Below are 57,671 nucleotides of genomic sequence, written 5' to 3'. Positions count from 1 at the left end.
GTTCAGACACTGGATAAATAATAATGAGACGATTATTTCGGACCGTTACAGAAAAATTTTTAAGCAGATGGTTGGATGCATTGATAAACTTGCTAAGCTGAAATTAAAGCCTGACAGTTTCAATCTTGATAAACTTAAAAAGAAAATTATTGCAGATGAAAGTATTGTAAACCGATTATGGATGATTGAAAAAATAAATGAGTTACTTCGATAACTTTGCTTCCAGGTGCAGCTGATAAGGCTGGTTTTGTGTCTGAAGAAAAAGTTTGTAATGAAGCAATCCTTTCTCTAAATAATATTCTCGGCGTGTCTTAACAGGTCTTTCATCATTTCCGTAGTGAGTACTGTCTAAAACAAGTTTAGTTGGAGCTTCAAGTACACCTTTTAATACTTCTGTTCTGCCGTTGTTTTGAGCATTTATAAAAGTAAAAACATCTTTTTCTTTTTCAAGAATAAATCCATACTCACGATGAAGATGTCTGCTTTCATTTTTATATAATGTCTTCTGATTAAATTCAATTTTATTTTCCTCACCGCAGCTTTCAAAAGTAAGTTCTTCGGTATAATCGGCTGAGTTAATTGTAGGGTAGGCAGCATGTCCTTCGCCTTTCCAATTACCTAATAAAAATTTAAGTTTGTTAATCATTTTTCATCAAATGTAATTTATTATTTTACTTCTTCGCTCCAGCAAGATAGTATCTTTCCATTTGCCGTTCAATTGACCAATTTTTTCTCTTGTACCGACTATCCTGAAACCGTTTTTTAAATGAAGTGTAATGCTTGATTTGTTATCGCAGAAAATTCCTGCCTGGAGTGTCCAGATGCCGTTTGCTTCACTTTCTTTTATTAAAGCCTGAAGCAAAAGTTTTCCGATTCCTTTGCCTCTGTGTTTTTCAGAGACATAAATTGCTTCGTCACAAACCCCTTTATAAACTTCTCTTGATGAGACAGGACTTAAGGCAGTCCAGCCGCAAATTTCATTATCTGAAACTGCGGCCAATCTGCATATCTGTAAATATTTTTTATTCCATTCTTCCCATGAAGGGGACTTTGTTTCAAACGTTGCCATTCCGGTTGTAATGCCTTCTTCATAAATTCTTTTTATATCGTTCCAGCGATTTTGCCAATGATTTTCATTGAAAGAAATAATTTCAACGGAACTCATTTTAGAATACTGTATTTTCTTTCTTAGCCATTAAGTTCAATGCGCTGCCGGCAAGGAACCATTTTATCTGCGCTTCATTGAAAGTATGGTTCAGCATAATCACATCAACGTCTGCATTCGGGTCTGCATGTGTAACTCTCATCATTACTCTTTCTCCCGGAATTAAGTCTCTTACGTTCAATGAAATTCTATCGTCTTCAAGAATTTTATCGTAGTCAGTAGGGTCTGCAAATGTTAACGGAAGCATGCCCTGTTTCTTTAAATTTGTTTCGTGAATTCTTGCAAATGATTTTACAATGATTGCTCTTCCGCCTAAGAATCTCGGCTCCATAGCCGCATGCTCTCTTGAAGAACCTTCGCCGTAATTTTCTTCACCTATTACAACCCAGCCAAGTCCCTGCGATTTATAATCTCTTGCAACCTTTGGAACTTCATCGTACGAATTTGATAATGCGTTCTTTATATAATTGGATTTATCATTGAAGAAATTTACTGCACCGATAAGCATGTTATTAGAAATGTTATCAAGATGTCCTCTGTATTTCAGCCATGGGCCTGCCATAGAAATATGGTCAGTTGTACACTTACCTTTTACTTTGATGAGCACCGGAAGATTTTCAAAATCTTTATCAAGGTCAGGAGCTGCAAATGCTTCCAGCTTCTGAAGTCTTGTACTTGCAGGGTCAATTATTACATCAACCATTGCTCCGTCAAAAGCAGGTGGAACAAATCCTGCCTCACCTTTTAAAAATCCGTGCTCAGGAAGTTCGTTGCCGGTAGGTGTTTTTAATTTTACATCTTCACCTTTATCATTTTTAATTGTATCGGTAAGCGGATTAAAAGTTAAGTTACCTGCCAGCGCAAATGCTGTAACAATTTCAGGTGATGCAACGAAGGCATGTGTTGCGCTGTTACCGTCATTTCTTTTTGAGAAATTTCTGTTGTAAGAAGTTATGATAGAATTTCTTTCACCTTCTTTTACATCGTGTCTTTTCCATTGGCCGATACATGGTCCGCATGCATTAGCTAATACCATTCCGCCGACTTTCTCAAATGTTTCCAATTGTCCGTCGCGTTCGATAGTTGCTCTTATTTGTTCAGAGCCCGGAGTAATTGTAAATTCTGATTTTGCTTTAACACCAATCTCCAATGCCTGCTTTGCGACTGAAGCTGAGCGTTCCATATCTTCATAGGAAGAATTTGTGCAGCTTCCTATCAAAGCAACTTTCAATTCTTCAGGATAATTATTTTCTTTAACAGCATCTTTGAATTTCGAAATCGGCCATGCAAGGTCGGGAGTGAACGGTCCGTTAACATGCGGCTCTAATTCCGATAAGTCGATATGAATAACCTGATCATAATGTAAATCACTTCCTTCGTCTGCTCTTAAGTAATCTTTTATTTCATCTGCAAGTTTTGCAATCTCTTCACGCTCAGTAGCTTTCAAATAATCAGCCATTCTGTTATCATATGGGAAGAGGGAAGTTGTTGCCCCGATTTCCGCGCCCATGTTACAGATTGTTCCTTTGCCTGTACATGAAATTGATTCAGCGCCTTCGCCGTAATATTCAATGATTGCTCCCGTACCGCCTTTAACTGTTAAGATGCCTGCAAGTTTTAAGATAACATCTTTAGGTGATGTCCATCCGCTGAGTTTGCCTGTGAGATTTACTCCGATGAATTTCGGGAATTTTAATTCCCATGCCATGCCAGACATTACGTCTACTGCATCTGCGCCGCCGACTCCGATTGCAATCATTCCAAGTCCGCCAGCATTAGGTGTATGTGAATCTGTGCCGATCATCATTCCTCCGGGGAATGCATAATTTTCAAGAACTACCTGGTGAATAATTCCTGCGCCCGGTTTCCAGAAACCGAGACCATATTTATTTGATACACTTGCAAGGAAATCATAAACTTCTTTGTTCTCATCAAATGCTCTGAGCAAATCATTTTTGCTTCCGACTTCAGCTTGTATTAAATGGTCGCAATGCACAGTTGAAGGTACTGCTACTTTTGGTATTCCACCTGACATAAACTGAAGTAATGCCATCTGTGCAGTGGCATCCTGCATAGCAACTCTGTCGGGGCGGAAATCAACGAAGTCTTTTCCGCGCGCATATTCCTGTGTAACAGGATTGAATAAGTGTGAGTAAAGAATTTTTTCAGCGTAGGTCAGCGGTCTTCCAAGAATCTTTTTAGTTTCATCAACTTTGTTTTTAAATTCAGTGTAGACTTTTCTTATTAGGTCTATGTCAAATATCATTTGTTCACTCCTTAAAATGAATTATATAAAATATGTATTAAAATTTTTTTAAAGCAATGGTTTTAAATCTTCAACTTTATCAACAGGCAGATTACATTTATAATTTTCGCAGATGTAAACTTTCGGCGTCTTAAAATCAGAAATTATATCTGTTATATACGGAGCAGATTCAAAAAGTTTTTCAGTCGCATGTATTACAACTTTGTTCGGATTATATTTTTTATTAATCTCTTCAAGCAATGAAATTGTTTTCTCATCTTTCAAATCACCTGTAAATATAATTTCCTTAACGGGATTTAAAAATAGATTTAAAGCGCAAAGCATTTGAGGCGATGTGAACGGCATCCTGTTGAAATCAGATGAAAATAATTTCAGACTCTTCTCTGCCATATCCCATAACTCAGCATCATCTGTCATTACTGATAAACGAAGTATATTTTGCAGCTGAATTGAATTCGCTCCCGGCTCGGCGCCGTCATAGGTATCTTTCGTTTTCAGTACGATATCGGTTTCACTTTCTCTTACATCATAATATCCGCCGTTCTCATCATCATAAAATAACTCAGTTGTTTTATTGTTGATATCAATTGCTAGCTTCAAAACTTTTTCATCGAAGCCTGCTTCATATAAATCTAATAGAGCTTTAATAAAGTATGAATAATCTTCAAGTGTTCCTTCGAATCTTGCTTCTCCGTCTCTGTATCTATGGAGCAAAGTAAAGTCATCTTTTAAAAGATGTTTTTGAATGAAGTCCTTTGCTTTTATAGCAGAGTCCAAATATGATTTATTCTTCGTTACTTTATAAGCATATGCGTACGCTGAAATCATAAGCGCATTCCATGATGTTAAAATTTTATCATCTAGATGCGGCTTCGGTCTCTGTTCGCGGACTACATAAAGTTTTTTGATGCTCTTGTTAATTCTTTCAAGAACTTCTTCCGGTTCAAGTCCGAAATGTTTTGCCGTATCATGAATATCGTAGGCGTTGTATAAAACATTTTTAGTCCCGAAAACTTCATGCGGGTCGTTCAAAGTATTTCCATGCGGAAGAATTCCGAAGTGATAATTGAAAATATCTGCATCATCTCCGAGTAAGTCATCTATTTCTGATTTCTCCCATAGGTTAAATGCGCCTTCTTCTTTTTCTTTAGGGAAAGCAGGGTCAGTTGCGCTCTCTGCATCTTCAGCGGAATAAAACGCTCCGCTTTTGTCAGTCAGTTTACTTTTTACATATTTTAAGATCTCTTCAGCAACATAAAGGAAGAACGGCTTATTTGTAATTGTATAGCAATCTAAATATGAACAAGCCAGCTGCGCCTGGTCGTAAAGCATTTTTTCAAAGTGGGGGACTCTCCATTGGGAGTCAACCGAGTACCTGTGAAATCCGCCGCCGATGTGATCGTAGTCTCCGCCGTCATACATTTTTTTCAGAGTATAAGTCACCATATCTTTCGCTTCCGATTTTTTTGTATGATAAAAAAACTCAAGAAGGAAATTGAAAATTACGGGGCGTGGGAATTTATTTCCTTTACCGAATCCTCCGCAAATCTCATCGTAAGTTGATACGCATTGCTCATAACATTTTACAAAAACTCCTATGTCAATTGCAGCATCTTCTGCAGGCTTGCTGTTCTTGTGGGAAGCGAGTGCTTCTAAAATTTTATCACCGCTTACAATTATATCTTCTTTTTTGTCAGACCAAGCTTTGCCTATTTCATTGATGATATCTTCTATTCCTGTTCTGCCGTATTTTGCTTTCGGAGGAATATATGTTGCTCCATAGAATGGTTTTAAAGCAGGTGTAAGAAACATACTCATCGGCCAGCCGCCTGAGCCCGTCAATGCCTGCAATGCAGTCATGTAAACGCGGTCAATATCAGGACGCTCTTCACGATCAACTTTTATATTTATAAAAGTGTCGTTCATGAGCTTTGCGATTTCTTCGTTTTCGAAAACTTCGCGTTCCATTACGTGGCACCAGTAGCAGGTGGAGTATCCTATAGATAAAAATATGGGTTTTTGTTGTGTTTTTGCAGCTTCGAAGGCTTCCTCGCCCCAAGGATACCAGTCGACAGGGTTATACGCATGTTGTATCAGATAAGGGCTTTTTTCATTGAGTAGTCGGTTTGGCTTCAAATTATTGTCGGAAAATTGCAGAAATTTGAAGATACGGAATTGGCAAATTTTTTAAAATGGCATTTTTGAGTAGGCAAAAGAAGATTAAATGTAAAATACCTGCCCGCTTATTCAGCGGGCAGAATTTAATAAATTATTTAATAAATTATTTAATAAATTATTTAATAAATTATTTAATAAATTATTTAATAAGCATCATCTTTTTTGTGTTTACAAATTCTCCGGTAATTAACTTATAAAAATAAACTCCCGATGTTAATTTTCCTGCATCAAACTTTACATCGTAACTTCCTACGCTTAATTTATCAGAAACTAAATCTGCCACTTCTTTTCCGTTTATATCAAAAACTTTCAAAGATACGAACTCTGACTTTGGCAGGCTGAATGAAATAGTTGTTGACGGATTAAATGGATTAGGATAGTTTTGTTTCAGATCAAAATTTTCTGCAAGCGTAGAATTCTGTTGAATGCGTGTAGGTGTTCCGAATCTATCCCAGTAAACATTTCTGTTGCCGCCATTTTGTGCAACAAATACAACTCCCACATTAGAATTCCCAAGTTCGATAGCAGAAGGAATATAATTTCGTGTACTTATAACAGCTGGGTTATCTGAAATCTGAACGCGTGCCGGATTGAAGTTTGAAGAATTAACTGCTGAGTATGTATATAATAATTTATCATTCGATGTTCCCGAACTGTCTCTCATATAAAATAAATCAATTCCTTTGAATGAACCGTCCGGAGAAATTCCTGCCGTAAACCATATATTATCTATACCCGATGTTTGAGCTATTGGCTGAGGAGTTCCGTATGTATTACCTCCGTCTGTGCTTTGAATTCCATAAAGTATAGTGTTTGGTGAGTCACCTTCAGTATAGATAATCCATTCTACTGCTCCGCATCTATACGAACGATATTGAGTTCTTGTCGGTCCTGCTGCGAGCACCGCTGTTGCGCTGCCCATAAAGGCAACAACTCCCGCACCTGTTTCCCTGTATCTGAATCTTGTAATAGCAGTTGTGTTTCCCCCGGATGCTCTATATAATACATCGAGTGTATCACCCGTTGCAGATATACCTAATGTAGGTAATATAGCAGTTGAAACCGTACCATTATTTATCCATGTAAAACCACCGTCTATTGAACCTGTTCTTAGAACCTGAGTGGCATTTGAGTAATAAAGGTATAATGAATTTGTAGATGAAGCAACTATATCAAATTGTGTTACTGCAGTCTGAGGCATTGTAAAAAAAGAACTGTTACCGACATTAAATTTGTAAATAGTTGTACCAATTCTGAAGAAGCAGTAAGTTGAGTCTCCTGCCTTTAACATTTTAATCTGGTCTGCAATAAATGAAGGTTGAATTGCAGTCGGATGCAGGGACCAGTTATCACCGTAATTAGTTGATTTGTAAAATAAAATTCCTTTACCTGAATTAATTGTAGTATCGTTGATGGCAACCCATATTGTTCCGTTACTTGCCTTCACTCCGCTTATCGGACCTTCAGGCTCCGAGGCTGCGACTAACACATCAGCTCCGAATGAAAAACTCTGGCTGTTATGATTTAGTGTGGAAAAATCTACGGCACCCGGCTTAACATCATCCAGCGCCATTGCAGAATAAGTTGTAACCAGAAATGAAAAAATTACTAAGGGAAAAAGTTTTAGAAATTTCATTTGTAAGTTCCTCCTTTTTGTTAGTTATTGAAAATAAGTTAACAAAAAATATGAAATACTAAAACAGTTTTCTCAATGACGTTGCATTTTCTAACTGTTTTTACAGATTTCAATTCCAATTTTTAATAGATATTTTAATAAAAAAGAAAATTATGACTAATATAGCCTTCCTACGCGGAATAAACGTCAGCGGACATAAGATTATAAAAATGGTTGACCTTGCTAAAATGTTTACCGGTATGAAATTTAAAAATGTTAAGACTTACATTGCAAGCGGTAATGTTTTGTTTGAGTCGAATGAAAAAGATGCGTCAAAGCTTGAAGCAAAAATTGAAAAAGAAATTTTAAAGACTTTCGGCTTTGAAGTTATAGCCTTTATCCGCACAAAAGAAGAGCTGGAGAAAATTGTAAAGCTTAATCCCTTTGCTAAAATAAAAATAGAGAAGCCCAAGTTCTATGTTCTGTTCATGAAGGAGAAGTTTACAAAGCTAAAGCTTCCGTTCCTATCCGAAAAATATGCAGTGGAAGTTATTGCTGCTCTGGATAATAACTTTTTTTGCGTTGCCAGACCGGATATCGTTGGCTCAGGCGGCGGAGCGAATTTATTTATAGAGAAGGAGCATAAAATCCCTGCCACGACGAGGAACTGGAATACGATTTTGAAAATTATGGCTTTGTAAATAATTCATAAAAAACCCCTGCTTCCTAACGTCCTCGTTAGGAAGGTTACAATTATGAATTGGAAAAAAGTCGCATTATTGTCGCCCCGCTATAGCTGGACTACGCTGCGCTTCGCATTCTTTGATTCCAGCTTGAAAATGCGTTTTTAATTTTTGAGTAAATTAATTTCCCTTTTTTTGATGAGTTTTTGACGGATTATTATGTAAAGTTGGTATATACAAATAATCCATTCTAATATAATCAGAATGGATTATTATTGAAAGAAGATGTTACCTATTAGTAGGTATGGGGGAAGATGTTGAGTAATAATTAAATAAATTAAGCATTAAATTATAAAAAAAATACTTATGGACTTAATAAAACCAAGTGATGATCTTTCTCAAGAAATTCTCAGAATAGTTAAAGAAGGTGATATTTATAAAGTTCATAGGATAGATGATGAAAAACAAATTTTTGATTTTGAAACTTTAGAGCAATTCAGAATTGCATTAGGTGAATTAGTAAAAGATTCAAAGTGTATAATAAATGATACTGGGGAAGATGTTGATAAGTTTTTTGAGATTAGGTTTGACGAATTAAAAAGTTCAATTCAAGTTACAAACGAACATATAAAACATGCTATAGAAAAAATTGAAAAAATTGAAAAAATACTTCCAGAGCTAAGAAAAGTTGGAGATTCATTTAATTGGATGTTAGGGACAATTGAATCTGCACCAGAAAATTCTAGATGGTTTTTTAATTCAAAATTATATGAAAATGTTAGTGGTTCAATAAGCGGGTTTAATTCAGATTTAACAAAATTAATTTCCTGGGATAATGGAGAAATTGAAAGGTCAAGTATGATAGCTGCATTAGCAACAACTTCCGTTACCGGAAGTTTAGCAAGTATATCTTCAGTTTCTGTGTCTGACACAAATACCCAAAAATGGCTAAGTGACAGTACAGCAAGTTTTCAAGTTTATTCTGTTAAATATGATTTGTATAAAACAGTATTGGACTTTATAAATAAATATATCCCTAAGTGTGAAAAGTTATTCGAGGAATCAAAGATTGAATATTTTAATCTTAAAGAAAATAAAGATCGCAAAGCTTTTGCGACTACAGCTAGAACTTTCATTGAGAAATCTTATGGTGAATTTGTATCTTTAGTTGGAAACAATAGAAGTCAGAAAAAAACGTGGGATGATTTTGTAAAAGAATTTTTAATTCCGATAGATGGATCCGAATATGATTTATTTATGAATTTAGAAAATAGTAGGAAAAATTTAAAAAGTGTTTTAACGGACATTTTCAAAGAAAATAAATCTTCGACTGAAAATGAAATACAAACACTTTATAATGAATATTTAAATTTATATTACAGTATTTTTTCCAATATAAAAAAGTGAAATGGCAAGATTAAAAATTCATGAGTTTGAATTACCAGGATATGTAACAAACAGAGAATGGGGAGTGTATATTGTTGTTGCGAAAAACAGCACAAATAAAAAAAAGAACATGTATGTTGGAAAGCTTGGAGATAATAATGCAGGCTGCAATACAATAATAACAAGAATTGGAAATCATTTTTCACATAATAAAGTTCACTCTCAGGTAAGAAATAAAATAAATGATGTTCATAAATTTGATTATAAGATTTTTTATATTACTTTTGGAAAATATAATGTAGATTTTCATTCTTTAGACCGAGCAAAAATAAATGAAGCCGAAAGAAGATTAAATAAAATTGTGCAATCTAAGCTCCCTATTAAAAATATAGAACTTCTTAATCCCTACAAAGGTAATAATTTCAATGATGAATTATTAACTATGCAAGAAATCCAGTCTTTGGAAGATTTAGTCCAAAGTTCATTAAATTGTTGAATATTCATTTCGTGTCTTTCGTGCATTTGTATTAAATCCCTTTCCCCCTTTATCCCTGCATTATTAAATTGATTAAATTTTCTAAAATCATTATCTTTGGTTTTGTCTTTTATTTGTATCACAATAATGCAAGAAGACATCCCGCCTGAACAGGTAAACAATAATACGAAAAACTCCGAAAATAGCCCGGAAAGCAACAATAACAAGGGCGGTTTGAAGGATTTTTTAAGCAAACCGATAATCAAATCTGATTCGCGGTATGTTCAGTACTCAGGACTGGGAATAACACTTGCAGTAGTAATACTCGTTTTTTTATGGCTCGGAATGAAAATAGATGACTGGCTTGGTACTAGCCCGTGGTTCACTCTTGTAATGACAATGCTCGGATTTTTCGGAGGCTTCTATAATTTTTTCATCACGATACAAAAGCTTACTAAAGAGGACGATGCAACACGAAAAGCAAAGTACGGCAAAAAATGAATGAGATGAATGAACAGCCGGCATCACCGATGGATAAAAGCTTTAAGAAATTTGTAGCACACTTAGTAATAGTAAGCGTTTCACTTTTAACAATAGCTCTTTTATATATGGTCTTCTCCGGGAAAAATGAATGGAGGGGAGCAGTTTTCACAAGTTTCATAATAAACTTTCTGAATGTTTACTCAGGCGCGCTTATTTTAGTAAAAAATGCGAGCCTTGCGCCTCAGAAGTTTATTAATAAGGTTCTCGGTTCTATGGTTCTGAGAATATTTGTGAATGTAGGTCTGATATTCGTATGCTTGCAGTTTTTTAAGTTTGACCGTTTAGTTTTTGTAATTAGTTTTTTTGCGTTTTACATCGTATTTCTGATTCTTGAGCTTCAGTTTATAACAAAAAGTTTTAAGGAAAAATCAGAAACAAAAGTTTAAAAAATCCAGAGGGTTTATAATTGAAAAATTTAGTATTACTTGTAATCGGTTTTATTGTTTTAAATTTTAATTCAGCTTTCTCGCAGCATGAGAAGGCACCTACCGGAACACCGGAAAATCCAAAAGTTGAAACACATTCACCTACTGCCAATCCGGAGCACGAAGAAGATAATTCAAAGCTTGATATCATCAGCAAAGTTGTTGACCACGATTACGTAGATTTTTACTTCCTTGGCAAACTTCACTTACCGAAATTCCCGCCCGTGCACATCGGCGGAATGACCATTGACTTCTCAATCACAAAAAGCCTGTTCATGATGATTTGTTCATCAGTTCTACTTATTATAGTATTGGGAGCTGCTGCATCTAAAAATGCAAAGAACAAAGTTCCTAAAGGTCTTGGTAATTTAATTGAATCACTTATAGTTTTTGTACGCGATGACATTGTCGTTGCGAATATGGGAAAAGACGGACTTAAGCTCCTTCCTTTCTTCCTTACAATTTTCTTTTTCATTCTGTTTGCAAACTTCATCGGTATGTTTCCTTTCATGGCACAGCCGACTAAGAATGTGAACGTTACCGGCGGACTTGCACTTGTTACATTTGCAGTTACTCAGGTAATGGGTGTAAAGAAAAACGGATTTGCCGGATACTTAAAAGGACTTGTTCCTCCGGGAATTCCAGTGTTCGTTCTTCCGATTATGATTATCGTTGAATTCATCGGATTGTTTACAAAACCGTTCTCACTCCTTATTCGTCTATTCGCGAATATCACTGCGGGAACAATCATCATTTTATCATTAATAGGTTTAGTATTTATTTTGAAATGGGCAGGGGCAGTTATTGCAGTGCCTTTTGCAATGTTCATTTATTGCTTAGAGATTTTCGTTGCGCTATTGCAGGCTTATATTTTCACAATGCTTTCTGTATTGTTCATTAACATGGCAATGCATCAGGACCACTAATAGTTCTCGGTTGTTAGTTGCTAGTTGTCAGATGGTCGTTACTCGTTGTTTGTTATTCGATGATTATGTTTAGATGAAATTGTTAATTACTAATTGTTCATTGTTAATTGAAATAAATTTTTTATATAAAAATAAATTAAAAAAACAAAAGGAGAATAAATCAAATGGATTTAGCTTATTTAGCAGCAGGTATCGGTGCAGGTTTAGTAGTTATTGGTGCCGGTTTAGGTATCGGTAGACTTGCAGGTTCAGCATTAGAAGCAATCGGCAGACAGCCTGAAGCAGTTGGTGATATCAGAACTTCAATGATTATCGCTGCAGCTCTTGTAGAAGGTGTTGCGCTTTTCGGTCTTGTTATCTGCATTCTTTTAGCAACAAAATCATAAGATTTTACATCTTAAGATTTCGGCTTTAAGAAAAAAAGGTCCAGGATGTTTATTTAAGGTTTACCGGTTTTTATTTTTTAAAAGCCAGGTAATTTTATAATTAATCGAACATGCACTATTTAACTTTATTATATAACTGGTCTGTTGTATTGCTATTCAGCGAAGGCGGAGAGCATAAAGCAGGATTATTAGACGTTAATCCGGGTCTTATTATCTGGACTATAATAATCTTTGTCTTAACTCTTATCCTCTTAAAAAAGGTTGCATGGAAACCTTTATTGACTGCTCTGAACACACGCGAGCAATCAATTAAAGATGCAATCGAAGGCGCTGAAAGAATAAAAGCAGAAGCTGAACAGATGATTGCAGAGAACAAAAAAGCAATGGCAGATGCAAATGCAGAGTCAATGAAAGTTCTCAACGAAGCAAGAGAAGCTGCAGGCAAAGTGAAGGATGATATCGTTCACAAAGCTAATGAACAGGCAAAGCAGATACTGGAGCAATCCAAAAGAGATATACAGACTGAAAAGGAATCAGCTTTGGCTGAGCTAAGAAGCGAAGTCGCAGACCTTGCTATTAAAACAGCTGAGAAAGTGATAAGAGAAAATCTTGACGAAACTAAACAGAAGAAAATCGTCAATGATTTCTTAAATCAGATTCCTTCAAAGAATTAATAGAAACAATTGATGTTATTGTTTTGAATCTAAATTATTATTGATGCATTACAAGATTTTAAGAAGATATACTCTCGCTTTATACGGCGTAGCAGAAGATACAAAGAAGCTTGATGAAGTTAAGAAAGATGCGGATTTTATTATAAGCATGCTTAACGAGTCACGCGATTTGCTTTTATTCTTCTCCAGCCCTATAATAAATAAACTTAAGAAGAAAAAAATCGCAAAGATGATTTTAGGGGATTCAATCTCTGAAGTCTCTATGAGATTTATTGACCTTCTTATTGAGAGAAAAAGAGATAATCTTTTGAAATTTATTTACGAAGATTATCTTGCATTAAGAAATGAGCGTCTTGGTATTATGAATGTGAAGATTAAAACAGCAGTTGAACTTAGCGCTAAGGAAAAAGAAAACATGCAGAAGAAAATTGACGAGCTTATTAATCTGAAAAGCAATCCGACTTTTGAGATCGATAAAGATATCATCGGCGGATTCCAGATCAGCTACAAGGATACAATTCTTGATGCAAGCATTAAGTCACAGCTTGAAAAGCTCCATAAGCTTTACAAGAGCGGTGATGCAGAGTTAAACTAATTTTTAATTTAAAATTTAAATTTTAATATATGGCACAGGTAAAATCAGATGAAGTTTCTGCGATACTAAGGAAACAGCTTGCCGGTTTTGAGAATGAAATGGAATCCTATGATGTAGGAACAGTATTATTCGTTGGTGACGGTGTTGCGAGAGTTTACGGACTTTCTAAATGTATGGCAAGTGAGCTGATTGAATTCCCTAACGGTGTATTCGGTATGGCGTTGAACTTGGAAGAAGATAACGTTGGTTGTATTTTATTCGGTGATTCATCCCTCGTAAAAGAAGGTGACACTGTAAAGAGAACAGGAAGAGTCGCATCTATGCCTGTTGGTGAAGCTATGCTCGGGCGTGTAATTAATCCGCTTGGCCAGCCTATCGACGGTAAAGGTGAAGTTAAGACAGATAAATTCCTTCCTCTTGAAAGAAAAGCGCTTGGCGTTATGCAAAGACAGCCTGTAACAGAACCGTTACAAACGGGTGTTAAAGCTGTTGACGCGATGATTCCAATCGGCAGAGGACAAAGAGAGCTTATCATCGGTGACAGACAGACAGGGAAAACTGCTGTTGCTATCGATGCTATCATCAATCAGAAAGGTAAAGATGTATTTTGTATCTATGTTGCTATCGGACAAAAAGGTTCAACAGTAGCATCGGTATTGAAGAGCTTAACAGAAGCAGGCGCGATGGAATACACAACAATCATTTCAGCTACAGCATCTGATCCTGCTCCGCTTCAGTTCATTGCTCCTTACTCAGGTGCAACACTCGGCGAGTACTTCAGAGACAGCGGCAGACATGCATTGGTAGTATATGATGACTTAACAAAACAGGCTGCATCTTACAGAGAGGTTTCACTTCTTTTAAGAAGACCTCCGGGACGTGAAGCTTATCCTGGTGACGTATTCTATCTTCACTCAAGATTACTCGAAAGAGCATCAAAGCTTTCTGCTGATTTAGGCGGCGGAAGTTTAACAGCTCTTCCAATTATTGAAACACAGGCAGGTGACGTATCAGCATATATTCCAACAAACGTAATTTCGATTACAGACGGACAGATATATCTTGAGCCGAACCTTTTCAACGCCGGTATAAGACCTGCTATTAACGTAGGTATCTCTGTATCACGTGTGGGTGGTAACGCTCAGATTAAAGCTATGAAAAAGATTGCTGGTACTTTGCGTCTTGACTTAGCTCAGTACAGAGAGCTTGAAGCATTTGCTAAGTTCGGTTCAGACCTTGATAAATCTACACTTCAGCAGTTAAGAAGAGGTGAAAGACTTGTAGAGATCTTAAAGCAGAAACAATATACTCCGATTCCTGTTGAGAAGCAGATATTAATTATCTACGCTGCATCAAAAGGATATCTGGATGAAGTTCCTGTAAACGAACTTGCAAGATATGAAAGAGAAGTTGTAGAACAATGTGAAAGCCTTCACAATGATATCTTAACAGGCATCAGAGAGAAGAAAGAACTGACTGCAGAAATAACAGAGAAGCTTGATAAATTCTTAAAAGAATTTACGGAAAGATTCAAATCTACCGTTAAATAATTTTATAATCTTAGACAAAGAGATTGGCAACACTTAAAGAGATAAAAACCAGAATCGGCGGTGTAAAAAGCACTCAGAAGATAACGAAGGCGATGAAGATGGTTGCTGCGGCAAAACTTCGCCGAGCTCAGGAAAGAATTATGCAGGCAAGACCTTATGCGCAGAAAATTGACGAACTTTTAAAAAGTCTTCTTCCATCGGTTGATACAAGTTTAAATGTTCTTCTCGAAAAAAGAGAAGTAAAGAATAAGCTTGTAGTAGTTGTTACATCCGATAGGGGACTTGCAGGTTCGTTCAATACAAACCTTCTGAAGTACGCTTACAATCACATAGGTTCAGGTATAAATACTAAAGTTATAACAGTCGGAAGAAAAGCAAATGATTCTTTCAAGAAATCAAACCTTGATGTAATCGGCAACAATCCGAATATATTCCAGACTCTTTCAATTGAAGTTTCGAACGAAATAGTTCAGGACATCGTAAAAAGATATATCAATAAAGAAGTGGATGAAGTTGAGATCGTTTACAATGAATTTGTAAACGTTGCAAAACAGACTCCGAGAGTTGTAAAGTTTTTACCGTTTGCCGGAGTAGAAAGTAAAGGCGAAGAGAAGAAGGCAATGAAGTCAGATTATATTTATGAGCCTTCTGCAGAATCAATTGTGAACACATTAATTCCAAAACAGCTGAACGTACAGTTCTGGAAAGCATTGCTTGAATCCAATGCAGCGGAGCAGGCAGCAAGAATGACGGCGATGGAAACGGCAACAAAGAACGCATCAGACTTATTAAAGATACTTGAGTTATCGTACAACCAGGCAAGACAGGCAGCAATTACCAAGGAAATTCTTGAAATTGTCGGTGGTGCAGAAGCTCTTAAAGATGCGTAATACATAGCAGCTTAGCAGTACCAAATAAATAATATTCAGAAACCCTGATTTGAGAAATTGAATCAGGGTTTTTTTATTACTTTGAATCACTGATTTATATGATTTGGTATGATTACACAGATAAACTTTTAATACAAATTAGTTTCAAAATTCTAAATTATATCAGCTTTAAAACATCAATGTCATCATAAACCATCATATAAATCTGTGATTAAAATAGCAAATAAAAAAAGGGAGCAGTTGGATGCTCCCTTTTAAGTTTATAGACTTTGGTAAGAAATTAAGAGTGGGCGTCTTAATAAATCAAACTTTTCTTACGAAAGAATCTCTTTTGCAATTACAAATACTACTAAAACAAGAACTGCTAAATAATAGATGTTTTTCATTTGAGAAGATTTGATTTATTAGAATGGATAAAATTATATCTAATAAAACAAATTGTCAAGATATTTCACTTTAAATTTTCTGCATAACTAACATTAATATATGTATGTTGAAATTCTATTTTATTTCGCAGAAACAAGGTTGCAAAATAAGCTTAAAATATTGTGTAATAAAAACTGAGTCTGGCCACATAACTTTCCTGGGAAATTTGCTCATTTTTATAATATCCAACTAAAATATTGGATGTTAATTTCGAATAAATATTGTAGCTTAAAGATAAATCTGATTCAAATAAAAAGCTGGATTCAGAAGCAATATCTGAACTTGTATTCTTAGGATAGTTATAGTAAGAAGTCCTGAAGAACAATCCTGCTGTACTGCTTAATGATTGAGTGAGATAAATATCTGTACCTATTATAGAATTGTTTGCAGCAATAACTGAATTATAAAAATTACCAAAACCAAATTTATTTGCGGAGAAATTAAAATTATTAATGTCGTCTTCACCATAACCTAACATAGAATATGGCGGAAACGATTGTAAAAATCTGCCAGCGTCATCGTTTAAAGCCTGTGCGTAAAATCCTCCTAAGAGTAAATTAGTACTTCTTGAAAGCGGCATTCCGTAAGCACCTGTTATTTTTACGAAATTTTCTTTCGGTTTTATATTTCCGAATGCATGATATTGAACTTCAGCCTGTGCCTGAAACCCCACATATCGCGGGTAGTAGTAAAATTTAAAACTTCTGTTTGTTAATATTGTATATAGTCTCATTGTGCTTTCTGCATCCAGTTTTCCGGTAATTACATTGTGCTCCATTAGGAGTTTTTCTATATCCTTCATAAGATAAATTTCGGCATCATCTTTAAAACTGCTTCCGTAATTACCGTTTCTGAATTTATAAATTATCCTGTCGATTGCAAGTAGAGTACTTTTATCCAAAGGTTTATCTGTAACTTTAGATTTTACCAGTGCTTCAGAAAAATATTCTGCAGCTTCAACTCCCTGGGAATTCACTATTCTTCCGTATCCTAATCCGCCAAATAAATAACCATTGCCGTGCGAATAATTACTATTGTAATCGCTGTTGGAAGTCTGATAAGTTAAAATAGTTGAAGCAGTCAGGTAAGCCTTATTTGGATTGAGATAATATGAATATCCTCCATATACTTCAGAGTAAAGGGAATTTTCCCTTCCGCCCTGAAGATTTAATCCGTCTGTCGTAATCTTACGATAGTTTTCAAAAATCAGAGCTTTCGCAAAATATAAATTTTTTGGAGTGAATTTCCATGCGGAATATTCACCATTTAAATTTAAATCTACTGCTGTATAGCTTGAAACATTTCTGTTATACGAAAAGCCATTTGTACCAAGTGTAAGTTTTTGCCCTTTAATAGTGTCATTTATATTATAGTCTTTATATATATTTTGCCCGTAAATATTTGTTAATGATAAAATAAAAATAGAAATAACCAGGATAATTTTCATTTGGGATTTGTTAAATTAGTATTATACTAAACTATTAAGTGTTTTTAAGAATTTCAATTCAAAAAAGTTTTTGAATTGTTATTATTATGCATTTAGACAAAATTGTTTACTATGATTTCACGGATAAATAACTTTTATATACTTGAAAAGCAGTCGGAATATCTGAACAGTGATCTGAAAGGATTTACAATTCAAAGTATAAATACATTCGAGAGGAATAAACTTCACATTGAATGCGTCAAGGAAGATAAGCAGATAATGCTTGAATACAGCATTGAAAATGATTTCACTTATTTAGTAAAGCGCGATAATTTTTATCTTCCTTCAAAAAATATTGCTTTGATTATGGAAGAGTGCACAGGTAAGAATATTTCTTATGTCAGCTTAGTTAATGATGACAGGCTTATCAGTATTTTTTTTGATGACAGCACATGCTTACTTTTTAATTTTGTAAATCATAAGCAGAATTGCTTTTATGTTCAGAATGGAGCAGTAATTAATTCATATAAGGATAGTAAAGATAATTCAGAAAAATCAATAAACGAAATTTTATCTGATAAAAGAGAAGAGACCGATGTTTTGAAAAAAGAGCTGAGTAAGTTCGGGAAAGATGCATTTACAATTGTACCGGATATTCAGAAGCTAAAGGAAATTTATTCGACTCCTCAATATCTGTTTTACAGGGCAGGAGAAAAAATATTTGCTTCTTTTTTTGAAGTGACAGATAAACCTGAATATGAAAAGATAGTATGTAAAAATATAAATGAGCTGCTTCTCAACTGGATTAAATACAGAAATAAGGAAAAGAATTTTAATGAGGCGAAGCAGGAAATTTTAAGCGGACTTAGTAAAAAATTAAAACATGCCGAACTCAGTATCCTGAGTTTTAAAACACAGCTTGCAAACGTAAATGAATCACAGAAGTACAAACTTTACGGCGATAAAATTATGGAGAACATATGGAAAATAAAAAAAGGCGATATTATATTTGAAACAGAAGATGAAGAAAAAATAATTTCAATTAAGCTGAAAGAAACTTTATCTCCACAGGAAAATGCGAAAAATTATTTTGAGAAATATAAAAAGTTAAAGGGTTCAGTTGAATTAATAGAAAAGAAACTAGCAGATGCAGAGAATCAGAAGAAAAAAATAGAAGAAGAAATTGAATCAATAAAAAATAACGAAGATTATAAAAATTTAAGAAAATTAGCAGTGAAAGAAGAAAAAATAAGGGATGATGAAACGAATAAGTTCAGAAAATTTAAAGTCGCAGATGATCTTGAAGTGTGGGTAGGAAAGGATAGTGCATCGAATGATTTGCTTACAATGAAATACTCAGCTCAGAATGATTTATGGTTTCACGTCCGCGGTTTCAGCGGCTCACATACTGTACTTAAAACAGGACAAAAAAAAGAAATCGATAAGAAATACATTTTATCCGCTGCATCTATTGCAGCATATTACAGTAAGGCGCGTAACGGCGGTAATGTGCCTGTCGCCTATACTGAACGCAAATATGTTAAAAAGAAAAAAGGATTCAGAGAGGGGACAGTAATTCTTGAAAAAGAAAAAGTAATTTTTGTAAAGCCCGGCTTACCGGAAAATGCAGAGTAATAATTAAGATTTTAATTCGTTTAATATAGAAATAGCGCTGCTGTGATTTCCGCTTTCAATACATGATTCAAGTTCTTCAAGCTTTTCAATTTTATTGAAGTCACTGTTTTCGAATTTCAGCTTGAAAAGTTTTTCTTTTAAAATAGATGTGTCTTCTGAGTTCTCAATTGATTTTTGTAAATCATTAACATGAATTACAAAAGGACTTGCAACAGTTTCTTCTTTGTTATCGTTAGCTTTTTCCTCAGTACTTTCTTGAATATTTCCATCATCCTTAATTTCAGGTTCATTATTATTTAACTCCTGAACTAGTACTTCCTGATGAATTTCATCTACTAACTTATTTTCTTCTGCTATTTGTTCGACATCGATATCAGTTTGAGTTTCAAAAGACTCTGTTATTAACTCTTCATTAAATTCTGTTTTGGATTCTTCTTCGGATCTTTCTTTAAATTCCTCAGTTTTCTCCGGTGCAAGGGAAATTGTGAATTCTTTTTCCTGAATTACATCAAACACTTCTGCTTTGGATTCAACATCTTCATGCGTAATAACATCTTCTTTTGGCTTCGGTTCAAGCAAAGAATATTCATCTTTATATTTTCTAATTGATTCGAGAGTAAAGTTTAAATGTACTCCCAATACAGATAGCTCAAAATCAAAATTGTTGATTTTGTTATCAGCAAGTTTATCATGGAAAAGCTGCGCTGATTTTTCCAAATCTTCAGCACCGATGTACTTAGACTCTTCTGATAAAGTTAGCAGGCGCGATTTTATATATTCGTTATCATTAACCAGATACATTCCTTTTACATCTTTAACAAAATCTGCATAGTCGTTTTCAAAATTTACAAGTATTTCATTGTAAGTATCGATGTTATCGTATGCATTTGCAAGTCCTATCTTAAAATCAATTCCTCTTAAATTTTTAAAGATAGCTTCATTCTCGTCTTGTGTCGCAGTAATTTCTTCTTTTGCTTCTTCTATTTTTTGTTCAACATCTTCCTTAAAAATCTCCTCTGCTTCTTTACTGTCAAGTTTATATTCATCTTTTGAAAAGGAAGGTGTAACAGGAATTTCAGGTTTAGTTTCAATTTGCTCCTGAACTTTTAATAACTTCTTCTCCTGCTTTTTTATAGTTTCATCTTTTTCCTTCAGCTCTTCTTTTAAAGTGTTAATCTCTTCCCAGAGTAACTCATTCGCTTTCTTTGCATCGATTAATTCGGTGACTTTTGAATTATACTCGCTAATTTGCTTGCCTAATTCTATTTCGAGAGATTTCGCTTCAGTTTTATCTTTGCCATAGAAAACGAATTTGTAACCGTTATCTGTTTCTTCTCTTGAAATATGAAAACTGAAATAAGATGCGCGTCCTTCTTTATTCTTCTGCTTTAAAGTCACTTCCTGATTAGCGTTGTTGAAAAATTCAAACTGAAAATTCTGCCAGTTTGAATTATCAAATATTTCATCAAAAAACTTTCCGGCTAATGATGATTTATCTTTTGCAACTGCCCTGTAGTAATTTTCATTTGCAGATAAGAACTTACCCTCAGCATTTGTTTCAAATATTATTGCTGTTCTGCTAAATTTAGAAGATATTACTTTAAAATCCTTCATAGCAGAATTGAACAGTTCATTCAGATTATCGAATGACTTTGCTTTATCATGGAATGCGGCCTCTGCCTGTGTAAGCCGGTTTGTTATTAAATTCAATTCCTGTTTAAGCTCACTTGTTTCGGTTGAGTACTTTGAATTTAACTGCTCAGATTCAGAATGAATAAGTATAACATCGGCAAGAATTTTTGAAAACTCTTTTAATGTGTCATCATAATTGTTGTTCAATGAGAATAATAATACTTCTCCCTGCTTTTTATCTGATGAGATAATGTCGCTTGATATAAGAAAGTCAGTAGGAATAAAATCATTAGTAAAATAATCTTTACCGGAAAATGTTATGCTAAGCTGTATTAAGTCTTTTGGAATATTAAGTGAAAACTCATGAACTATTTTTCTGATAAATTCAGATGTATCTAGGGAAAAATTTTCAATATTAAAAACTGAACCAACAAATTTAACCAAGCTTTGCTTTATGTATTCATCAGTATAATTTATAATCGTGCCTTCTACATTCACCAAATATTTGTTGGCATCAAAGATACCTTTACCGGATTCTTTTAAAACTATGAACTGCGACTCATTTTTTATTTTATATACGGTTGAATACTCCGGAGATGAATTTGATATGAACGGTATTTCATGGTCCTCTGCAAATTCTTTCAGATTACCAAGGCTATGATTTATATTGAAAACCTTTTTATAGTTATCTGAAATATACTCAATTCTTTTTTCCTGCAAGTCAGTAATTCTGAAAAAAACGACTTCATTATTATTAACTAAACTTTCTATCGGTGAAGAAATATATACTTCGCTTGTTTCAAAACTTCTATCCTTATCTTTTTTATTTTTTTTCTTCTTTGATAATTCTTTAACTGTTTCCTTAAGTTCTTTTTTACTTAGCGGTTCTTTAAGAACGGTTCTAAGATTGTATTCATTTTTAAGATTAGAAAGTACGGCAGCGGATTTATCCTCAGTGAGAATTATTATAGGTAAGTTTATACCATTTAGAACTTTTTTTATGTTCGGACTTTCTTCCCAATATGGCAAATCGATTACTATCAAATCAAAGCTGCTTATATCTGCATCAAGATTTTCAAATGAAGTTGATTTGATAATTTTATAATCCTTATACAAAATATAGTCAACTATATTGAGTAAGGATATATCACGGCTTAATGCAAGTATTTTCAATTTGCAGATTGGTTTAATGCTTTAAAATACAAATTAAAGTTGAATGTGATAAGGGAAAAAGTATTGAAGAAAAGTGTACCGGAGGAGGGACTTGAACCCCCGACCTGCGGATTATGATTCCGACGCTCTAACCACCTGAGCTACTCCGGCAGAATTAACAAGATACTCATTTTTTAAAATTATCTCAAGGGAGAAATGGTATGATTGTGCTTAATTTTATCAAAATTTTTAACAATATTATATTTTTAATTGAAATCCAACGAGTAATAATTGCCCCTGTCCCAAAATATTGATGAGCTCATAGAAAAAGCTTCACAAGAGCGAAGCAATTCTCCCGAAAAAGCCCAATCTATGCTTGAAAAAGCAGCTCAACTATCACACGACTCTCATTACATTAAAGGTGAAGCATTATCATTAAGAAATTTAGGCAGCATAAACATTGCATTAGGTAATTATGCAATTAGCATTGAAAATCTTGAGCTGTCTTTAATACTATTTCAATCTTTAAATGATAAAGAAATGCAGGCAAACACACTTAGTCTGCTGGGACAATGCTATAGTTTTATCGGCGATTATCCAAAAGCGCTGCAATGCCATCTTCAAAGTTTGAATCTTGCGGAAGAAATAGGTGAGGATGCGATAAAATCAAAAGTATTGAATAATATTGGCGGCTGTTATTATTCTATGAATGAATTTGAGAGTTCAAAAAAATATTATCTTCAATCGTTGGAGATAAAAAAGAAGCTGGATGAAAACAAAAGTCTGGGCTTATGTTATACAAATCTTGCCTCTCTGGAAGTTGCATTAAAAAATTATGAAAAGGCAAATGTATATATTCTTAAAGCAATAAAAATAAAAAGTTCTTTTGAAGATAAAGGCTCGCTTGCGTTCTCATACTGTATTCTCGGCTTGATAAAAAAAGAAACAGGACAGTATGATGAGGCATTGAAAATATTTCAAAAAGTTCTATCTATATATCTGAAGCTAAATAATTCGTTGATGCTTAGTGAAACTTATGCTCATATTGCCGGGACATACTTAAAAATAAATGAAGCTGATAAAGCCTTGGAAGCATTAAATGACGGAATGAAATATGTGAATCAAATTAATGCTGTGCGGATGACTACTGAATTTTATCTGCTTTATTCAAAAGCTTATGAACTGAGGGGGGATTATCAGGCAGCTCTGGAAAACTATAAAATACATGACGAACTTAAAACAAATGAACTGAACGAAAAAATAGCTGAGAGAATTAAATCATTAGAGATAATTCACAAAGTTGAAACAACACAGAAGCAGGCAGAAATTGAAAGGTTAAGAAATATAGAACTTGCTGAGGCAAACGAAAAATTGAAAGAATTAAATCAGGAGAGGAGCGACTTCCTTGAAATTGTTGCGCACGATTTGAAAAATCCTCTTGCAAATATAGTTCTATCAGTTTCATCCATCAAAAGAAATGCAGGCAGTATATCTGAAACTGTCCTTACTCAAAGATTAAATAAAGTAGAGCATTCTTCAAAACGAATGCAGGAAATTATAGACAATCTTCTTAATCTCAATAATATTGAAAACGGAAAATTAAAACTAAATTTTAAAGAGCTTGATATTACGGATGTAATAAACTTGACGATAAGAGAATTTGAGAACAGTATCGAAAGAAAAAATCAGAAACTAATATTTGAAAATAATTTATCGGATTCAGGAATTAAAGCTGATGAGAATGTTTTAAAAGAAATATTAGAAAATCTACTTTCTAATGCTATTAAATATTCTCCTTTAGAAGGTTCTATTGTTATAAAAACTTTTAATGATGAAAATAATATTGTTGTACAGTTTATAGATAATGGTCCGGGAGTAAAAGAAGAAGAACTGCCATCGTTATTTAAAAAGTTCTCTCATCTTTCAAATAAACCAACCGGAGGTGAGACATCCACAGGTCTTGGTTTATCAATTGTTGAGAAACTTGTTAAACTATTGAATGGAGATATTACACATCAAAATTTGCCTGAAGGCGGAAGTTGTTTTACAGTTACATTTTATCAATAATTCCATTCATAATTAGACTTTTCCACTCAAATCACACCTAAAAATTATTAAATTTTAATTAAAATCCGAAATTAGTATTATACTATAAATTAATTCCAATGCTGAAAAAAAATATTTTTATAGCGGTTGTATTATTATTTATTCTGACTTTATCCTCATGTTCTAAAAAGCCGGATAGTGTATTTATTAACGGGAAAATTTACACAATGGATAACAACAATACCATTGTTGAAGCCGTTGCCGTAAAGGAAGGTAAGATAATCGAAACAGGAACTACTAAAGCAATAACTGATAAGTATGGAAATGATAATGCAGTGGATTTGAAAGGAGCAGTTGTTATTCCCGGGCTAATTGATGCTAATGGTTCACTTGTAGATTTTTCTGAGAATCTGAACTTTATTAACCTTACTTCAGCTAAAAATTTAAATGATGTTAAGAAAATTTTAGCAGATAAAGTTAAAAGTGTAAAACCCGGTGAATGGATTGGCGGTTACGGATGGAACGAAGTTAATTTTTCTGAAGAGGATTTTTTAAAGATAAATAAATCTGTACTTGATGAAGTTGCACCGAATAACAATGTTTATCTTATAAATTATCTCGGCAATATAGTCTGGGTAAACTCAAAATTATTAAACTCAGTTGGTATAGATAAAAACACTCAAAGTCCTGGTGAAGGTGAAATTGAAAAAGATGAGAAAGGTGAGCTTACAGGTATTTTTATTGATGATGCACAGCAGTTAATAAAAGATAAGCTGCCTGAGACTTCCCATGAAGAAATGGCAATTCAGATTGAGAGAGGAGCAAAGGAGCTTCTGAAATACGGTATCACGGAAGTTCATGACAGAAATATTGCAGAAGGCGGTATTGAAGTTTTTAAAGAACTCATAGATAAAGGAAGTTTTCCAATAAGAATGTATGCAGTGCTAACGGGAAATGATAAATTATTTGAAGACTATCTTAAAAAAGGAGCGGAAATAAATTATAAAGATAAACTCACTGTCCGCTCAGTGTGCCTTGATTACGACGGAGCATTTGAAATTCAGGATGCTGCTATGAAAGATGATTACAAAGAAGAGCCGAAGAGAAAAATTCCGTATAGCGATGAATTTGAAATTGAGAAAGTTTTTAAACAAGCTATTGATAAAAATTTTCAGTTCTCGGTAAAGACTGTTGGTGACAGGGCATTCAACGGAGCTTTGAATACAATTGAAAAAGTTATTAAAGAAAAAAATCCGAAAGACCACAGGACAATTTTGAGTTCGGTTGAGTTTACTGACCAGTCAGATATAAATCGCTTAAAGGATTTAAAAGTATTGGCAAGTGTAAATCCTGAAAAAGATTTGACTGATATGCCTTTGATTCCCGAGTTAATAAATCCTGAAGTCAGTAAAAAGGCCGGATTGTGGAATTCGATTTTAAAATCATCGGGATTCATTTTGACGGGCTCTGAATTTCCTTTCAACCAGATAAATCCATTTATTCAGATGTATTATTTAACATCCCGTCAGTGGGCAGATACTGTTATAAATTTACCGGGACAAGACCAGAAGTTAACAATTCTGGAAGCGTTAAAATCTTATACCATATATGCCGCATATTCTTCATTTGAAGAGGGAATAAAAGGAAGCATTGAGAAAGATAAATTTTGTGATATGGTTGTAATCTCAAATGATATTTTTACATCCGATCCAAAAAAACTTTTAGAAACAAAAGTTTTAATGACTATTACAAATGGTAAGGTTGTTTATGATTCTAAAAATGCTTCAAAGTAAAGATGGAAAAAATTTCTAATCCGACGGTTCTCGATATAATTAAATCTTCAACTGAGCTTCTTGCAAAAAAGAATATAACAAACCCGAGGCTGAATGTTGAGCTGATGTTATGTGAGGTGCTTGATTGTGACAGGGTAAGACTATATCTGGATTTTGAGAAACCTCTAACAAAAAATGAACTGGAGTTATATAGGGAATGGTTTAAAAGAAGATTGAATCATGAGCCTCTTCAATACATAACAGGCCATGCATATTTTTACGGATACAGATTTAAAGTAAATGAACATGTTCTGATTCCACGGCAGGAAACTGAGATACTTGTAGAAAAGGTGCTTGATGATATGAAAAAAAGTAATAAAGACAATATAAACATACTTGAAATAGGTGCCGGTTCGGGATGTATATCAATAGCTATTGGGAAAAAACTTGATGAGCTGGGTCTGAGCTATAACATAGTTGCAATAGATATATCAAAGGATGCCTTAAAAGTTGCTGAATACAACCTTGATAAGCTTGAAGGCAGTAAAGATAAAATTTCATTTGTAGAAAAAGATATTTTTGATATTGATAATTTTAATAAGGATATAGATTATATTGTTTCGAATCCCCCTTACATTCCTTACACTGAATTTGAAGGTTTGAATGAAGAAGTTAATAAATACGAACCGACAATTTCGCTTACAGATTATAAAGACGGATTAAGTTTTTATAGAAAGATTATAGAACTTTATACAAATCCTGTTATAACGGGAAAATTGTTCTTTGAAATTGCATATAATCAGAAGGCAAATCTTGAAAAATTATTACAAGAATTTTCAGGAATAAACTCAACTTTTTATAAAGATTACAGCGATAATGACAGAGTTTTAGAGGTAAGCAAATGATTGCAGTTATTCAGCGTGTAACAAAGACTTCTGTTACAATAGACGGGAAGTTGCACAGTGAAATCGGCAAAGGGTTGCTAATCCTTCTGGGTGTGAAAACGGGGGATAACGAAGAGCAGATAAAATATCTCTCAAAAAAAATTGTTGACTTAAGGATTTTTTCAGATGAACAGGGAAAGATGAACTTAAGCGTTAAAGATATTTCGGGAGAGATAGTGGTTATATCTCAGTTTACACTTTGCGCTGATAACGGCAAAAGCGGAAACAGACCAAGTTTTGTTTTAGCGGAAAAACCGGAAAGAGCAAACGAACTTTATGAGTTAATGATTGATGAAATGAAAAACATGTATGAAGCGGATAAAATAAAATCAGGAGTATTTGCTGCTGATATGAAAGTTGATTTATTGAACGACGGACCTGTAACCATTATTCTTGAAAGATGAATGTAAGATTATGAATTTTAAAAAGAGAAAAATATATATAATAGGCGCTGGCAAGGTCGGTTCTTCTTTTGTTTATGAGTTTATTAAGAAAAAATATTCAATAAATTTTGTAAGTGAAAGAAATTTAACGAAACAAAAGAGTTTTGCAAAAGATTTAAAGAAAAATAAGATACAATGCTCAGCAGAAGTTAATTCAGAATTTCTGGATGGTGCAGATGTTGTTTTTATAATGACTCAGGACTCTAAAATAGAATCTGTAGTTGATGAAATTAAAAATCATAAAATAGATTTAAAGAATAAATTATTTATTCATATTTCAGGCTCTCTGTCATCTGATATTTTTTACAGGTTGAAGGTCGCAAAAACAAACTGTGGTTCATTTCATCCGATACAGACATTCAGTGAAGTTACAAAGAACAGCTCTCTTGTTGAAAATATTTACTTCGGAATCGAAGGCGGAAGGATTGCTTCTGAATATTGTAAACTGATTGCGGCTGATTTGAAATCAAATTTCATTATTGTAAAAAACACAGATAAGTATTTATATCACGTTGCTTCAGTTGTAACTTCAAATTACTTAATCGGATTAATTTATGCTGCGTCGAAAATAATAAAACAAATTGGCGGTGATGAAAAAGAAACATATAAAATTTACGAACCAATAATAAAAAATACGCTTGAAAATATTAACAGGCAGGGAGTCGTAAAATCTCTTACAGGTCCCATAGATAGAAATGATGTTACTATTATAGAAAAACACATAAAAGAGCTTATAAAAGTAGATAAGACACTTACCAATTTGTACCTTAATTTTGGTATAATTGCAGCAGAACTTGCTGAGCAAAAAAGTAGTATAAGTAAGAAAGATAAAATTAATTTAGAAAAACTGATGAAGAAATATCTACGCTCTTAAATTAAAAAAAGTAAATGAAACTGAAATCTTTTATCATAATATTTCTGTGCATTTTCCCTGTATTATTGTTTGCCCAAAGTGATTCTTCATTCACACCTGTAAAAAAAGGGACTGCAAATCCGGGCGGAATATTTATATCTCCAACACTTTCCGCTGTATACCCTACCGGAAAGTTTGCAGAGACAAATAAAATCGCCGCTCAGTTTGGAGTAAGGCTTGAGTATTCATCAAAAAAAACTTACCCGTTTGTTTTTGGCGCTTTGCTTGAAGTTGCTAAGCACCATGGCAATGATGAATTTATGACCACAAATCTCTTAACAACATTCGATACGAAAACTTTTGCTTTTGGGGGGAGTATAGATATAATACTTTCAAAATATCTTAAAACAAGTTTCACGATACCTTTCGCAACGCTTGAAGTTAAATATATTAAAGGAACTTCTACAATAGCACCCGAAACAACTCAGATACCGGGGTTAGTGCTTAGTGAGAGTCAGATTGCTTACGGAGGGGGATTAGGATTTACGCTTTATATCTTTGATATCTACGGTAAATATTCTTATTCGAAATCTTATTCAACATTCAGCATCAATACAAGATTTCACTTTCCATTAGTAAAATTTTAGGAAGTTAAAATTTTCTGTCCTTCCACTGTATTTTTGTATTAAAAAGAAATGTCCATGGCAGTGTTAAACCATAGAATGCGAAGAACAGCTGGAAGTGAACAAAGTAGGTATAAAGATATGTGAATTTATAAGTTCTCATCGGTTTTGAAATTAATATAACCTCTGAAAATATTTTTATTAGTATAAACAGGAAATAAATTTCCCAGCTAAGAAAAAACCAGCCTGTAATCAGGATTAGATTTACGGGGTACATTTCCAGCCCGAGTAATAAGCCAAGTATATTTATTTTCAATCCGCCTCTGAACCATCTTCTCTTTTGTTTAAACAATTCATCCAGGCTTTTACAAGCGTGCGTTTCTACAATTGAATTTTCATTGATCGGATATTTTATTTTATAACCCTTCGAATGAATTTCCTGCATAAGCGCTAAATCCTCAGTAACTGAAAAAGGAATATTTCCATATCCGCCAAGTTCTTCATACACTGATTTTCTGAAAGATAAATTATTTCCTATGCAGCTGAGAGTCATGTTAATTCCTGAACTGGCCGAAGCAAGAGTCTGAAGATAAACCCAGTCTAAAGCCTGCACTTTATAAAAAACTGAATTTGATGAATTTATATATGTAACTCCGCATACCATTGCTGTATCTTTATCATAATATTTTACTACTTCCTGCACCCACTCCTTGTTCACTTTACAGTCAGCATCGGTTCCTATTATTATTTCTCCTGATGATTGCATAATGGCTGTATCAAGCGCATTTGCTTTACCTTTTAAATTTGTAGAACTTTCCGGACGGGAATCTATTACTTTAAAAAAAGAATGTCCGGATGTTTCTTTCAGCATTATTTCCTTAGTAGCATCCGTAGATTTATCATTTACAAGAAATATTTCAAGGTTTTCCTTATTGTATGTCAGTTGCTTTAAAGAAGTTATGCACTGCCCAATTATTTTCTCTTCATTTCTTGCTGCAACTATTATTGTAACCTTATTATTGGGTGATGGATTTACTGTTTTAAGCGAAACGGACTTATCAAGTCCGTATCTTAAAAAAAGGTGAGTAAGGAAATATGCTATTATTAAAGAGAATGTAAAAATTACCATGTGGAAAAATATATAGAAGATAAAAGGAAGAGTTTTAAATAGAAATAAATTTTAAACTGCATAAAAAAAAGCGGAGTTTTTTAAGGCTCCGCTTTTATAAAATACCAAACACGCTTAAAAATTATTTTACAACTGCAATTTTTATTATCTTTGTTTCTTTAGTGCCATCAACAGTTGCTTCAATCACTCCATAATAAACACCGCTTTGAACATTTGCAACATCCCAAACTACTTCATTATCTGCATTAGAAACATTCTTTGAAGGAAGCGATGTAACTAGCTCTCCCGATAAATCAAGAATTTTAATGCTTACTACTCCTGCTGAGCCGTTTAAATAGTATCTTATAAATGTCTTTCCGTCATAAACAGGATTTGGCCAGTTGTAAACTTTATCCTTAGGAAGTTTTTCTGAATATGAAGGCGCTACATAATTTGATTTAGTATTGTAGTTTGAATTAAACCTGTCCTTCAGGAAGTTTTTCCAAAGTACAGTACTATCATTGTAAACGGTTGTGGTTTTAAAAGCATATAAATATCCGTCTCTGCCGTAGGCTATAATACCTAATGTGTCATTCAGATTTGCAAGAGCCGGGGTAGAATTTGAATTTATTCCGGCTTTAACAGGGAAACCTGAAACAGTTTTTCCGTCAGTTCCATAAGCGAATAAATCACCTGTTGATGATGTAAACAATAAATCATAAACGCCGTCATTGTTTATATCTGCTACTGAAACACCTGAAGTAATTTTCTGATTAAAATTTACAGGGAAGTTTTCAAGCAAAGTACCACCGGAATTTATTGCATAAATTTTATTATCAGCATTGAATATTATTTCCTGCCTTCCATCTTTATTTATATCAGCAAGTACCGGAGATGAAATAACATTTGATATACCGTAATTTAATGCGAGCTTAGTTCCATTTATAAAAAATTCATTGTTATTGTTTACAGACAAAATGTCGTTAGAACCAGATGATAATAAACTACCTGTTACGATAAATTTGTTGTTAGCATTAATGTATGTTAAAGTATCGCTGGCAAGTACAATACTTGCAAATTGTTTCACAGGGGAAGCCAGCGAATCAATTCTAATTCCGTCCAAATTTCCGTCATATCTATATATAGAACCATTATCAAGTCCTACATACCACCAAAGTCCTAAAGCTCTTCCGATAAGAGGAGCATTTGATCTTCCGGTATTGAATTGTTTTTGAATTAAAAAATTCCCGCTTGATAAATATTTAGCAATAGATTGTTCGCCGATACCAAATATAGAGTTACTACCATTTGTCGTTCTAATTCCACCAAGTATATATTTTCCGTTTTGTGGTAATGCCAGACCGGATGGATCCGAATTTATAGAGATACCATTATATTTAAAGCCATATCCATTATTATTTGCATTCACAAAAATATCATCGTTTGTTGATGTTGAAAAATGCAAACCTACCGGCTGCGCATTTCCGCTTGTATCAATGCCGATAAACTTAGGAAAACCTGCAAGAGGTTTAATAAAATCTCCGCCTACTGAAACTTTGAAAGTCATTACGGTGTCTTGCCATGAAAAATCTGTAATGTTTACTCCATTGTTAGCTAATGAATAACTTAGAGAATTCGGGATGGAGTTGGGAGTAAAAGAATTTCTGTAAATACTACCAGGAACATAATGTTCTCCCATAAACCAGTAATCTACAATTGTTCCGTCACCGGTTACTGCGCCGAAAGGTGTATTGAAAGTTATTCCGATTTCCTGAGCGCCTTTTGCTTCTTCAAGGTCAATGCCTTTGTGTTCAACAACATTATTAATTGTATTGGATGCAAAGTTTGCATTGATAACGTTCTCATCTATATGCCAGATTAAAATTCCGCCTCTGTAGTTTATCGTATCGTTTTTGAGACCCGGTAAACTCCAGTCTAAATCTTCAACATCGGTAATGTTTCCGCCGACTGCAGAAGTATTAAAATAAATAAAATCATCTACATCTCTTGTATAAGTATTAACATCATTAAATGCTCTGTTGTGTATAAATAATTTTTGTCCGTTATTAAGATAATCGCGGTTTCTGTTTTCTATTAAAAAATATTCCTGTGAGTTAATTAAAACTTTATACATTGTGGAGTCAGTATTGGTAGTATTTCCTGATGAAGTTTTAATTCGTAAATCAGCTGCACCTGAAGAAATAGTGATAGGATTTACCCATCCTAAATAAACTTTTTCCCATGCAGATGGTTCCGGCGGAAATAAACCATTAAAACTGAAAATAGATTGACCGTCCATAAGACCGAATCTTCCAATAGCAGTTTTACCGTTATTTGTATTGAATAAATCGGGAAGTCCTAAATAACTTCCGAAACTTGCTGTAAGAATTCCGTTCATACCAAGTTCAAGAATAAATTTACCTGATGATAAATTTAACTCTCTTACTTCAGTTGAAGGAATTATTAATGAATTTTTTATGGTAAAACCGTCTCCGGTTTGATAACCATTGTATGAAGAACCATAAAACTCCTGTAAATTTTTTAACCCAAGATAAACTGAAGGTAAATCATAAGGTGTCGGGTCAAATCCGAAGATAGATGTTAAGTCAACATCTCTGCCCGTACCCGCGTGAAATACTACGAATGCTGTTTTGTTCGGATCGTAATTGGAAAAATTTATAAAGCTGTCTGCTCTTGCCCATGCATCTTTAAATAAATTTCCTAACTTGGAAAGATTTTCATTTCTCTGCGGTGAATAATCCTGCATTTTGTTCGGAAGGTGAACTACCTGCCCGAATAACTGATAACTTATCACTACTTTTCCGTCTGATGCCTTACTGAAATAATTTTTCAGGAACTGCAGATGGTCGGCAAAGTATGTGCTGTCGTAGGGAGGGGAGTCGATAACAGTATCTCTTCCCGTTGAAGGGTTAAGATATTTATTCGATAAATCGAATTTTCCATTCCCGGTTGACTGTGACTGGTCATCAAGCTGGAAATCAGCCATGATGGCCACAACTTTAAAGGTATCAGGGAATGCGCTGAATTGTTTTGGAGTTAAACTTTTATTTTCTCCTCCGAATTTAAGAGGATGCGATAATCTATAGTCCGTACCTTTGCTCTGCCCGTAGGATAAAGATGCAGTAAGTATTAAAAGAAGAGAGAAAACTTTTCCGAGTAATTTCATGTGTGATATATGCTTTATAAAAATAAACCTGACAAATCAGAAGACCTGTCAGGTTTTTATTTCAATTTTATAAGAAAGTTATTTAGAAGTTAACCAGCAAGCCGAATCTTAATGTATTGGCAAGAGGATGATTTTCTTCTATAGCACTGATGTAACTGAAGTCAAAACCATAAACACTGTATCTGATACCTGCTCCGAGTGTGATGAACTTTCTGTTTCCGTTTGAAGGGTCTTCATAAAAGTAACCTGCTCTTAAAGCGATAAGTCTTGGTGCGCCGTACCAGTACTCAGCACCGACTGAAGTCTGAATTGATTTTGCAATTCCTTCAGGACCTCCCTTGAAAGATGTAAACATTGCTTTGTAGAACGGATCTGATTGCGGATTACCTGCGTCATCGGTATATCTGTTTACAAGAAGCTTAGAGAAATCAGCTGTAAGAGTAAGGTTATTGAATTCGCTTTTTACAACGTCGTAAGCTACACCAAGTCTTAATTGTGTTGGAAGCGGATCTGCCTGGGCAGCATCTACGTAAGAAATCTTCGGACCAAGATTTGAAAGATTTGCCCCGAATGAGAACTTATCTTTTAGCCATTTTGCGCCTGTGTTTGGTCTCCATAAAGCTGAAAGGTCAAAACTGGTTGTGAAAGCTGTACCGGTTCCTTTTTCATTACCAACCTGTAAGTCATTAGGTGACAATCTGCTGTAGATGAATCTTGTGGTTATACCAACACCCCAGCTTGGGCTAAGCTTTGTAGCATAAGCAAGTGCGAATGCCATTTCGTAAGCTTTGTAATTGTTTCCTGTTTCTCTACCTGTTTCGTCGGTTACTATAATCTCACCAATGTTGAGATAAGTTAAGCTGGCGCCGACTGTACCGTTAATGCTTTTAATATATTTTCTGCCCGCGACGTAATCGTAGAACAAGTCTCCGATATTAAGTCCTGCAAGCCATGGGCTATGTGTAAAATTTACTTCTGTACCTGCAGTCTGAAAAGCAAGACCGGAGGGATTCCAGTGCATTGCAGAAGCATCATCGGCAATAGCTGTACCGGTTTCTCCCATCGCCGCAAATCTTGAGTTTGGACCGATTAATAGAAATGGTACCCCAGTAGATACTGCACTGCTGCTCTGCGCAAAAGTATCTGAATTTGAAATTAATAGACTCGAAAATATTATCATAGCTGCTAATATTTTCATATTCATTTTCTTTAACATTAAAGGTTTTTCCTCCGTTTATTTTTAAATATTATTGTAATTTTGCCAGTTTGTTAACGTTGCTTTGTGAGAAAGTTCCGTCGTCTGATTTTATAGTTAATTTATATATATAAGTTCCATTTGCAATATTGTCACCGTCATTATCTCTGCCGTCCCAGTCAATACTTACAAATTTATCCGTAATACCCGTTTTATTCAATTCTTTTATCAATCTGCCTGAAACTGTGTAAATTTTGATTGTGGCATTCAGCGGCTTATCAAAATTGTGATTGAAAACAAAAGCAGTTGAATTCTTCATCGGATTCGGATAGTTGTAAACATTTTCCAGTGTCAATGCAGAGCTGCTTTGAACATTGAATTCAATGCTTGTCACAGTGAAATTATTGTAAGTATCGTAAGCTTTAATTGATAATGTGTTTTTGCCGCTTTGAAGATTTTGCAGCGGATACTCAATTGAGCCGTATTGATAACCATTTGTTGAATTGTAGAAAGAAGTCAGGTCAATTTTACTCTGGTCATTATTGTTCAAGGTTGCTTCAATCTTATGCCCTATGGTTCCTGTTAAATTCATTCCGAACGGATCATAAAAATCTGCAATCAGTTTTGGGTTCTGGTTTACCAAATCTCCGCTTCTGAAGTTCCTGCTATCCATATACAAACTGATAGTAGGTCCGGTAGAATCCCGCACCGCTGATGTATCTATGCCGTTAATTGTGAAATTATCAGTATATCCAACTCCGTTGGCAGTTGTATTCTGAAAATAAGCTAAAATCTTTCCGTGACCTTCACTGTATGAAATATCTTTAGGAACAATGAATTCCAGATTCCATAATCCATTAACTACATTTGCATTACCTGTAAATATAGTGCCTCCATCTAATCTGAAATCAAACGGAGCACCGAAATCAATTATATGAATCTGTTTATCTACATCAAGTACTTTGATAGAAATAGAACCGTTATAATTATTCCAAAGAGTTGAATCAGGTCTGAGAACACTTCCGGAAATTTTAATTTTCTGGAGAGCTTTCATTTGAACCAAAGAATTTCCCGGTTGTCCGTTAATAGAATCTATATTTGTAAAATATTGTGGAATGCCGGCTCTTAATGAAGGGTCACACAATAATGCAAATTTCATATCGTTGTCATAATGCCAGGTTTGTTTTGTTAGAAATATAGCCTGTCCCAATCGAATAGGCAGATTCAAAGTATCTTTTAAGAAAGCAAATTTATCCCAAAAGAGGTTATTGAAAGTAGAGTTTGGAGCAGAATAAACCGGTCTGACAGCAGCCAGTACCCCTATTGCTCCTTTGTTTTGTTCATTCACTAATTGTTCGGCAGCGCTTAAACCATACGGGTCATCCCAGCGGGCAAGATCGCAGCTGGCAATAGTTAAGAAAGCGTATTTATCTTTATTCGTTAACTGTGGAATACTTACCTGTCTTTCAAAAATATGCTCATGCGCCCATAAATCAGTACTTCCATGTCCGGTATAATTTATAATTAGTCTGCCTTCATTCCAGCCGTTTATAATTACAGGATTAACATCAGGTTTTCTTCTTCCTTGCGGTGTATAAATTGCAGGATAGCTTACAATGTAAATTTTTTCTTTTTCAAAAAATTTTGGTGTATGATTTTCAGCTAAATCTTCACACTGTCCTGTGTGTAAAGATTGTTCTCCTCCATTTATACCCTGATTTTCAGTTGTCCAGCCGTCATCTGCTACGTACATAATTTTATCGCGCCATCTTCCGTAGTTGGAAGGGTCTTCATAAGAAATAATTTTATCAACCACCACATTGGCTTCCGCATCTGATGTAACACAGCATCGTCCAGTCCCGAAATCAGGCTGACACGGAGTTGGCACCGTGAAACATTCATTAATGTCCATTGCAAAATCATCACTGCAATAACTTGCAATATCGTCACTTTGCTCCGAAGATACTTCAATAGGAGGCAAGAAATTCTTTGTACTCAGGTTATAAATATTCTTATAATCATAACTGCCATCTCCAAAGAAAAAAGCCAATGTCGGTCTTGTTGTCCAGTTGTTATAAGCAAACTTCATGAAGTTACGGAAAGCAACAGGATCAAGTTTACCGCCTGAAAATTCATTATATAATTGTTCAACTTCTACAAGAGCAACCTTCAGTTTATTAAAACCTGAATTCTCTCTGTAACTTTTGTATCTATTCACAGCAGATGTAAATTCCTTCGGATAAAATACTATCATATCTGCGCCGGCTGCTAAATTACCTTTTAAATTCTGGTTAGCAATTCTAGAAGCAGCAGGAGGAGTTTTGTAATTTTGTCCGCCGACTACATAATATTCGTTAGGCTGATGCTGAACAGTGTTTGCCTGAAATCGAACCTGACCTCCTGTATATGAAATAGGATTTATTATTTTTGCCTGATAAGAATTAGTAACGTCAAAAACTTTTACATCGCCTGAATTGAAACCTGATGGTTTGTATTCCACTATACCGGTAGTATCATAACCATTGAAACGAAGTACATTACCATCTGCGCTTGCGAAAGTTCTTTTATACAGAATTTCATAATAATCATAATATCCCGCGCTTTGCGATGAATTTCCGGCGGAGGAAGGTAAAGAAACTTTAAGGCTTACTGAAGTCCTGCCCGAATTAAGAGGGTAATACACTCCAAAACGAGATGAGCCTAAATAATCTAAATTAATTTTAGCAAAACTGCCAAAGCCGCCTACAGGATAAACATATTTTATTGTCTGAAACTGAGAATTAGCATCTGCAATATAAAAATAATCATCAGCGCTTGAACCGTTGCCTAACCTCATTCTCAAATTTATATCAGTGCCGTCTATGTATCCTTTTAACTCTTTATTGAAACTGTAACTTTCATTTACGCCAATTCTCTGACTTACCCATAAGAGACCGGTAGCGCCAAGATTATTTACTTCGGGTTCTTCAAAAGTTCTATCTATAAAACTGGAAGGGGTAAATGCATTAGGAACATCCGGACTTATAATAGTCTGCATTCTTAATCCGTTACCATTACCGAATGTAAGCCAATAGTAATTAGATTTGGAATAAGGATTCAGATAATGTAAATAAGCGGAATTTACTGAATCATACTGCCATTCAACCGTTCCCTGACCGTAAAATAAAACATAATCGTTGTCGTTAAATACTCCGTCAGCTTCTCCTTCTACATAGATTGCATTTTCAACCGGGTCATTAGGGTAATCAACACAGTTACTGTATGGAATTTCAAATCCGTTGTTTCCATAAATTTTAATTGTCTTAGGGTCAATAGCTCCTACATTGATACCTGCAGATTGTAAATAATTTTTATCGAGTTTATACATTCCGGATTCTTTTATCTCCAGTTTATAGAAATCACCCGATGCAAAAACACTATTTGTAACTACATTATCTTTAATCTGATTAAACTCTTTTGTTGACCAGTTCTCTGCATCTCTCCAGTTAAGCGCAGCGCCTTTTAAGAAATCACTTTCTTCCTGACTTATAGGTTTATTTAATAAAATAGGTGAACTGCCAAATGTAATTCTTACTCTAATATATGTATATTTTTTAACTGTCTTCGATGCAGGATTATATTCTACAGGATTTATTATTACGTTCGCAATGTAGCGGTTTCTTACAGCGCCTACATTTCCCAGTTGGGCGGGAAAATCTGCAGGAAGAAATTTATTAAGTGAATATACTTTATCGTTTTTTATGTAGTCGCTTCCTATTGTTACTTCTTTATCTTTGATAGATTTTTTTGGAGTGGGGATTGGCTTTATATCAGCATTATTTACTATATCAAATTTAGAATCTATTACTTCAATTTTATTATTTATCTGTGATGTAAGATATACCGGAAAGCTTCTGAATCTTAAATCGGGTTCACCGTATTTTTTTCCGTCGACTTGTGAATTATTGAAATCAAAATTGCTGTTTATATATTGAGGAGTAAACTCGATTTCAATATAACTTTGAGTAGAAGCCAGTATCTTAAAATCCGGAACTTTTGATTCTTCTTTTGCCGGGTTGACAGATTTTGAATCATTGGGGGATTTGGTTATTACCGGAGATTTACTCTGAGAAAAAATCGAAGTATTTAATACGAGAAGCACTATCAATACAACTAAATTCTTCAGGTTCATAAAATTTTAAGTTTAATATATAAAATAAAAAACCATTTATTAAAGTTCAAATAATTCAAGGAATTGAATGTACTTTAATAAATGGTCAATATTATTTCAAATAAGAAGGTGTTGTTTTTTAAACTAAATTAATAACAAAAACTCTTTAGACTTCTCCTTGTTTGATTTGTAATTATAACAAATATAGAAGTAGTTTATTAAAAAAACAAGACTGAATTATTTTTTCTTTTTCAAGCCCATCTTTTCAATTACGTCTAAATGGTTCAGCGCATTCTTTGCTGCTTCCTGTTCTGCCTGTTTCTTTGATTTTCCTTTACCGCTCCCTAAGCTTCTGCTGTTTACAAAAACTTCCACGGTAAATAACTTATTATGCTCAGGGCCTTCTTCTTTTATCACTCTGTATTCAGGGATGTAATCCGTATGCGCCTGTATATATTCTAAGAATTTGCTCTTATGATTTTCATCAAAATGGTTGAGCCATTTTACATCAAGCTTATTGAAAATTTCTTTGTTCAAAAATTCTTTTACGGCTTCGTACCCTGAGTCAAGAAATATTGCGCCAATCAATGCTTCATATGCATCCGATAAAATTGTATCGTAACCGTCTTCGATTGATTTTAATGCTGTGAAAGATGCGAGCAAATATTTTTGTAAGTTAATTACTTTTGCTCTTTCAGCAAGGAATTTTTTATTAACTAAAATTGAACGGAACTTTGTCAGGTCGCCTTCTTCATTAAGAGGGAAATTCTTATACAAATATTCTGCAACAATCAGATCAAGAACTGCATCACCGAGAAATTCGAGACGTTCATTGGAAATCAAACCGATTGCCTGAAAATCTTTTTTTACTTTTATAAATGAGCGGTGAGTTAAGGCAGTTATGAAAAATGTCTTATCAATTATTTTGTAATGTATGCTCTGTTGAAAGCCGTCGAAATCTATCTGTTGAATTGCCTTCAATAGAAAATCTTCCGTTTTTTCTTTACTCTTGAAAAACGGAAGATATTTCGTTAAAGCCTTCTTAAAAAAATTAAACATGTATAGGGATAAGCAAGTATTATTCTTCGTATTTTTTGAATATTAACGCTGTATTATGACCGCCGAAACCAAGATTATTAGAAATCACTGCTCTTACGTCTTGTTTTATAGAGGTATTTGGAACGTAGAAGAGGTCACATTCAGGGTCTTTCTCTTCGTAATTGATTGTTGGGGGAACAACTCCGTTGACGATAGTAAGTACAGAAGCAATTGCTTCAATAGCACCTGCTGCGCCAAGTAAGTGTCCAATCATAGATTTTATAGAGTGAACAGGCATTTTATATGCTCTTTCACCAAAAACAGTTTTCACAGCTGTAGATTCGTTTTTATCGTTGTAGTATGTGGAAGTTCCGTGTGCATTAACTACATCAATATCTTCGGGCTGCATTCCTGCATCTGCTAAAGCAGTTGTCATAGCACCAACTAATCCTTCTCCTTCAGGAGCCGGTTCAGTAATATGGTATGCATCACCTGTTAAACCTATACCTGCAAGCTCTGCATAAATTTTTGCACCTCTTCTTTTTGCATGTTCATATTCTTCAAGTATCAATGTTGCTCCGCCTTCTCCCATTACAAATCCGTCGCGGTTTTTATCGAATGGTCTGGAAGCTTTGCTCGGGTCATCATTTCTTGTTGAGAGTGCTTTCATTGCATTGAATCCGCCGATACCCATTTCACATATAACAGCTTCAGCACCCCCTGCTATCATTACGTCAGCAGTTCCTCTTTGGATTAGCATGAACGCATCTGCAATAGAGTGGGCTGATGTTGCGCATGCAGAAACAGTGGCGTAGTTAGGACCTTTAAATCCATACACCATTGAGATTCTTCCTGCTGCAATATCTGCAATAAGTTTTGGAATAAAGAAAGGACTTATTCTGCTCGGGTCATCAACGAACTTGCCGTCGATTTCCTGTCGCATTTTGAAAAGTTTGTACTCTTCATCTCTGTACGTATTCATTCCTCCGATACCTGAGCCGTAGATAACTCCGCAGCGGTGCGCATCAAGCTTAGCCATATCTTTATCAAGGCCTGAATCTTTAACCGCTTCAGCCGAAGCAATTAAAGCATATCTTGTGAACGGGTCAACGCTTTGTGAAAGTTTTCTATCTAGATAATTAAGCGGGTTAAAATCACTTGGCAGCTGAGCTGCAAACTTTGTTTTAAAGTTAGTGGTATCAAAATAAGTTATGTTTCCAACACCATTTTTTCCTGAAGTTAGTCCATCCCAGAAATCCGTAACGGATAATCCAACCGGGCTGACTACGCCTAATCCTGTGATAACAACTCTTTTTTTCATTAAACTGCTTTTGGTTATAAAAAATTAGAGCGAAATGAAAATTTCGCTCTGAAAATGATAACGTATTAGGGAATTAGAAAAAATATTATCCTAATTTTTCCTGAATGTATTTTACAGCGTCACCAACTTTTTGAATTTTTTCTGCATCTTCATCAGGAATTTTAATGTCAAATTCTTCTTCGAATTTCATTACTAATTCAACAGTGTCAAGTGAGTCTGCACCTAAGTCGTTAATAAAAGATGCGTCGTCGGTAACTTTTGAATCTTCTACACCGAGTTTATCGACAACAGCTTGTTTTACTTTCTCTTTTATTTCTTCTACAGTCATTTTATATCTCCGTTTTTTTATTTTAGGATAAATTTATAATTCTGTAAATATAGTATATTTAGTAAAAATTTTAAAGGACTAAGAATATACTTAAAAATTAATTTTTTACAGGCCGTCTTACTATGAAATCGCCTTTTAGCTCATATTTCCCATATATAACGTTATTTATCACTGTTTCACCGTCATCTGCCTTACTTGTACCTGCCCACCACGCTTTTGCATAAACTCTTTTTTGTTTGTTAGGAAGGAATAAATAATCAAATAATATGACATGTCCCCTCCAAATCACCAGATCACCTTTGCGTATATCGCTGTTGTCTGTAATCTTTACATATGGAAATATATCGTTGAATCTTGTAGTATCATATAAATCCCGGCATAGCGCATTTACCTTGGGAGTTTTAAATCCTGACTTCTGCAAAGTGTTCAATGCATATACATTACACTTAGTGGTATTATATAAGAGTATTAATTTATTGTTGAGCCAGTATAGATAGGTGGAATCCACTGAAGGGGAGTACATTCTGTTCTGCTGCTCAATCTTTGCCTGTGAAAGAATTTTGTTCCCGTTCTCCTCTGAATACGTTACAGTGTTAGTATTTTCATTGGTCTCAGTGTTTTCAGTTTTCTCTTCATATTCAGTTGATGATGAGCAGCTGGAAAGTATAATTGCAAAACTTATTAAAAAAATTATTTTGAAAAAAATTCTCATAAATAATTAATTTATTTTATCGCAGGCTTTTTAGTTAAGCTGTCCAGCTGATTTTGAATTTGTTTCAGCTGAAGCTTTTTTTCGTTAAGCTCTTTTATTCTGTTCTTTATTTGTACTTCAATATCGTTCATTTGTTTCTCAACATCGGCCTTATCCCAGTAACCTATATCTTCAAAGTATCCCTTGAATAAAAAGTTATGCTTTAAAGCTTCCATGTTCTGAGCAAAGCTGAATGCTCCATCTTCTAATCTTGCAGTAGCAGCGTTGGAATTTTTTACAATGTCCTTTAAATTATTTGCAAAGACTGTATCCGTTAATAAAGTACCGACTAAACTCTGGCTGGAATTTATTTTCTGTGTAACCATTGCAATGTTATCAGTAATATCATTCACGCCTTTGGAAAGATTATTGAAATTTGCAGTAACCTGGTCAACAGTCTGGCTTACTTTTGCAAGAATTACGTCAACTTTCTGTGTAGAAGATGCGAAACTCCTGAAAGTAGAATCAACACTATTAAATAGTGATTCATTGTTTATCAGTTGTCCAATTGTACCTTGACCGTTGCTGACGCTGTCAACTATATTTGATAAGCTTTTTGTTAGCTGATTAACATTCTCAGTTGTAGATTTTAAATCCTTAATAATATCTTCGACACCAATCGGTTTGACAGATTCAAGATAATCACCGCTCTCTACAGGAGGTGTTTTATCATTTCCGGCACTGATTGAAACAACTTTATTTCCTACTAAACCTTCAGAAGTTATTGAAACCTTTGAGTCTTTTCTAATAAATTTTTTCATTTTAGAATCAATAGTCATCATTACAACAACTTTATTCAAAGTTTCAATATTTACCATATCTACAGTGCCGACGTTTATTCCTGCAAAGGTAACCGTATTGCCTTCCTTTATTCCTGCAACATTCTGAAAAACAGTGTTAAGTTCAAATGTCGATTTGAACATGTTTGTTTTGCTGCCGATTATAAAAGTCGCAACAAGGAATAATGCAAGACCTGCAATGATAAAGATTCCCGTAATAACTTTTTTTCTGATATCTACATCCATAATATTGAAATTAAAACTTATATTTTAAAAATTCAAACCTTCAAAAAAAGATTTAACAAAAGGGTCGTCGTTTTTTTGTAATTCTTCAAATGTACCTTCAACTATATACTCACCGTCTTTCAAAACTACCATTCTATCCGAAACCATTCGCGCGCATTCCATATCATGTGTAACTATAATGGAAGATGTTTTGTATTTCTTCTGTACTTGTAATATTAACTGGCTTATTTCTCTTGAGGTTGCTGGGTCAAGTCCTGTAGTTGGTTCATCATATAACATTATCTTGGGATCTGTAATAAGAGTTCTTGCAAGTCCGATTCTTTTTTTCATACCGCCGGATAATTCCGACGGCATTTTATCAATTGAATTTGCAAGTCCGACCTGTTCTAACGCTTCTTTAACTTTGTCATTAATTTCCGGCGTAGTTAAGTCAGTTAATCTTCTTAAAGGAAACTCAAGATTTTGTCTCACACTCATTGAATCATACAATGCTCCGCTTTGAAATAAAAATCCGATTTTTCTTCTGATTGCCTGAAGTTCATCATCATCCAATGTCGGAACATTTTCTCCGTAAACTATTATTTTCCCCGAATCAGGTTTTAAAAGTCCAGCAATACACTGAAGTATAACTGATTTTCCCGTTCCTGATTTACCAAGTGTGCAAACTGATTCGCCTTCTTTTATTCTAAGATTTACATCTTTCAGCACAACGTTCTTGCCAAATGCTTTTTTTACATGTTCAATATTAATTACGATTTCTTTATCTGTATCTTGTGCCATTTTAAAATAATATTGAAGAAATTTGTACTGCTATTAAATCCATTAAAATTACTAAAAGCGATGCAAGCACAACTGAACTGTTTGCTGCTATACCAACACTTTCAGTTCCTCGTGAGCAATTAAATCCTTTATATGAACCGACCAGACCTATTCCAAAACCGAAGAAGAAAGTTTTTATTGTTGCGGGTAGAACGTCTTCAAATGTTAAAGTTTCAAACACTGTTGAGAAAAATAATTTCAAAGTCATATCTGCATTCACGCTCATCGCTAAATATCCACCGAATAAGCCAAGTGCATCAGCATAAATAACTAATATCGGAACAGTGATAACTGCTGCCATAACTCTTGTAACAACCAGAAACTTGAACGGATTTACTGCTGAAACTTCCATTGCATCAATCTGCTCTGTTACCTTCATTGAGCCAAGCTCAGCTCCGATTCCGGAACCCATTTTACCTGCGCATATTAATCCTATTATAACTGGACCAATTTCTCTGACGATTGCAATAGAAAGCATCTGAGGTATCAATGATACTGCGCCGAATTTATCAAGCGTTGGAATTATCTGTAATGCAAGAGTAAGTCCGATAATAAATCCCGTTATGCTGACAAGCGGAAGTGATTTATATCCGATTGCAAAGCATTGTTTGATTGTTTCCTGCACTTCTACAGGCCTTCTGAAAAGTGCTATGAAAAACTTCTTCGCGAAATTCCATAAATCCCATGTAGCTATAAAAAAGTTAGTTATATTTTTCGGAAACTTTATCAAAAATTATTTAATATTATTTTAAAATTTACCAATGTCTTCTTATTTTTAAATCGTTAAAAGGATTTGCAAATCCAATCATAAGCCCGAATGAAAAATCTATTATATTAGATTTCTGACTATTAAACGTGTATGTATATCTTCCTTTTACATGTGGAAATATTAAAAGCTTATCATTGCGCAGTGAAAATCCGAATGCGACTTCGGGAGAAACTCCCCATCCTTCCAGGTCATAAAATGAACTCGCGCCCACAGCCAATGCAGTAGTCGCCTGAAGCTGATGAGAGGGAAGTATATCTGACATAATCAAATCTCTTTTGAATCCCAATCTGAACTGACTGCTTCCTGACTCTCGGAATATATAAGAGTACTCAAATGATAATCTGTTCTCACCGAATTCTCCGAAGCCAAGCGAAACTTCCTTTGTTACACCAAGTGCAATTTTATCGTCTTCTAATAATACAATGGGATTAAACAGATAAAAGAATCCTGCAACACCGAGTGCCGCGGGAATAGTAGGGTTAAAACCTTTTTTGGAAAGAGTAAAATTTGTATCCATCGGCTCTGTATCAACAGAGTCTTTGGATAAGTTAAAATAAAATTTATCACTCTTAAACGTATTCGATTGAAATGAAGGCTGGCTCCAAAGACTGCCGGAGACGAAAAATAAAAGAATGGAAAAAATAAATTTTTGTAGAAATACCCTCATTAGGTCTTTTAAATTACAACATAATTTTTTCTAATGTATCAAAATACGCATTAGATAGCACTTCTGGGGTTAGTCTTACTTCCTGGTTCAACACAAAATCATCTAAAGTCGTTTCACCTATTACAATATAGTTTAAATCGTGGTGTTTACAAAGTGAACTTAAACTGTCTAAATTGTTTTTATCAATTGAGACAATTACTCTGCCTTGTGACTCGCTAAATAAAGTAAAATCTTTTCTATCTTTGTAGTCAAAACGAATCTTACATCCTTTAGGATTATTTCTATCTATAATGCAGCACTCTGCCAACGCAACTGCAAGTCCGCCGTCAGAAATATCATGGGCTGATTTTAAAATCTTTTTATCTGCTGCTTCTATAAGAGTATCAATTAGTTTTTTCTCTTCATCTAAATTTACATACGGCGCATCGCCTTTAATAAGATTATGAATTGTGTTCAGGTATTCACTTCCATCAATCGCATTGTTGGAATTATTTCCTAAGAGAATAATCAAATCTCCTTCATCTTTAAAATTACTTGTTACCATTTTTTCATAATCTTCAAGCAATCCAATCATCCCAATTGAAGGAGTAGGGAAGACGGCATAATCTTTTGACTGATTATAAAAACTTACATTGCCTCCGGTTACGGGAGTTTCGAGCAGTTTGCACGCATCTCCCATTCCGCGGATTGCCTCAGTAAACTGATAATAAACTTCAGAGTTGTAAGGATTACCGAAGTTAAGGCAGTTCGTAATTGCAAGCGGAGTTGCTCCCGTGCAGGCAACGTTGCGGGCAGATTCACACACTGCCGTTAGTCCGCCTTTGTAAGGATTCAGATAAACATATCTTCCGTTGCAATCAACTTTCATTGCAAGCGCTTTTTTTGTTTCTTTTATTCTGATGACTGAAGCATCTCCTCCCGGTAAGAGCATTGTATTTGTTCTAACCTGAGTATCATACTGTGTGTAAACCCAGTTTTTATTTGTGATATTAGGAGAGGAAAGTAATTTTAATAAAACTTCATTGTAATCTTTAGGCTCAGGTAAAGAATTGAAATCAAAATTCCTTGTCTCTTTAAAGTAAGAAGGTTCTTTTGTTTCCCGTTTATAAACGGGCGCTCCGCCGCCGAGAACTAAGGGCTCTGCAGGGACATCTGCTTCAAGATTTCCTTTATGATAAATTTTTACATTTGGTTCTTCTATTATTTCTCCTATGGCTACACAGTTCAGGTCCCACTTATTAAAAATTCTTCTCGCAGTTTCTTCCTGACCCTTATGAACAACAACTAACATTCTTTCTTGTGATTCAGAAAGCATAATCTCATATCCGCTCATATCGGAATCTCTCAGTGGGACTAAGTCCAGATTTATTTTCATTCCGCAGTTGCCTTTCGCGCTCATTTCACTTGTTGAACAAGTTATTCCGGCTGCTCCCATGTCTTGAATGCCTGCAACAGCTCCTGACTGAATTAATTCTAACGTTGCTTCTAGCAAAAGTTTTTCTGTGAACGGGTCTCCAACCTGAACATTTGGTCTCTTCGATTCTGACTCTTCTGAAATTTCTTCTGAGGCAAATGTTGCTCCATGAATACCATCCTTGCCTGTTGATGAGCCAACTATGAAAACAGGATTACCGACTCCGCTTGCCATTGCAGTTGCAGTCTGGTTATGCTTGACGATTCCGACTGCCATTGCATTTACCAATGGATTATCCTGATAACATTCCTCAAAGTAAACTTCACCTGAAACAGTCGGCACTCCGAAACAATTTCCATAGTGAGCTATTCCGCCGACTACGTTTGAAAATAAAAATTTTGAACGGTCGTTTATGTTTTTATCATCTGAATTTATTTTTCCGAAGCGAAGAGAGTTTAAAGCAGCAATTGGTCTTGCTCCCATTGTAAAAATATCTCTTAGTATTCCTCCAACTCCGGTTGCTGCCCCCTGATGAGGTTCGACTGCAGAAGGATGATTATGTGATTCAATTTTGAATGCGACTGCAAGTCCGTCGCCTATATCAACTAATCCTGCATTTTCTTCACCTGCGCTGACAAGTAACCTTCCGCCACTTCGGGGAAGAGTTTTCAACTGAAGGATAGAGTTTTTATATGAGCAGTGTTCGCTCCACATTACGGAAAAAATGCCAAGCTCAGTATAGCTTGGAGTTCGTCCGAGTATTTCCAAAATCTTGTTGTATTCTTCTTCTGTAAGTCCTAATCCTTTTGCTGTTTCTAAATTTACTTCGGGATAATTCATTTTACAATAAATAAGCTTTATAATTTAAAACTACATTTTACCTGTAATGCTTCTTCTAACTTTTTTAGATATTTATTTTTAGTTATGTGAACTGCGCCGAATGATTCAAATACATCAGTCAGCATTTGTATATCCAATAATAAAAAATTATTCTTAGTAAGTATTTCATACATCTTCACAACTGCGACTTTTGATGCATATGATTTATGATGAAACATTGATTCGCCGAAAAATGAACCATTGATTGCAACTCCATACAATCCGCCCACAAGCTCTTCTTCGAAATATGATTCAACACTATGCGCGTATCCCATTACATGCAGTTGAGTGTAAGCATCAATTATTAACTTATTAATCCATGTTGTATCTCTGTTTGCGCATTCATGAATTACTTTGGAAAAATTTTCATTAATCCTTACTTCAAAAGTGTTTTTATTTATTACCTGTTTCAAAGAACGGTTTATGTTTAATGGTTTATCAAGAGGGAGAATTGCTCTGGGATTTGCTTCAAACCAGTTTATGCTTCCGTCTTTATTTCCCATAGGGAAAATCCCGTTAATATATCCGTTTAGTACCTGCATCGGAGTCAGCTCATAGAAAGTATTCTCGTTCATTTCTTTAGTAGAACATTGTTATTTATTTTCTCAAGATAAAGTTTAGTACCTGCCACAACTAACAAAGGTTTTAATAAAGAATTTATAAATGGAAGGAACATCATCAAAAAAGCCATAGAACCGAATCCGTATGTGAACATAAAACCTGAATTTGTCTCCTTTATTTTTTGTCTAAGTGTAAACATTTTTCTTTGCATCGGGTAATCGAAAAAATCCAGTGAGTTATAAAAGAAAGAAAAAAGCAGACCTAAAATAGTTGAAATAATCGTTCCCGCAACCGGAATATAATTCACAAAGAACAATGGTATTATCACACAAAAATAAAATAATAATTTCAGAATTTCGCCTTTAATACTAAGCCATGTATCTTTTAAGAACGGAACGTAGGGACACTTTACTCTTGTCACAGTTTCTTCCACATATTGAGAAATCGTTTCATTAAAAGGCGCAGATATTATTCCTCCAATTATCACATATGCCAGATAGCTCACTATTAAAATTACTAAAAATGAAATGACATAAACTAAATAATTATAAATTATTTCAATCACCTGACCGGCAGCAGTTTCAGATTGCCCGTCTGCAACAAATGATGAGTTCGTAACTTTTTTAAAAGTAAAATAAAAAATCAGGGCATAGATTGAGAAATTTATTATCGTAGGTATAATTGATAATAAAATAACTTTGGGGTGCTTGAAAAAAAATGCTATGGATTTGAAGGGGTAGAAAAAACCATAGAAGAAATCTTTCATTCTATAATTAAAATATGAGTGTAAATAAAAAAGCCCGATAGTGCATCGGGCTTTTTATAAAAAAAATTACTTTGTTATTTTTTTCAGCGTGGAAACTAAATCAAGCTTTTCCCATGTAAATTCCTTTTCATCTCTTCCGAAGTGACCATAGGCAGCAGTTGCTTTGTATATTGGTCTTTTCAGTTTTAATCTTTCAACTATTCCTCTCGGAGTTAAGTCAATATGCTTATTGATTAATTTCGATAGCTTATCATCGTCAATTTTTCCTGTGCCGTAAGTATTGATATAAATAGAAACAGGTTTTGCAACACCGATTGCATAAGAAAGCTGAATCATACATTCAGTTGCAAGTCCTGCCGCAACAATATTTTTTGCAAGATGTCTTGCTGCATATGCTGCGCTTCTGTCAACCTTGGATGGATCTTTTCCTGAGAATGCGCCGCCGCCGTGAGGTGCTTTACCTCCGTAAGTATCAACAATAATTTTTCTACCTGTTAATCCTGTATCTCCGTGCGGTCCGCCGATAACAAATTTACCTGTAGGATTTATAAAGTACTTTGTATTCTTATCAATTAACTTTGCAGGAATTATTTTTTTAATGACATGTTTCATTATGTCAGATTTTATTCTTGCCTGTGAAACATTTTCATCATGCTGAGTTGAAATTACAACTGCATCTATTCTTAGCGGCTTTCCTGAGTTATCATACTCAACTGTTACCTGTGATTTTGCATCAGGTCTTAAGTAAGGCATCAACTTCGGCTGTTTCTTTCTTATATCAGCTAATTTTTTTACAAGCTTATGAGAGTAAACCAATGTCATCGGCATAAACTCTTTCGTTTCGTTAGTTGCATAGCCGAACATCATTCCCTGGTCACCTGCGCCGCCTGTATCAACACCCATTGCAATATCAGGGGACTGTTTGTTTATTGCAGACATTACGTTTACTGAATGGTAATCGAATCTGTACTCACCTTTTGTGTATCCGATCTCTTTTACAACTTCACGTACAATTTTCTGTATATCTACGTAATGTGTAGTTGTGATTTCACCGCCAACAAGTACTAAGCCTGTTGCAGCATAAGTTTCGCAAGCAACTCTTGCATTCGGATCGTGTTTTAGTATGTCGTCTAATACTGCATCTGATATCTGGTCGCATATTTTATCCGGATGACCTTCACTTACAGATTCCGACGTGAAAAAGTATGACATTTAATTAATTCTCCTTAATTAGTTTTTATATTGTTATTTTTTATTTTAAGCTTTCCAGTACTATTTCTGAAATATCTTTTATTTTAACTTCATCAGTTTTACCTTTTTCTTTAATACCATCGGTCATCATAGTCATACAGAACGGGCATGCAGCTGCAATTGTTGTTGCGCCTGTGCTTAAAGCCTGCTCAGTTCTTTCGATGTTAACACGTTTACCCTCATGTTCTTCAAGAAACATTCTTCCGCCTCCTGCTCCGCAGCACATTCCCTTATCTCTGTTCTTATCCATTTCAACAATGTTAAGTCCCGGAATATTATCAAGTGTTTTTCTCGGAGCATCGTAAATATCGTTGTATCTTCCTAAGTAGCAAGAGTCGTGATATGTGACAGTTTCTGTGGGCTGAGTTTTAGGTTTTATCTTTCCTTCTGTTATCAGCTCGGAAATAAATTCAGTGTGATGCTTTACATCAAGATCTACTCCGAACTGTGTATATTCATTCTTCAGTGAATGCATACAGTGCGGACAAGCTGTTACAACTTTCTTAACGTTATATCTTTTTAAAGTCTCTGCATTTTGCTGGGCAAAAGTTGAGAATAAATATTCGTTACCAAGTCTTCTTGCAGGGTCACCTGTACATTTTTCTTCGCTTCCGAGAACTCCGTATTTTACACCTGCTTCATTCATTATCTGAGCAAATGATTTTGTAGCATTGCGGTAGCGTTTATCAAATGCTCCCATACATCCGCTCCAGAATACAACATCAACGTCATCTGCGCTGCCAAGTGAAGATAATTTCTTTAATGAATTCGGTTTCCCTTCCTTTTCCATCTCATCACTAAGCTCATCAATCCAATCGTTTCTTTCGTTAGCGCCAAATGCCCATGGCGATTCATTATTCTCTAAATTTCTGAATACTGTATTTAATTCATCAGGGAAATCAGATTCCATCATTACAAGATTTCTTCTCATATCAACAATTGATGTAACATGGTCAATCATTACGGGACATTCCTGAACGCATGCCATACAAGTTGTGCATGCCCAGAGTTCCTGAGGAGTGATGAAATCCGGTACTAAAGGATGTTCTAGCACGGGACTTTCAGTAACGCCTGAAGTAACAACAGGACCTAACTCAGTAGTTCTTTTTCTTATCTTTGTAACAATCAGTTTAGGATTCAAAAGCTTACCCGTAGTATTAGCAGGGCAGACTGAAGTACATCTTCCGCATTCTGTACAAGTATAACCGTCAAATACTTCTTTCCATGTTAAATCTTTTATATCTTTTGCGCCCCATTGAGTAATGCTTTCATCTTCAAAATTGATAGGTTTCAAAATTCCTTTTGGCTCAATATCAAAATTGGAGAAGAAAGTATTTGGCACTGATGATAAAACGTGAAAATGTTTTGAGTAAGGCAGGTAGTTCATGAATCCGAGAACTACTGCAATATGTCCCCACCAGTAAGCTTCATAAGCAACTGTTGAACCTTCGGGTTTAAATAAATTATATAAAAAATCTGATATAGGTCTGTAACCTTCTGAGTGTCCTAATGCAATACGTTCAACATTCTGTCCGAACATTGTAACCATAACCATCACGATAAGGAAAAGAATAAGAGTAGCATCTGCTTTTGAAGATGCTTCTACCTGCAATCTTTTCGGAGTACCGACATATCTTCTGAATAATGAAAATAAAACCGTGAAGAAAACAAGTGCGCCGAAGAAATCCTGAGTAACAGTTATAACAGAGTAAACAGGTTTTCCTAAGAATGAAAATGAGAAGTTAGGAAAGAATCCTTCAACAATGGATTCCAGTACAACCAACAATAAAATTACAAAGCCCCAGTAGATGCAAAGGTGTAAAATACCTGCGAATTTATCTCTCAATAATTTTGTCTGCAGAAATGCAAACACAAAAACATTTTTAAGACGCGTTCCAACTTCGTTGAAGCGGTTCTCAAACTTTGCGATTTTTAAATAGGATAAAAATCTATTGATAGAGAAAAGAAAAAATCCAACTGCGGATAAAAAAATTATCCCGAAAATTATTGGTTTTACCATTAAGAATATTGTGAAGTAAATTTATGCAAAATAACTAAATAGTAGGTAAGAATAAATGAATAATTATTTGTAAAAGTAAGACGTTTTTACTTTGTTTGGATAGATGTAAAATGTTTTTTCTTTAGTTGTATCTGCTTTAAAACCCTTTAAATTCATTTTTGTATTGAGAGAATCGTAATCATTCTTTTCCATGGAAGCGTAATCCAATACTAACCATACATTATTGAAATCGGTTCGTTTTGCAATAGAATCAATCTGCATTTGTAAACTCCATCCGAGAACGTGTGGTACAGGCAGTGAAGTCTTTTGATGTGTATTATCATACCTTATTACCCAACCCAGATAATGAGGGTCTACAATAATTTTGTCATCAGTTTTGAGATTTTTTTCAATGTATGATTCTATTTTCCTGTAATCATTATTTTTGTAATCGTTGCTGTAGTTTATTGTTAAACCGTAAGCAGAAATACCGATTAAAATTATTATTAGCGGATAGCTAATATATTTTTTATGAATTCTGAATATAAAAAATACACATAGTATTAATAAGTAGGGAAGTATAATGCTCAGGTATCTTGAAAAAATTATGCTTTGTCTGAATGAAACAAAAATTGCTATTATACTCGGAATAAAGAAAAGTAAAATTATCGGAAGCTTTTTCTTATCGGATTTTTTAAAATATATAACTGAGGATATTAGTATAAATAAAATTAAAATTATTGAGACTACAGTTGCTCCGATTATTACTCCGCTGTTTTCGTAATTCCAGTAATTGCTGAAGAATATTTCTTTGAAGAAAATAACATAATTCTCAAGGACCTGCATCAAAGATTGACCAACTCTCCATGGCTGGCCTTGCGTAGACTGCTTTAAAAATGTCGGCACCCAAGGTGAAAAAAGTGTAAGAGGAATGAACCCAAACAAGAAAGCAACGCCGCTGAATTTTAAATCAATTTCTTTTTGTAAATATTTTATAACCAGAATTACAAACTGCGAGAATAAAATCAGAAGAGCAAAATAGTGAGTATATAAAGAGAGAGCGGCACATATTGACCAGAAAAATCCGTAAACATTTTTTCTGCTGTTAAGAAATCTTATAAAGAAAAAAGTAGAGCTGATTGTAAGAAATAAATTTAGACTTTGCATCCTCACTTCCTGCGAATAATAAATATTCAGAGGCGAGACTGCGTACAAAATTAAAATCAGTAAAATTCTTTTCTCGGTAATTTTTATCTCTTTGCAAATCTTAAAAAGAAAAAACATACTCAGCATACTTAACAATGTGCTGAGCATTCTCATTGAGAAAACTGAATCGGAAAAAATATTTGTCCATCCTTTTAATGTTATATAGAACAGGGGAGGATGTATATCACCTGAAGCCGTTGCAATTATATCTTTTGGAGTATCAAGCGAAAGATTCCATGAATAAACTTCATCGAACCACATATTCTTTTGCTCGATTTTATATAAGCGGAGAGAAAGTGCAAGAACGAAAATTAAACCGAGTGCTATATAATAATAATAACGGGGCAAATTATTGTCCGATTATTTGAATGAAAACGCGCCGTGTTCTTTTCCTGTCATCAAAATCAATTAAAACTATCTGCTGCCATGTACCCAGCACCATCTGATTATTAACAAACGGAACGTTGAATGATGTACCGAATATTGCCGAGCGAATATGAGCGTGTCCGTTATGGTCGCCCCATGTATCGTTGTGATGATATTTCTGATAAGTCGGAATGAGCTTTTCAAGAATTTTAGGAATATCTTTTAATAAACCCGGTTCAAATTCCAAGGTAGTTATCGAAGCAGTTGAGCCGATGGAAAAGACAGTTACATTTCCTTTACTGATTTTACTTTTGAATAATACATCCTGAACCTGCGGAGTTATATTTATAATATCGCAGTTACCGTTTGTATCTATTAATATTTCTTCGTTTATTATTTTCATCGGTTGTTATGTTCCAGAAAATAATTTAATCCTTCAAGATTTAAGTCTTGTTCTCTTTTGTTTATCAGCGTTGTATAAGGAAAAATTAAATTTGAATTGCCGCCTGTTGCTATCACAAAAAGATTTTTGAACTGCTTTTTGTACTCGGTAATAATTCTCTCTGTAAAAAATAAACTCTGAAGTACAACTCCGTTACTGATGTTGTCGAGTGTATTCTTATAATATAATTTCTTTTTATATTTCAAATCAGGTTCGGGGAGGGAAGTGTTCTGAATAAGTGATTTTAAAGCAGTCTTGATTCCTGGAGTTATTAACCCGCCAATATAAGTTTTATTTATGACTAAATTATACGTGGTTGCAGTCCCGAAATCTATTACTAAAAAATTCTTGAACTTTGGATACTTTTTTACTGCGCCTAATGCTCCGCATATTCTATCAGTCCCCAGAGTTTTAGCGTAATCAACTTTTATAGGAAGCTTTGAATCTCTGCTTATCAAAAAAATGTTTTCCTCTTTCCTGAATCTGTTCTTAATGTATGTATAATGTTCTGTATTAGCGCAGGATATTGCTACTGAATTATATTGAACACTGAAAGATAAAAGCGTACCAAGTTTCTTCAGAAAATTTTTCTTATCATAGTCTTCAAATGAAGATTTGCCAGGCTTTCCGTTGATACTCACTGCATATTTTATGCTTGAGTTACCGATATCAATTACTAAATTCTTCAAATAGATTTTTATTATAATTCTTTATAAAACAAAAACAGCGTAAAAGAATTAACCTTTACGCTGTGAATATTCAAAAAACGTTTTTTATTACATTGGAAATTTTATACCGACATTAACAACAACTCCTGAAGCATTCGATTCTTTAATGATAATCAATTTATATTTTATATCTCCATAAACAGAAAATCCTGCTGAAAGCATGTTCGACTCAACACCGCCGCCTAAAACTATACCTAATCTTGTATTGTTGCTTTGAGTTGCATCGTTGTAAAAATTAACTGAAAGTCCGCCGTCTAAATAAGGATTTATTGGCGAGCCTGCTCCAACCGGCGCAAGTTTAATTCTTCCCAATCCGGCAATTTCAAAATTATTTGTATTTTTTAATTTCCAGTAATTCATTTGCGGAGTGAATGAAAATTTTCCGTATCCGATTTCAGCAAGTGCGCCGACATTAAATCCAGCTTCGCCTTCAATTGAAGCTACCCCTAAATGAACACCTAATGAAACAGGTGCAGGAGTTACAGGCGGATTTAATTTGGATTTATTTTCGTTCAGCTTTAAATTGCTTAAATAATTCTGTCCGTATGAAAAATTACTGAGAGTTAATATTAAAACTGCTAATAATAAGAGTTTTGATTTCAATTTAATTTTTTAGTTTTGTTTAATTGTTAGATATTTCCAGTTTCTGAATAGCATCTCTTAACTGAGCTGCTTTTTCATAATCTTCCTGTGTTACAGCTTCGTCAAGTTCGCTTTTTAATTGCTTTAACTTTCTGTCTTTTGCCGTCAGTGTTTTGCTTTCATCTTCTTTTAACATTCTGCCTTCTTCATTTTCATCGTCAATTTCACCTTCGCCTTCTTCTCCGCCTTCATAATCTTCATCTTTAGGAGTTATCTGGTCTTCGAATTCAGGTGTGAAGCCCACTTCATCCATTATAGATGAAGCAACATAAATAGGCGCTGCAAATTTAAGTGCGATTGCAATTGCATCTGAAGGTCTTGCGTCAAGCTCTTCAACGCTCATTGAATCGAATTTTATCTTTGCAAAGAAAGTTGAGTCTTTCAGCTCGCTTATGTAAACCGAAGAAACTGCGTAACCGAAATTTTCAATTACTTCTTTTAATAAGTCATGTGTGAGAGGTCTTTGTTGCTTTTTGCCTTCAAGCTCTAATGCTATAGCCTGGGCTTCGAACTGACCGATAATAATAGGTAATCTTCTGTCGCCGCCTGTCTCTTTCAGAATGATGGCAAAGCCGCCGCCGCTCTTGTAAGGGGTCAGTGATAAACCGAAAATATCCACTTGTAAGAAATCTGAATCGTTATCCATAGTTATTTATTTTATTCTACTGCTCTAATTTAAAAAAGTTTCCTTTCAGAAAACAGTAAATTAATACAGTAAAATTTTTTTCCTTTCTAAATTTTTGTACTATTACAATTGCCACGGCTTTTAAGCCGTGGACAAAATTCTTATTTATTTCTCAGGCTTTAGCCAAACCATAGTTGCCCTAAAGGGCAACACTGCAACTTCAATTCCAATCCACGCGTTAAAACGCGTGGCAATTAAATATAAAATAGAACTTATCTGAACCTTTATAATTTAACTACCTAAAACCTTTTTAAATTCATCCGTTAAAGCAGGGACTATTTCAAATGCATCCCCAACCATTCCATAATCAGCAATCTGAAATATCGGAGCATCTTTATCTTTATTGATTGCAACGATTGTCTTCGATGAAGACATACCTGCTAAGTGCTGAATAGCGCCGCTGATACCGACTGCAATATAAAGACTTGGTGAAACTGTCTTTCCTGTCTGCCCGACCTGTTCTCCGTGGCCTCTCCATCCTGCATCAACAACTGCTCTTGATGCGCCTGTTGCAGCGCCAAGAACTCCAGCAAGTGTTTCAACTAAATGGAAATTCTCAGGTCCTCTTAGTCCACGTCCGCCTGATACAATAATATCGGCTTCGGCAACGTCAAGTTTTTCGCTGCTTACTACAACTTCTTTCACCGCTGAACTGAAATCTTTATCAGTTAAGTTTAAAGAACCGACATCAACTTTTTCAATTGCAGCTTTTGCATCGCCTGATTTAACAGGTTTGAATACATTTGGTCTTAATGTTATTAATATCTTATCGCCGTTGAATTTCATATCAATCATACTCTTACCTGCGTAAACAGGTTTTGTAGCGATTATGTTTCCGCCGTCAATATGTAAAGCAACGCAGTCCTGACAGAATGCAGAGTCGGTTTTAATTGCAACTCTTGGCGCGATTTCTTTTCCTAATCCTGTACCTGATATTAAAATTATATTTGCTCCTTTTTGAGAAGCTGTTTCAGCAACAACTTTTGCAAATGCTGAGTGTGAGTATTGAGTTCCAGGGAATTTGCTCTTTGAATTTAAATCGTTCAAATCAACAACTAACACTTTAGACGCTCCATAGCTTCCCAAGTTTTCTGCTTCTGCATCTATACCTGAGCCGATTGTTAATACTTCAAATTCACATCCGAGTTCACCTGATATTTTTTTTGCTTCGCTTACAACTTCAAATGCAGAGTTTTTGAATTTTCCGTCTTTGGATTCTACGAAGGCTAATATTCTATTTGACATATAAAATTTTCTTTTTTAAAATTAAAAATTGTTTAAATCAGTTAATCAAATTACTTTTGCTTCTTCTCTTAATAATTTCACAAGTTCAGGTACATCTGCAGCGCCGTTTGTAAATATCTTTCCTGCTGATTTTGCAGGTGGCAGCTTCATTTCAGTTACTTCGTATTTATTTCCGTTATAAGTTGGTGTGACCTCTTCAACCGGTTTCGATTTTGAAGCCATAATACTTTTTAAATTGGGATATCTTGGATTGTTAATTCCTTTTTGAGTACCTATAACTGCAGGAAGATTTGATACAACTATTTCTTTACCGCCTTCAATTTCTCTTTCAGCTGTAATTTCGTTTCCGTTTATATCTAATTTTACAACGACGTTTATGCATGGGTATTCTATCATTTCTGCAACCATGGCAGGAACTGA

50 protein-coding genes and 1 tRNA gene (2 of these 51 cut by a window edge) are annotated in these 57,671 nt (G+C 34.6%); 19 read left to right on the top strand and 32 right to left on the bottom strand.

Features of this window, described 5'->3' with window-relative positions; all coding sequences use genetic code 11:
• Positions 1 to 214, top strand: partial view of a hypothetical protein gene (locus tag JST55_10620; GenBank protein MBS1493957.1) — the final stretch only. The gene continues 1,223 nt to the left of window position 1, outside the view; only the last 214 of its 1,437 coding nucleotides appear in the window; the start codon falls outside the window, past its left edge; its stop codon occupies positions 212 to 214.
• On the opposite strand, the gene JST55_10615 is transcribed toward JST55_10620, so the two are convergent.
• The 5 genes from JST55_10615 to JST55_10595 form a co-directional block, all read right to left on the bottom strand.
• A complete protein-coding gene (locus tag JST55_10615; protein MBS1493956.1) occupies positions 203 to 646 on the bottom strand; it encodes an FABP family protein in 444 nt (147 codons plus the stop codon). The two genes, JST55_10620 and JST55_10615, sit on opposite strands and share 12 nt — an antisense overlap.
• 6 nt (positions 647 to 652) lie before the next feature.
• Complete coding sequence (locus JST55_10610; protein ID MBS1493955.1) at positions 653 to 1,165, bottom strand: N-acetyltransferase; 513 nt, start codon at positions 1,163 to 1,165, stop codon at positions 653 to 655.
• Position 1,166: 1 nt separating this feature from the next.
• The gene (locus JST55_10605; protein ID MBS1493954.1) at positions 1,167 to 3,431 is read right to left on the bottom strand and encodes an aconitate hydratase; all 2,265 of its coding nucleotides are present in this window, start codon (positions 3,429 to 3,431) and stop codon (positions 1,167 to 1,169) included.
• 48 nt (positions 3,432 to 3,479) lie between these two features.
• Positions 3,480 to 5,567 (bottom strand): thioredoxin domain-containing protein, encoded by a 2,088-nt coding sequence (locus JST55_10600; GenBank protein MBS1493953.1) that lies wholly within the window; start codon positions 5,565 to 5,567, stop codon positions 3,480 to 3,482.
• A 181-nt stretch (positions 5,568 to 5,748) separates the two neighbouring features.
• Positions 5,749 to 7,245, bottom strand: a complete 1,497-nt coding sequence (locus JST55_10595; GenBank protein MBS1493952.1) for a T9SS type A sorting domain-containing protein — start codon at positions 7,243 to 7,245, stop codon at positions 5,749 to 5,751.
• A gap of 152 nt (positions 7,246 to 7,397) precedes the next feature.
• Between JST55_10595 and JST55_10590 the strand changes: the two genes are divergently transcribed.
• From JST55_10590 to atpG, 11 genes are all read left to right on the top strand, one after another.
• Positions 7,398 to 7,925 (top strand): DUF1697 domain-containing protein, encoded by a 528-nt coding sequence (locus JST55_10590; GenBank protein ID MBS1493951.1) that lies wholly within the window; start codon positions 7,398 to 7,400, stop codon positions 7,923 to 7,925.
• Between the two features lie 348 nt (positions 7,926 to 8,273).
• Positions 8,274 to 9,314: a hypothetical protein gene (locus JST55_10585; GenBank protein ID MBS1493950.1), complete on the top strand. Its 1,041-nt coding sequence runs from the start codon at positions 8,274 to 8,276 to the stop codon at positions 9,312 to 9,314.
• Position 9,315: 1 nt separating this feature from the next.
• Positions 9,316 to 9,789, top strand: coding sequence for a hypothetical protein (locus JST55_10580; protein MBS1493949.1), 474 nt, complete (start codon positions 9,316 to 9,318; stop codon positions 9,787 to 9,789).
• 126 nt (positions 9,790 to 9,915) lie between these two features.
• Positions 9,916 to 10,269, top strand: a complete 354-nt coding sequence (locus tag JST55_10575) for an AtpZ/AtpI family protein (protein MBS1493948.1) — start codon at positions 9,916 to 9,918, stop codon at positions 10,267 to 10,269.
• Positions 10,266 to 10,697 (top strand): hypothetical protein, encoded by a 432-nt coding sequence (locus JST55_10570; GenBank protein ID MBS1493947.1) that lies wholly within the window; start codon positions 10,266 to 10,268, stop codon positions 10,695 to 10,697. The genes JST55_10575 and JST55_10570 overlap by 4 nt, the downstream gene beginning before the upstream one ends.
• Positions 10,698 to 10,717: 20 nt before the next feature.
• The gene (atpB, locus tag JST55_10565) at positions 10,718 to 11,662 is read left to right on the top strand and encodes a F0F1 ATP synthase subunit A (protein ID MBS1493946.1); all 945 of its coding nucleotides are present in this window, start codon (positions 10,718 to 10,720) and stop codon (positions 11,660 to 11,662) included.
• 155 nt (positions 11,663 to 11,817) lie between these two features.
• Positions 11,818 to 12,048, top strand: coding sequence for an ATP synthase F0 subunit C (atpE, locus tag JST55_10560; GenBank protein MBS1493945.1), 231 nt, complete (start codon positions 11,818 to 11,820; stop codon positions 12,046 to 12,048).
• Positions 12,049 to 12,158: 110 nt separating this feature from the next.
• Positions 12,159 to 12,722 carry a F0F1 ATP synthase subunit B gene (atpF, locus tag JST55_10555; GenBank protein ID MBS1493944.1) on the top strand — a complete coding sequence of 188 codons (564 nt, stop codon included), beginning with the start codon at positions 12,159 to 12,161 and terminating at the stop codon, positions 12,720 to 12,722.
• A 43-nt stretch (positions 12,723 to 12,765) separates the two neighbouring features.
• A complete protein-coding gene (gene atpH, locus JST55_10550; GenBank protein MBS1493943.1) occupies positions 12,766 to 13,317 on the top strand; it encodes an ATP synthase F1 subunit delta in 552 nt (183 codons plus the stop codon).
• Between the two features lie 29 nt (positions 13,318 to 13,346).
• Positions 13,347 to 14,867, top strand: coding sequence for a F0F1 ATP synthase subunit alpha (locus tag JST55_10545; protein ID MBS1493942.1), 1,521 nt, complete (start codon positions 13,347 to 13,349; stop codon positions 14,865 to 14,867).
• Positions 14,868 to 14,890: 23 nt separating this feature from the next.
• Positions 14,891 to 15,757 carry an ATP synthase F1 subunit gamma gene (atpG, locus tag JST55_10540; protein ID MBS1493941.1) on the top strand — a complete coding sequence of 289 codons (867 nt, stop codon included), beginning with the start codon at positions 14,891 to 14,893 and terminating at the stop codon, positions 15,755 to 15,757.
• Positions 15,758 to 16,295: 538 nt separating this feature from the next.
• Here the strand turns inward: atpG and JST55_10535 are convergent.
• Positions 16,296 to 17,630, bottom strand: coding sequence for a hypothetical protein (locus tag JST55_10535; GenBank protein ID MBS1493940.1), 1,335 nt, complete (start codon positions 17,628 to 17,630; stop codon positions 16,296 to 16,298).
• Positions 17,631 to 17,741: 111 nt separating this feature from the next.
• On the opposite strand from JST55_10535, the gene JST55_10530 reads away from it, so the two are divergent.
• Positions 17,742 to 19,244 (top strand): DUF814 domain-containing protein, encoded by a 1,503-nt coding sequence (locus JST55_10530; protein MBS1493939.1) that lies wholly within the window; start codon positions 17,742 to 17,744, stop codon positions 19,242 to 19,244.
• A 3-nt stretch (positions 19,245 to 19,247) separates the two neighbouring features.
• Here JST55_10530 and JST55_10525 read toward each other — a convergent pair whose 3' ends face one another.
• Both JST55_10525 and JST55_10520 read right to left on the bottom strand, forming a co-directional pair.
• Positions 19,248 to 22,049, bottom strand: a complete 2,802-nt coding sequence (locus tag JST55_10525) for a hypothetical protein (GenBank protein MBS1493938.1) — start codon at positions 22,047 to 22,049, stop codon at positions 19,248 to 19,250.
• A 76-nt stretch (positions 22,050 to 22,125) separates the two neighbouring features.
• Positions 22,126 to 22,199 (bottom strand) — tRNA-Met (locus tag JST55_10520).
• 120 nt (positions 22,200 to 22,319) lie between these two features.
• On the opposite strand from JST55_10520, the gene JST55_10515 reads away from it, so the two are divergent.
• The 6 genes from JST55_10515 (at position 22,320) to JST55_10490 (ending at position 28,733) form a co-directional block, all read left to right on the top strand.
• Positions 22,320 to 24,095, top strand: coding sequence for a tetratricopeptide repeat-containing sensor histidine kinase (locus JST55_10515; GenBank protein MBS1493937.1), 1,776 nt, complete (start codon positions 22,320 to 22,322; stop codon positions 24,093 to 24,095).
• A gap of 98 nt (positions 24,096 to 24,193) precedes the next feature.
• Positions 24,194 to 25,867: an amidohydrolase gene (locus JST55_10510; GenBank protein MBS1493936.1), complete on the top strand. Its 1,674-nt coding sequence runs from the start codon at positions 24,194 to 24,196 to the stop codon at positions 25,865 to 25,867.
• Between the two features lie 2 nt (positions 25,868 to 25,869).
• Positions 25,870 to 26,751, top strand: a complete 882-nt coding sequence (prmC, locus tag JST55_10505; GenBank protein ID MBS1493935.1) for a peptide chain release factor N(5)-glutamine methyltransferase — start codon at positions 25,870 to 25,872, stop codon at positions 26,749 to 26,751.
• Entirely contained in the window at positions 26,748 to 27,194 is a 447-nt protein-coding gene (locus JST55_10500; protein MBS1493934.1) for a D-tyrosyl-tRNA(Tyr) deacylase, read from the top strand. Before prmC ends, JST55_10500 begins: the two co-directional genes overlap by 4 nt.
• A gap of 10 nt (positions 27,195 to 27,204) precedes the next feature.
• Positions 27,205 to 28,107, top strand: coding sequence for a DUF2520 domain-containing protein (locus tag JST55_10495; GenBank protein MBS1493933.1), 903 nt, complete (start codon positions 27,205 to 27,207; stop codon positions 28,105 to 28,107).
• A gap of 14 nt (positions 28,108 to 28,121) precedes the next feature.
• Positions 28,122 to 28,733 (top strand): hypothetical protein, encoded by a 612-nt coding sequence (locus tag JST55_10490; GenBank protein MBS1493932.1) that lies wholly within the window; start codon positions 28,122 to 28,124, stop codon positions 28,731 to 28,733.
• Positions 28,734 to 28,737: 4 nt separating this feature from the next.
• On the opposite strand, the gene JST55_10485 is transcribed toward JST55_10490, so the two are convergent.
• The 24 genes from JST55_10485 to JST55_10370 all read right to left on the bottom strand — a co-directional run.
• Entirely contained in the window at positions 28,738 to 29,838 is a 1,101-nt protein-coding gene (locus tag JST55_10485) for a glycosyltransferase (protein MBS1493931.1), read from the bottom strand.
• Between the two features lie 121 nt (positions 29,839 to 29,959).
• The gene (locus tag JST55_10480; GenBank protein ID MBS1493930.1) at positions 29,960 to 33,004 is read right to left on the bottom strand and encodes a hypothetical protein; all 3,045 of its coding nucleotides are present in this window, start codon (positions 33,002 to 33,004) and stop codon (positions 29,960 to 29,962) included.
• Positions 33,005 to 33,086: 82 nt separating this feature from the next.
• Positions 33,087 to 34,202 (bottom strand): type IX secretion system outer membrane channel protein PorV, encoded by a 1,116-nt coding sequence (porV, locus tag JST55_10475; protein MBS1493929.1) that lies wholly within the window; start codon positions 34,200 to 34,202, stop codon positions 33,087 to 33,089.
• 49 nt (positions 34,203 to 34,251) lie between these two features.
• The gene (gene porU / locus JST55_10470; protein MBS1493928.1) at positions 34,252 to 38,370 is read right to left on the bottom strand and encodes a type IX secretion system sortase PorU; all 4,119 of its coding nucleotides are present in this window, start codon (positions 38,368 to 38,370) and stop codon (positions 34,252 to 34,254) included.
• 216 nt (positions 38,371 to 38,586) lie between these two features.
• Positions 38,587 to 39,330 (bottom strand): ribonuclease III, encoded by a 744-nt coding sequence (gene rnc, locus JST55_10465; GenBank protein MBS1493927.1) that lies wholly within the window; start codon positions 39,328 to 39,330, stop codon positions 38,587 to 38,589.
• A gap of 97 nt (positions 39,331 to 39,427) precedes the next feature.
• Positions 39,428 to 40,708 (bottom strand): beta-ketoacyl-ACP synthase II, encoded by a 1,281-nt coding sequence (fabF, locus tag JST55_10460; GenBank protein MBS1493926.1) that lies wholly within the window; start codon positions 40,706 to 40,708, stop codon positions 39,428 to 39,430.
• An 85-nt stretch (positions 40,709 to 40,793) separates the two neighbouring features.
• Positions 40,794 to 41,036: an acyl carrier protein gene (locus JST55_10455; GenBank protein ID MBS1493925.1), complete on the bottom strand. Its 243-nt coding sequence runs from the start codon at positions 41,034 to 41,036 to the stop codon at positions 40,794 to 40,796.
• Positions 41,037 to 41,133: 97 nt separating this feature from the next.
• The gene (locus JST55_10450; protein ID MBS1493924.1) at positions 41,134 to 41,748 is read right to left on the bottom strand and encodes a hypothetical protein; all 615 of its coding nucleotides are present in this window, start codon (positions 41,746 to 41,748) and stop codon (positions 41,134 to 41,136) included.
• Between the two features lie 11 nt (positions 41,749 to 41,759).
• Positions 41,760 to 42,812 carry an MCE family protein gene (locus tag JST55_10445; GenBank protein MBS1493923.1) on the bottom strand — a complete coding sequence of 351 codons (1,053 nt, stop codon included), beginning with the start codon at positions 42,810 to 42,812 and terminating at the stop codon, positions 41,760 to 41,762.
• Between the two features lie 24 nt (positions 42,813 to 42,836).
• Complete coding sequence (locus JST55_10440; protein MBS1493922.1) at positions 42,837 to 43,592, bottom strand: ABC transporter ATP-binding protein; 756 nt, start codon at positions 43,590 to 43,592, stop codon at positions 42,837 to 42,839.
• A gap of 1 nt (position 43,593) precedes the next feature.
• Positions 43,594 to 44,340, bottom strand: a complete 747-nt coding sequence (locus JST55_10435) for an ABC transporter permease (GenBank protein MBS1493921.1) — start codon at positions 44,338 to 44,340, stop codon at positions 43,594 to 43,596.
• 46 nt (positions 44,341 to 44,386) lie between these two features.
• Entirely contained in the window at positions 44,387 to 45,067 is a 681-nt protein-coding gene (locus JST55_10430) for a hypothetical protein (protein ID MBS1493920.1), read from the bottom strand.
• A 13-nt stretch (positions 45,068 to 45,080) separates the two neighbouring features.
• The gene (purL, locus tag JST55_10425; GenBank protein MBS1493919.1) at positions 45,081 to 47,321 is read right to left on the bottom strand and encodes a phosphoribosylformylglycinamidine synthase subunit PurL; all 2,241 of its coding nucleotides are present in this window, start codon (positions 47,319 to 47,321) and stop codon (positions 45,081 to 45,083) included.
• Positions 47,322 to 47,338: 17 nt separating this feature from the next.
• Complete coding sequence (locus tag JST55_10420) at positions 47,339 to 47,935, bottom strand: leucyl/phenylalanyl-tRNA--protein transferase (protein MBS1493918.1); 597 nt, start codon at positions 47,933 to 47,935, stop codon at positions 47,339 to 47,341.
• Entirely contained in the window at positions 47,932 to 48,687 is a 756-nt protein-coding gene (locus JST55_10415; GenBank protein MBS1493917.1) for an EI24 domain-containing protein, read from the bottom strand. The genes JST55_10420 and JST55_10415 overlap by 4 nt, the downstream gene beginning before the upstream one ends.
• A gap of 66 nt (positions 48,688 to 48,753) precedes the next feature.
• Positions 48,754 to 49,899 carry a methionine adenosyltransferase gene (locus JST55_10410; protein ID MBS1493916.1) on the bottom strand — a complete coding sequence of 382 codons (1,146 nt, stop codon included), beginning with the start codon at positions 49,897 to 49,899 and terminating at the stop codon, positions 48,754 to 48,756.
• A gap of 40 nt (positions 49,900 to 49,939) precedes the next feature.
• The gene (locus tag JST55_10405; GenBank protein MBS1493915.1) at positions 49,940 to 51,958 is read right to left on the bottom strand and encodes a (Fe-S)-binding protein; all 2,019 of its coding nucleotides are present in this window, start codon (positions 51,956 to 51,958) and stop codon (positions 49,940 to 49,942) included.
• A 63-nt stretch (positions 51,959 to 52,021) separates the two neighbouring features.
• On the bottom strand, positions 52,022 to 53,491 hold the full coding sequence (locus JST55_10400; protein MBS1493914.1) for a glycosyltransferase family 39 protein: 1,470 nt from the start codon (positions 53,489 to 53,491) through the stop codon (positions 52,022 to 52,024).
• Position 53,492: 1 nt separating this feature from the next.
• A complete protein-coding gene (locus JST55_10395) occupies positions 53,493 to 53,912 on the bottom strand; it encodes a YjbQ family protein (GenBank protein ID MBS1493913.1) in 420 nt (139 codons plus the stop codon).
• Positions 53,909 to 54,640 (bottom strand): type III pantothenate kinase, encoded by a 732-nt coding sequence (locus JST55_10390; GenBank protein ID MBS1493912.1) that lies wholly within the window; start codon positions 54,638 to 54,640, stop codon positions 53,909 to 53,911. The genes JST55_10395 and JST55_10390 overlap by 4 nt, the downstream gene beginning before the upstream one ends.
• Before the next feature lie 87 nt (positions 54,641 to 54,727).
• Complete coding sequence (locus JST55_10385) at positions 54,728 to 55,282, bottom strand: hypothetical protein (GenBank protein MBS1493911.1); 555 nt, start codon at positions 55,280 to 55,282, stop codon at positions 54,728 to 54,730.
• A 19-nt stretch (positions 55,283 to 55,301) separates the two neighbouring features.
• Positions 55,302 to 55,967, bottom strand: a complete 666-nt coding sequence (locus JST55_10380) for a bifunctional nuclease family protein (protein ID MBS1493910.1) — start codon at positions 55,965 to 55,967, stop codon at positions 55,302 to 55,304.
• A 270-nt stretch (positions 55,968 to 56,237) separates the two neighbouring features.
• Positions 56,238 to 57,251, bottom strand: a complete 1,014-nt coding sequence (locus JST55_10375) for an electron transfer flavoprotein subunit alpha/FixB family protein (GenBank protein ID MBS1493909.1) — start codon at positions 57,249 to 57,251, stop codon at positions 56,238 to 56,240.
• Between the two features lie 45 nt (positions 57,252 to 57,296).
• Positions 57,297 to 57,671: the end of an electron transfer flavoprotein subunit beta/FixA family protein gene (locus JST55_10370; protein ID MBS1493908.1), read on the bottom strand. 375 nt of this gene lie beyond the right edge of the window; the window shows 375 of its 750 coding nt (coding positions 376-750); its start codon lies beyond the right edge, outside the window — the gene reads right to left on this strand; the stop codon is at positions 57,297 to 57,299.

The sequence above is a fragment of the Bacteroidota bacterium genome (genome assembly GCA_018266835.1).
Taxonomy (GTDB): domain Bacteria; phylum Bacteroidota; class Ignavibacteria; order Tepidaquicellales; family Tepidaquicellaceae; genus JAFDZO01.
This window is presented reverse-complemented; position numbering and strand designations above follow the sequence as displayed.

Excerpts from the sequence above, each read along its gene's own strand:
- JST55_10455 (MBS1493925.1), bottom strand. The coding sequence starts at position 41,036 with ATGACTGTAGAAGAAATAAAAGAGAAAGTAAAACAAGCTGTTGTCGAT.
- JST55_10605 (MBS1493954.1), bottom strand. The coding sequence starts at position 3,431 with ATGATATTTGACATAGACCTAATAAGAAAAGTCTACACTGAATTTAAA.
- prmC (MBS1493935.1), top strand. The coding sequence starts at position 25,870 with ATGGAAAAAATTTCTAATCCGACGGTTCTCGATATAATTAAATCTTCA.
- atpH (MBS1493943.1), top strand. The coding sequence starts at position 12,766 with ATGCATTACAAGATTTTAAGAAGATATACTCTCGCTTTATACGGCGTA.
- JST55_10590 (MBS1493951.1), top strand. The coding sequence starts at position 7,398 with ATGACTAATATAGCCTTCCTACGCGGAATAAACGTCAGCGGACATAAG.
- JST55_10405 (MBS1493915.1), bottom strand. The coding sequence starts at position 51,958 with ATGGTAAAACCAATAATTTTCGGGATAATTTTTTTATCCGCAGTTGGA.
- JST55_10415 (MBS1493917.1), bottom strand. The coding sequence starts at position 48,687 with ATGAAAGATTTCTTCTATGGTTTTTTCTACCCCTTCAAATCCATAGCA.
- JST55_10585 (MBS1493950.1), top strand. The coding sequence starts at position 8,274 with ATGGACTTAATAAAACCAAGTGATGATCTTTCTCAAGAAATTCTCAGA.
- JST55_10570 (MBS1493947.1), top strand. The coding sequence starts at position 10,266 with ATGAATGAGATGAATGAACAGCCGGCATCACCGATGGATAAAAGCTTT.
- JST55_10480 (MBS1493930.1), bottom strand. The coding sequence starts at position 33,004 with ATGAAATTACTCGGAAAAGTTTTCTCTCTTCTTTTAATACTTACTGCA.
- JST55_10610 (MBS1493955.1), bottom strand. The coding sequence starts at position 1,165 with ATGAGTTCCGTTGAAATTATTTCTTTCAATGAAAATCATTGGCAAAAT.
- JST55_10445 (MBS1493923.1), bottom strand. The coding sequence starts at position 42,812 with ATGGATGTAGATATCAGAAAAAAAGTTATTACGGGAATCTTTATCATT.
- JST55_10485 (MBS1493931.1), bottom strand. The coding sequence starts at position 29,838 with ATGGTAATTTTTACATTCTCTTTAATAATAGCATATTTCCTTACTCAC.
- JST55_10500 (MBS1493934.1), top strand. The coding sequence starts at position 26,748 with ATGATTGCAGTTATTCAGCGTGTAACAAAGACTTCTGTTACAATAGAC.
- atpF (MBS1493944.1), top strand. The coding sequence starts at position 12,159 with ATGCACTATTTAACTTTATTATATAACTGGTCTGTTGTATTGCTATTC.
- JST55_10615 (MBS1493956.1), bottom strand. The coding sequence starts at position 646 with ATGATTAACAAACTTAAATTTTTATTAGGTAATTGGAAAGGCGAAGGA.
- JST55_10595 (MBS1493952.1), bottom strand. The coding sequence starts at position 7,245 with ATGAAATTTCTAAAACTTTTTCCCTTAGTAATTTTTTCATTTCTGGTT.
- porV (MBS1493929.1), bottom strand. The coding sequence starts at position 34,202 with ATGAAAATATTAGCAGCTATGATAATATTTTCGAGTCTATTAATTTCA.
- JST55_10430 (MBS1493920.1), bottom strand. The coding sequence starts at position 45,067 with ATGAGGGTATTTCTACAAAAATTTATTTTTTCCATTCTTTTATTTTTC.
- JST55_10420 (MBS1493918.1), bottom strand. The coding sequence starts at position 47,935 with ATGAACGAGAATACTTTCTATGAGCTGACTCCGATGCAGGTACTAAAC.
- JST55_10495 (MBS1493933.1), top strand. The coding sequence starts at position 27,205 with ATGAATTTTAAAAAGAGAAAAATATATATAATAGGCGCTGGCAAGGTC.
- JST55_10395 (MBS1493913.1), bottom strand. The coding sequence starts at position 53,912 with ATGAAAATAATAAACGAAGAAATATTAATAGATACAAACGGTAACTGC.
- porU (MBS1493928.1), bottom strand. The coding sequence starts at position 38,370 with ATGAACCTGAAGAATTTAGTTGTATTGATAGTGCTTCTCGTATTAAAT.
- JST55_10535 (MBS1493940.1), bottom strand. The coding sequence starts at position 17,630 with ATGAAAATTATCCTGGTTATTTCTATTTTTATTTTATCATTAACAAAT.
- JST55_10410 (MBS1493916.1), bottom strand. The coding sequence starts at position 49,899 with ATGTCATACTTTTTCACGTCGGAATCTGTAAGTGAAGGTCATCCGGAT.
- fabF (MBS1493926.1), bottom strand. The coding sequence starts at position 40,708 with ATGAAAAAAAGAGTTGTTATCACAGGATTAGGCGTAGTCAGCCCGGTT.
- JST55_10440 (MBS1493922.1), bottom strand. The coding sequence starts at position 43,592 with ATGGCACAAGATACAGATAAAGAAATCGTAATTAATATTGAACATGTA.
- JST55_10450 (MBS1493924.1), bottom strand. The coding sequence starts at position 41,748 with ATGAGAATTTTTTTCAAAATAATTTTTTTAATAAGTTTTGCAATTATA.
- purL (MBS1493919.1), bottom strand. The coding sequence starts at position 47,321 with ATGAATTATCCCGAAGTAAATTTAGAAACAGCAAAAGGATTAGGACTT.
- JST55_10510 (MBS1493936.1), top strand. The coding sequence starts at position 24,194 with ATGCTGAAAAAAAATATTTTTATAGCGGTTGTATTATTATTTATTCTG.
- JST55_10530 (MBS1493939.1), top strand. The coding sequence starts at position 17,742 with ATGATTTCACGGATAAATAACTTTTATATACTTGAAAAGCAGTCGGAA.
- JST55_10375 (MBS1493909.1), bottom strand. The coding sequence starts at position 57,251 with ATGTCAAATAGAATATTAGCCTTCGTAGAATCCAAAGACGGAAAATTC.
- JST55_10490 (MBS1493932.1), top strand. The coding sequence starts at position 28,122 with ATGAAACTGAAATCTTTTATCATAATATTTCTGTGCATTTTCCCTGTA.
- JST55_10545 (MBS1493942.1), top strand. The coding sequence starts at position 13,347 with ATGGCACAGGTAAAATCAGATGAAGTTTCTGCGATACTAAGGAAACAG.
- JST55_10575 (MBS1493948.1), top strand. The coding sequence starts at position 9,916 with ATGCAAGAAGACATCCCGCCTGAACAGGTAAACAATAATACGAAAAAC.
- JST55_10580 (MBS1493949.1), top strand. The coding sequence starts at position 9,316 with ATGGCAAGATTAAAAATTCATGAGTTTGAATTACCAGGATATGTAACA.
- JST55_10380 (MBS1493910.1), bottom strand. The coding sequence starts at position 55,967 with ATGGATAACGATTCAGATTTCTTACAAGTGGATATTTTCGGTTTATCA.